Origin of the sequence: Amycolatopsis acidiphila (assembly GCF_021391495.1) — a bacterium.
Lineage (GTDB): Bacteria > Actinomycetota > Actinomycetes > Mycobacteriales > Pseudonocardiaceae > Amycolatopsis_E > Amycolatopsis_E acidiphila.
Map to the genome: position 1 here is coordinate 2,717,404 of NZ_CP090063.1, position 55,745 is coordinate 2,773,148.

Consider the following 55,745-nt stretch of genomic DNA (forward strand, 5'->3'; position numbering starts at 1 on the left):
GGACCGGCGGCTTCTGGGGCGGCCTCCTCGCGCTGGCGGCCGTCGATTCCGGTGCGCGGCGGCACGCGCGGCTGGCCGACGACGTGGCGGAGCGGCTCACGGTCCGGGCGCACTCGGACACGGCGTTCCGCGGTTTCCTGTTCTTCTACGGCGCGGGAGTCGCACACTTCACCGGGAAGAGTGAAACCACACGTGAGGCGGCGCTCGCCGGCGCGCAGGGGCTCGCCTCGAGCTTCAACCACGACGCGGGGCTGATCCCGCTCGGCAGCCAGGCCGAGGAATCCGACGCGGTCGGCGCCGGTGCCGCCAACATCGACGCCGTGCCCGGCACCGTTGCGCTGCTCGCCTGGGCCGCGCGGGAGACGGACCGGCCGGAGCTGGCGGACATGGCCCGCGCGCACGCGCAGCGCCATGTCGAGTACTGCCTGCGCGAGGACGGTTCCGTGTGCCAGTCCGCTGCCTTCGACGAGTGGGACGGGACCCTGTTGCGGCGCTACACCCACAAGGGACGCTCCGACGACAGCACGTGGGCCCGCGCCCAGGCCTGGGCGATGCTCGGCTTCGCCCAGGCCGCCCGCTGGGTGGGCCCCGAGTTCGTCGAACCGGCGACGACGGCCGCGGACTGGTGGCTCGAGCAGCTGCCCGCCGACCGCATCGCACCTTGGGATTTCAGTGCCGGGCCGGCCGAGCCGCGGGACACCTCCGCGACCGCCATCGCCGCGGCCGCACTGCTCAAGCTGGCCGCGCTGGTCCCGGATCGTCCGCGGTACCGGGAGCACGCCGCCGCGATGGTGGACACCCTGACCACGTTCGTCACGCCGACCGGTGCGGGGGACCACCGCCGGCCGGGCATGCTCACCGGAGGCTGCTTCGATCCCAAGCGCGGGGTGGCCACCGACGCGGAGCTGGTTTGGGGTGACTACTTCCTGCTGGAGAGCCTCCTGGCGCTGCGGGGCGTGCTCGAACCGGCGGAGTTGTAGATCATCCGGGTTACTATGGCCAAGACCTCGACCAGGAGAGAGCGCGATGACGCGTACGCCGGAAACCCCCGCGGAAGTGCTGCTGGAGCAGCTCGCCTCGCGGCATTCCGAGCTGCTCGTCCTGTCGGACGACTCGGTCGCGATGAAGTCGGTGGCGCGCCGGATCCGGGAGCTGGGCGAGTTCGACATGTCCCTGGTCGGCCGGCTCGAGTCGGGGCGCCGGCTGGTGCACCGGAGCTGGCAGGGCACGACGAGCACGGCACTGCACCGGCTTGTCGTGCCCGAGGGCGTCGGGCTGGGCGGCAAGAGCATCGCCCAGCGGCGGCCGGTGTGGGTGCGCGACTACCGCACATCGGACGCGATCACGCACGACTTCGACGAGCTGGTCGCGCGGGAGGGTCTCGGTGCGATGCTGGCCGTCCCCATGATCTACGACGGGGAAGTGCTCGGCGCCGTGTACGTCGGCATCCGCACCGAGGCCTCCTTCGGCGACCAGGTGATCGCGCGGCTCGAGGAGGCGGCGGCCGTCGCTTCGGTGACCCTGGTCAGCTCGGAGCGGGCGAAGCTGCAGACGGGAGTGGCGCTGGACGCCGAGCGGCGTCGGATGGCGGCCGACCTGCACGACTCGGTCAGCCCGGTGCTCTTCCGCATCGGTGCCGAGCTCCGCAGCCTGCGGTCGATGGACGACCTCGACCGGATCCGGGACCGGCTCGACGAGGTGCAGCGGCAGGTCGCGTCGGTGAGCGCGCTGCTGCGCAACTCGCTGGCCCACCTGAACGAACAGCCCCCGGAGCGCCGGCTCGCGGTGGTCATCCAGGAGGACTGCGAGGCCTTCGAGGAGCGGACCGGGCTGCCGGCCTCGTTCGTGGCGCTCGCGGAGATCCCGGAGCTGGCACCGGGCCGGACGGAGGCGCTGAACAGCGTCGTGCGCGAGGCGCTGGTCAACGTCGAGAAGCACGCCCAGGCGTCCACTGTGGTCGTGAGCGTCGTGGTGGCGGCCGGGCGGCTCACCGTCGCGGTCGCCGATGACGGGCACGGCTGGGCCACCGGTGACCTGGCCAAGGCGGGCCACCTCGGCCTGCCGCTGTCCGTGCGCCGGATGGAACGGGTGGGCGGCGGCATGTCGGTCGTCGGCAACGAGGACGGCGGCACGACCGTGCGGGCCTGGGTGCCCTGCGTGGCCGAGGGTGCCGACGATGTCTGACCACAGCAACGTCCGGGTGCTCGTGGTGGACGACCATCCGGTGATCCGCGGTGGTGTCGAGCTGCTCGCCGCCGAGGATCCGGCGATCACCGTGGTGGGCGGCGCGAGTACGGGGCACGAGGCGATCAAGGTCGCGCAGGAGGTCGCCGCCGACGTGATCCTGCTGGACCTGCGCCTGCCGGACGTGCCGGCGCCCGAGCTCGTCACCCAGCTGCGGCGGGTCGCGCCGCGCGTGAAGATCCTGCTGTTCACCGCGTTCGCCGATCACGGCGCGATCGATGTGCTGATCGAGGCGGGCGCGGACGGCTGTCTGGTCAAGGACATCACCGGCGGGGACTTCGCCACGGCGGTGCGCCGGGTGGCCCGCGGGGTCCGGGTCGTCGATCCCCGGCTGACCGGCCGGCACGCCTCCGCGACCCCGGAACTGCTGTTCCGGGTCGGCCTCACCAAGCGGGAGTACGAGGTGCTGCGGCTCGCCGCGATGGGGCACAGCAATCCGGAGATCGCCGATCGGCTCGCGCTCGCCCGCAACACCGTGAAGACGTATCTGCAGACCGCGATGCAGAAACTGAACGCGCGGAACAGGGTCGAGGCCATCGCCAAGGCACACGAGCTCAGGCTGCTTTAGCCAGTTCCCCTTCCCGGCGGTTTGCGCGAGTCGCCGTGCTGTCACGAATTCGGTGAGGTGTTTCGTCATGAGTGCATTCCTGGACTACTGGGGAGAATGCGCCGGCAGGCCGGCGATGGTGTGGGTGGACCGGGCCGGGAACCATCGCCTGCTCCCTTATTCTCATTTCGCCGGCTGCGCCGCGCGGTTCGCCGGCCTGCTGGACGACCTCGGCCTCGCGACGGGGGAGTCGGTCGCGGTACTGCTGCCGCCGGTGCCCGAATGGTGGGAGGTCGCCGCCGGGGCGATGCGAGCCGGGGTCCCGTTCGCGCCGATGCCATGCGGTGTGCTGGACGGTGACCGGCTGCGAGCCGCCGGAGCGGCTGTCCTGGTGGTCGACGAGGCACACCTCGAACCCGCGCTGGCGCTCCGGCGGGCTGGCGGGGTGCGGCACGTGATCTGCGTCGGCGACCTGCCGCACGCCGAGGCGATGAACTACCGGGCCATGATGTTCCTGGCGGAGACGGAACACGAACCGGCACCCCCGGGCGGCCCGGTCCTGCTGGCCGGTGACGAGAGCTACAGCCACGCCGATCTGCGGCGACTGGCGGTCGGACTCGGACTGGCGTGGCTGGATCGGCGTCGGGACGACCTGCACTGGAGTCTCACTCCACGGCACACGGCCGCCGGTGTCCTGCTCGGCTTGATCGAGCCGTGGTCGGCGGGGGCGGCGATCCTGGTCGACGAAACCGGTGGGGACCCCATGCGGGTCCGCGGCCTGCTGGAAAGGTTTCGGGTGAACACGATTTCCGCACCCGGATCGTCCTATGTGGAGCTCGCCGGGACCGATCTGCGTGGCCTGCGGAACTCGGCATTGCGTCGCGTGCTCGCCACCGGTGCCCAGCCGGACGCCGGCGCGGCCCGTGCGTGGTCCCGGCAGACCGGCCTCTGGATCCACCCCGGTCCCGCACCCGCCGCGGCCTTGACGAACTGCGCGACTTTTCCCGGCGCCTTTTGACCTCTCCAGGTGGAGGTACCACGGGGTGCCCGCCGCGAAGAGGCTTTCGGAAAACATCCCGACGAAAAGGAACACCGATGTCCCTGATCTCGCGCAGCGGAAAAGCAGGATTCGCCAGCGCCGTCGGCACGACCGTGGAATGGTATGACTTCTTCATCTACGGCACCGCGGCCGGACTCGTCTTCAACAAACTGTTCTTCCCCCAGTTCGACGCCGTGATCGGTACGCTGTTGTCGTTCGCGACGTTCTCCGCGGCCTTCGTCGCGCGGCCGATCGGCGGAGTCCTGTTCGGACACTTCGGGGACCGGATCGGCCGCAAGTCCGTGCTGGTGCTGACCCTGAGCATCATGGGGACGACCACCTTCGCCGTCGGTGTGCTGCCCAGCTACGGGACGATCGGGGTGGCCGCCCCGGTCATCCTCGTCACGCTGCGGTTCGTCCAGGGCCTCTCGCTCGGCGGTGAGTACGGTGGCGCGGTGCTGATGGCGGTCGAGCACGCGCCGTCCCACCGGCGCGGCTACTACGGGAGCTGGGTGCAGATGGGCGTGCCGGCGGGCCTCATGCTCGGCAACGCGGTGTTCCTCGCCTTCGGTGCGATGTCGCCCGAGAGCTTCCTCTCCTGGGGCTGGCGGGTGCCGTTCCTGATCGGCGGCGTGTTCGTCCTCGCCGGACTCGCCGTGCGGCTGAAGCTCGGCGAAAGCCCCAGCTTCGACCGGCTGAAGGACAAGGAGAACGTGGTCAAGCTGCCGATCGCCGTCGTGCTGCGGCAGTATCCGAAACAGGTACTGCTGACCGGCGGTGCCTACCTCTCGATCGGGGTCACGTTCTATCTGACCACAGTGTTCGGCCTGAGCTACGGCGCCCAGCAGGTCGGTTTCAGCCGTAACTCGATGCTGTGGATCGTGCTGGCGGCGATGGCCCTCACTTTCGTCACCCTGCCGGTCTTCGGCGCGCTGTCGGACCGCTTCGGCCGCAAGCCGGTCTTCGCCGCCGGGACCGTGGCGATGGGTGTGCTGGCGTTTCCCTGGTTCTGGCTGCTCGGCACCGGTTCGTTCCTGCTGGCCGCGCTCGGTTACCTGTTGATCTGCACCGGTTTCTCCGCCGCGTTCGGCCCACTCGCCGCGTTCTTCGCCGAGGCCTTCGAGACGAAGATCAGGTACTCCGGCATCTCGTTCGGCTACACCCTCGGCACGCTGGCCAGCAGCGCCCTGGCGCCGATCGTCGCCACCTGGCTGCTGGACCGCACCGGCGGCGTCACGGCGGTGGCCTGGTACATGGTCTGCACCGCGGTGCTCTCACTGCTGTGCACGTTCGCCCTGCGCGAGACCTACGGATCGAAGCTGCCCGACCAGACGCGAACGGCGTCGCGGAGCAAGCCACCACTGCTGCCCACCGAGTGATCCGCGCCGGCCGCCACCGTCCAGCTATGCTGAATGCCATTCAGCAGGACAGGGAAGGACCGGACATGGCGGAATCACCGGTGCGCAGCGTGGACAAGGCGCTCACCGTACTGCAGCTGCTCGGCGAGAGAGGACCGGACGGTCTGTCCCTTGTGGACATCGCGCAGGCACTCGGCAGTCCCAAGAGCGGGGCCCATCTCACCCTGTCCGCGCTGCGGCACCGCGGTTTCGTCACGCAGGACCGGGAAAGCGGCCGGTACCGGCTCGGCGGCGAGACGTTGCGGGTCGCCGCGTCCTACGAGGAGAAGCTGAGCTTCCGCACCAGCCTGCTGCCGTTGATCAGGCGGTTGTCCGAGGAGATCCGGCAGGTGTGCCACGTCGGCATCCTGGACGGCGCGGACATCATCTACCTGGAGAAGGTCGACGCCGACCGGTCGGTGACGGTGGGCTCGAAGATCGGCGGCCGCAACCCGGCGGCGAGCACCGCGCTCGGCCGCGCGGTGCTCGCCTGCCGCGAATGGGACAGTGCGGCGTTGCGAGCCCAGCTGGGGGGCACGAAGGCAGGTCCCCTGCCCGGACTCGGCTGGGCCCACCTGCGTGACGCGCTGGAGCAGGCGCGGGCCCGCGGCTACGCGCTCGACCTCGAGGAGAACGAGCCCGGGATCGCCTGTGTCGCGGTTCCGGTGCTGCTCAACGGAGTTCCGTGCTGCGCGATCTCGATCTCCACTCTCGCCGGGGAAACCGGTCCCGCCACTCTCGCGGGCTACGTGGAGCGGCTGCATGCTCTCGCGGCGCAGTACCTCGTGCCCCCGCTCCAGCTCCCGTCCCGCCCGGCGCGCGCCCGGCGCCACTGACCCGCCCCCATACGTTGACGAGGTGCGCAGGGCCCCGTAGTGTTTGACTGGTACTGAACGACGTTCAGTATCGCTGAACTCCGAAGATGCTGAAGCATGAGGGGAAAAGCGTGACCCATCTTGTTCGATTCGCCGAGCCCGGCCATCCGGCGGCCATCCGCGTCGGGGTGCTGGACGATGAAGGTGAGCACCTGCGCGCCCTTCCCGTGGCCAGCATGAGCGAACTGCTCAGCCGGCCGCTGACGGAAATCCGGGCGCTGGTCGCTGCGGCCGCCGGCGCACCGGCCGTGCCCGCGCCCGGTGCGCGGTTGCTGCCACCCCTCGACGGGCGAATGGAGGTGTGGGCGGCCGGCGTGACCTACCGCCGGTCGGAGGAGGCCCGCCGCGAGGAAAGCGCGGACGAGGACATCTATGCCCGCGTCTACCACGCCCAGCGGCCCGAGCTGTTCTTCAAGTCCGCGGCCTGGCGGGTGGTCACCGAAGGCGAGCCGATCGTCATCCGGGCCGACTCGCCCAACAACGTGCCGGAGCCCGAGCTCGGCCTGCTGCTGACGAGCCGCGGCGAAATCGCCGGCTACCTGGTGGTCGACGACGTCAGCTCGCGCAGCATCGAGGGCGAGAACCCGCTGTACCTGCCGCAGGCGAAGATCTACCAGGGCTCCTGCGCGGTCTCGGCCGGAGTGCGGCCGGCCTGGGAGATCGACGATCCGCTGAAGCTGGACCTGAGCATGCGGATCCTGCGCGACGGGCGAGAGGTGTTCAGCGGGCGCGCCAACACCGGTGAGATGAACCGCAAGCCGGCCGAGCTGGTCGAGTACCTCTTGCGGGACAACGCTTATCCCGACGGGGTGGTGCTCTCGACCGGCACCTCGATCGTGCCAGGGCTCGATCTCGGCCTGGCCGAAGCAGACGTGGTCGAAATCGAGATCGGCGAGGTGGGCGCCCTGCGCACCCCGGTGGTCCGGGGTGCGGGCAAGCTCGATCAGGGTTGATCGCTCACTCCGGGACGAGGTCGGCCACACCGCGCGCCAGCGCCAGCGCGGCGAGGTAGTAGTAGTCGCCGTACGGCAAGGGCCCGTCCGTCCCGAGCCGGTGGGGCGCCGAATAGCAGGCGTGGGCGAGCACACCGACCTCGTCCTGGAAAAGCGCGTCGCGCCGCAACGCCCGCAACATGCGGGCCAGCCGGTCTTCCGCCCCCACCAGACGAGCCAGGTCCGCGTCCCGCCGCAATGTGAGAGCGAGGCCGTAGCACACGATCGCGGCGGCCGACGAGTCCTGGATGCCGGTGTCCACCACCAGGTCGTACGGTGTCAGCGCGTCGATGTCGTGGCTTCCGCAGTAGTAGTCGAGCAGCCGCGCCGCGATCCGACCGTACTCCGCCGAACCGGTTTCACACGCCATGGTGAGGTAACCGGCGATTCCCCACGCCTGACCGCGGGCCCAGCAGGAGTCATCGGCCGCGCCCTGGAACGTGCCCTGCCAGAACGGTTCGCCGTCGTCGCCGATCCGCGCCAGGTGGTAGGTGGAGCCGTCCGGGCGCAGCAGGCTCCGGGCGGTCCGATCGGCGTGCGCGCGGGCGGTCTCGGCCCATACCGGTGCCCCGGTCTGGTGGTACGCCCACCACAGCAGCGGCAGGTTCATCATCGTGTCGATCGTGCTGGTGGGCCTGGACCGGTCCTCGCCGATCGCGCCGAACGCCTGCAGGTGGCCCGAACCGGGTACCCGTCGCTCCGCCAGGACCTCGGCGGCCCGCAACGCCGAGGACGCCGCGGCCGGATCGCCGAACAGCCGGGCGACCAGTGCCGCGCTCGGCCAGAAGATGAACCCGATGTCGTGCGTGCCATGATCGTCCACCCGGCAGTCCAGCTTGGCCGAGAGCGTCCGGGCTCGCTCGACGAGGCCGTCGTCGGCGCAGCCGAGCTGAGCGAGGTGCAGCATCGCCCCCGCCCAGAACCCGGTCGTCCAGTTGCCGTGGTCGTAGTCCGTGCCGACCCACCGGCTGGCCTCGTCGATGGGGCGGTAGACCCAGCGGCCGTGCTCGGCGTAGTGCGCGGCCCGGTCGGCGCCCCCACCGAGCACCGCGCCGGTCACCCGCCTGCCCATTTCTTCGATTTCTTCCGGGGTCGGCAGGAATTCGCCGGTGAATTGACTGTCCATGACTCTCCTGTGACTGAAGCGAGGTCGGCGAGGCGACGGATATCGCTTTCCGGGAAAGGACGACCGCAATCAGGACCGTTCAGCAATACTGAACGGCATTCGGTCGTGATGATCGAAGATTAGGCAACCGCTGCGGCGGAGTCAACCCGCTCAGCGGCCGCCGGGCAAGCGCCGAGCGAAGGTCGAACTGCCTCTTGACAACCTCGGTGTCCGCCACGGTATGGTCTCCGCAATCCATTGCGCAACCGATTGCGGAGAGAGTCAGTGGACCTCAACGGAGTAATTCCGGCCAATATCCTTCCCCTCGACGACGACCTCTCGATCGACGTCGAGGCCTACCGCAGGCACGTGCGGCACCTTGCCGGCATCACCGGCGTCGTGGCCATCACCTGCAACGGGCACGCCGCCGAAGTGAGTAGTCTGGACCGGGCGGAACGGCGGAAAGCCGTCGCGCTCGCCGCGGAGACAATCAACGGGAAAGTACCGCTGATTTCCGGCGTCTACGCGGACAATCATATTCAGGCGGTCGAGTACGCCCGGGACGCGAAAGACGAGGGCGCGGACGCGCTGCTCGTTTTTCCGCTGCCGGCACTGGCGCTGGGTGGCAGCCAGGAAATGGGCTACCGGCACGTGGCCGAGCTCGCCGGCGCGACCGGCCTGCCGCTCGTGCTGTTCTCCTATCCCGAGTTCACGGGGATGCACTACGGCCTGGACACCCTGGCGCGCATCTGCTCGCTCGAGCAGGTCGTCGCGGTCAAGGAGTGGAGCCTGGACCTGCGCAAGCACGAGGAGACCCGCCGCGTGCTGCGCGAGCTGGACCATCCGGTCTCGCTGCTCACCAGCTTCAGCACGAACCTGCTACCGGCGCTGGCCTCGGGCGCGGACGGTATCCTGTCCGGGCACGGCAGTGTGATCGCCGACCTGCAGGTACGCCTGCTGGCCGCGGTGCGGGCGCACGACCTCGCCGAGGCCGAGCGGCAGTACGCCCGCATCCAGGCGCTCACCAGGGTGATCTACCGTGCGCCGATGGCGAACATGTATGCCAGGATGAAGGAGCACCTGATCATGCTCGGGCACGAGCTCGGCCCGGCGGTACGTCCGCCGCTGGAACGGGTGAGCGAGGCCGAACGCGGGCAACTGCGGCAGGCGCTCGCCGAGGCCGGGCTGCTTCCGACGGGCGCACGATGACCGGAGCCGCGCGACCGGGTACCGCCAAGGCGGTCGCCGAACTGGCCGGGGTCTCGGTGACCACGGTCTCCCGGGTGCTCAGCGGGCAGGCCACGGCGATCCCGCAGGAGACGCAGGACCGGGTGCTCGCCGCCGCGCGCCAGCTTCGCTACCGGCCCAACTCCCTGGCGCGGGCCCTGCGCAAGGGCACGACGCAAAGCATCGGCCTGGTCGTGCCGGACATCTCCGACGCCTACTTCCACCAGGTGGCCCGCGGGGTCGAGGACGTCGCGCAGGCCGCGGGCTGCGTGGTCATCCTGACCAACACCGATCGCGTGCCCGCCCGTGAGGAAGCCTGCGTGAACCTGCTGCTGGACAAGCGGGTCGACGGCATCGTGTTCGCCGGCGGCGGGATCGACGACGACACCCACCTCGACGGCTTCGACTGGAGCTCGACCAGGGTGGTCACGATCGGGCCGCACCAGTTGCCCTTCCCGTCGATCACCGTGGACGACTCCGCCGCCATTTCCGACGCGGTGCACCACTTGGCGGAGATCTCGTGCCGCCGCATCCTTTGCCTCGCCGGGCGGCCCAACTGGCTGGTCACCCAGCGGCGGCTCGCGGGCTACCGGCAGGCGGTCGCGGAACTGGGCCTCGACGCCGACCCGGATCTCGTCGCCTACGGCGATTTCACCGAGCCGGCCGGCGAAGAGCTCACCGCCAAGGCGATCGCCGCTGGCTCGTTCGACGGCGTCATCGCGTTCAACGACTACACCGCCATCGGCGCGATGCACGCGCTGGGGTCGGCCGGCGTCCGGGTGCCGGACGACGTCGCCGTCATCGGCTGCGACGACATCCCGGTGGCCCGGATGGTGCACCCGGCGCTGACCAGCGTCGGCTTCTCCCAGTACGAATTCGGTCGCAAGGCCGCGGAGATGGTCCTGGGCTCGGTCCCGCTCCCGGCCGGCCAGCGCATCACGTTCCCGCACGAACTCCTGCGGCGGCACAGCACAGCCCGCCGCTGACCGGTCCTTTCCGGACCCGTTCTCGCACCCTCACCCACAGTCCACACGGACACCGCCCTTCAGTGTGGAAGGAGCACGACCTCATGTCTCTGCAGACAGCCATGTCCAACCGCCGGTACCGAGTGGCCATCGCGATCTCCTTCGCGTTCTTCGTCGCCTACTTCGACCGGACCAACGTGTCGGTCCTCATCGCGAACCACGAGTTCACCGACAGCCTCGGCATCACCGGCAACAAATTCGCCCAGGGCCTGCTGATCACCGGGTTCCTGTTCCCTTACGGCCTGTGCAACTTCTTCACCGGACCGCTCGGCGACAAGGTCGGCGGCCGGCGCGGAGTGATCTGGTCGATCATCGCCTGGACCGTCCTGATGTGCGCGATGGGCCTGGTCTCGAACTTCGTCGTGATGCTCGCCCTGCGGATCGTGCTCGGGCTCGGCGAGTCCATCATGACCCCGTCCTGCAACATGATCGTCGCCGAATGGTTCCCGGACCGGGAACGCGCCCGGGCGAACTCGGCTTGGCTCGGCGGTCTGTTCCTGGCGCCCGCCGTCTCCTTCCCGGTCATCGTGTGGATCGTCAACACGTTCGGCTGGCGGGAGAGCTTCTTCGTGCTGGCGGCGGTCGGCTTGCTTGTCGCCCTGCCGATGATGTGGCGCTGGACCGCCAACCGCCCGGAGGAGATGGCCGGTGTGTCCCCGGCGGAACTGCGCCACATCCGCGACGGCCAGGCGAAACCGGCCGACCCCGAGCCGATCAGGACCAGCCTGCGCAGGCTGTTCGCGAACTACCGGTACTGGCTGTGCGTGTTCTCCTACATGGGATACGGCCTCGGTTTCTGGGGCATCAGCACGTTCGTGCCGTCCTATCTGGAGCATGAACGCCACCTGGGCTTCACCTCGTCCGGCACCTTCGCCGTGATTCCCTGGCTGACCGCCGCCGTGCTGAACCTGGTCGGCGGGATGATCGGCGACCGGATGCCCCGCGGCCGGGTGCTGATGTGGTCCGGCGGCTACGTCATCGGCGCGCTGCTGTCCTACCTCGGTGTGGCCACCGGGACGGTCGGCATGTCGGTGGTGTTCATCTCCGCGGCGGTCGGCTTCCTCGGCTTCACGCTGGCACCGATGTGGTCGGTCATCCAGGAGCTCACCCCGCGCGGCACCACCGGGCTGGGCACCGGCATCGCCAACGGCTTCTCCTACATCGCCTCGGCCTTCGGCCCGGCACTGGTCGGCGCGCTGGTGGACAGCACCGGCTCCTACGACCTCGGTTTCTTCCTGCTGGCCGGCTTCCTTGTGGTCACCGCACTGGCACTGGCGCCGTTGTGGCGCGGGCACGTCAGACGCGGCGCTCAGGCAGAAGTCCCTTCCACCGCAACGAAAACGGAGTCTCACCATGACTGACGGCAACACCGCCACCAAACTGGTGCCCATCTCGCCCGAACTCGCCGAAGGTGCCTTCGCGATCGGCCGCACGACCACCTTCACGAAGACTGTCGGCGAGAGCGACATCTACCTTTTCGCCGGTGTGAGCGGCGATCTCGGCCCGAACCACGTGGACGAGGAGTACATGAGCAAGACCCGGTACGGGCACCGGATCGCGCACGGCGTGCTCATCGTCTCCTACATGTCGACGTGTTCCTCGAAGCTGATCGAGGAAGCGGGCAACGAACCCGCCGTGTCCTACGGCTACGACCGGGTCCGGTTCGTCAAACCCGTGTTCATCGGCGACACCGTGACGGTGACCTACACCGTCGCCGAACGCGACGACGAGCTCGGTGAGATCAGGTCCCAGGTGACCGCACAGAACCAGCACGGCGACGTGGTCGCGGTCGCCACCCACATCCTGCGGAGGGTCTGAACCATGGCTTCCACCACCTCGTCCATCCCCCTCGGCGAGCTGAGCGAGGAACACGAGCTGCTGCGGCAGACCGTGCGCAAGTTCGCCGAATCCGAGGTCGCGCCGCGGGCGTTCGAGATCGACCGCGAGGACGAGTTCCCGCACGATCTGTACCGGCGGATGGGCGAACTGGGCTTCCTCGGGCTCAACGTTCCCGAGGAGCACGGCGGCAGCGGAGCCGACGAGCTGAGCATGTCGATCACCCTGGAGGAGCTCGCCAGGGTCTCCGGCACGGTCGCCAACGCCTGCCTGCTCGCGAAGCTGCAGTCGGAGCTGATCGCCAAACGCGGCACACCCGAGCAGATCCGCACGTACGTGCCCCGGATCGCCGCCGGCGAGCTGATCTGCCTGATCGCGGTCACCGAGCCCGGCGCCGGTTCCGACGTCGCGAGCGTCAAGACCAGTGCGAAGCGCACCGGCTCGGGGTGGAAACTCAACGGCACCAAGGCGTTCATGACCGCCGGCGCGGTGGGCGAGCTGGCCGTCGTGCTGGCCCGCACCGATCCGGCGGCGGGCGGCAGGGGACTCACCACGTTCCTCGTGCCCAAGAGCCCCGACGGCGACCCGGCCAAGGGCTTCCTGGCCGACCACAAGGAACAGCTGATGGGCATGCGGGGCCTGGCCACCGCCGGGATCACGCTGCAGGACACACTCGTCTCCGACGAGCACGTGCTCGGGGAACCCGGCCGCGGGCTGGGCAACGCGCTGGGCTCGTTCAACAACGGCCGCATCGTGATCGCCTCGCTGGCCCTCGGCCTCGCCGCGGGAGCGCACGACGCCTGCCTGGAGTACGCGCGGGACCGGGAGGCGTTCTCCCAGCGCATCGGCGACTTCCAAGCGGTGCAGTTCATGCTCGCCGACGCCTGCGTCGAGATCGACGCGGCGCGGCTGCTCGTCCGCCGGGCGGCCCAGCTCAAGGACGCGGGCGCGCCGTTCGCACTGCAGGCGTCCCAGGCGAAACTGTTCGCCTCCGACGTCGCGGTCCGGGTCGCGACCAACGCCGTGCAGATCCACGGCGGTTACGGCTACACCAAGGACGCCGTGGTGGAACGGATCTACCGGGACGCGAAGCTCACCCAGATCTACGAGGGCACCAACCAGATCCAGCGGGTGATCATCGCCCGGCACCTGCTGCCGAAGGCCGGCGGGAAGTGACCGTCCACTGCGGACTGGACAACGGCGTGGCCGAGCTGGTCGTGGACAACCCGCCGCTCAACCTGCTCACGCTCGCCGTCCGCGCCGAGCTCGCGGCACATGCCCGCCGCCTGGCGGGGGACGAGTCCTGCCGGGTGGTCGTGGTGCGCGGGGCGGGGGACCGGGCCTTCTCGGCCGGTTCCGACATCCGGGAGTTCCCGTCGGACGAGGCGGGCGGCTTCGAACGCGCCGATCTCGAACACGGCTGGTTCGACGCGCTCGCCGAGCTTCCGCAGCCGACCATCGCCGCCGTGCACGGCCACACTCTCGGTGGCGGCCTGGAACTCGCGTTGACCTGCGATATCCGGGTGGCCGACGAACAAGCACACCTGGGCTTCCCGGAGGCGGGGCTCGGGCTGGTGCCCTGTGGCGGTGGCACCGCCCGGCTGCCGCATCTCGTCGGCGCGGCCAGGGCGCAGCTGCTGTTGCTGTCCACGGAACGGATCACCGCCGGGCAGGCGCTGGCGTACGGGCTCGTGGACAAGGTGGCTCCGGCAGGCCGGCTGCGCGAGATGGTGGCCGAGCTGGCGGCATCGATCGCGGCCGCACCGGGGGCCACCACCCGTGCCATCAAGGCCGCGGTCCGGACGAGCGTGACCGAAGGCGTCGACGCCAGGCTGGCCGCCGAGCGGCGTTTCGGCGGCCCGCTTTTCGCGACCGAGCGCGCGCAGCAGGCCGTGCGCGGCTTCCTGAAGGAGAGATCATGAAACCCCTGCAGATCCTGCGTGACGTCAAGATCGTCGCGTTCACCCAGTTCCTCCTCGGCCCGGCGAGCGTGCAGTACCTCAGCGACCTCGGCGCGGACGTGATCAAGGTGGAGCAGCCCGGGCGCGGCGCGTACGAGCGGTCCTGGTCGGGCGGCAACACGTACGTCGAGGGCGTGAGCGCTTTCTTCCTGCTGTCGCACCGGAACGTGCGAAGCGTGACGATCGACCTGAAGTCGCCGGAGGGGCAGCGCGCCGCGGTCCGGCTCGCGTCGAGCGCCGATGTCGTGGTGGACAACTTCCGGCCGGGAGTGCTCGACCGCCTCGGCGTCGGCTACGAAAAGCTGTCGGAGCTGCGCCCCGACCTGATCTACGCCTGCGGGTCCGGCTACGGCTCCGACAGCCCTTACCGCGACCTGCCGGGGCAGGACCTGCTCCTGCAGGCGATGACCGGGCTGGCCGCGGCGACCGGCCGTGCCGGGGACCCACCGACCCCGGCGGGCGCGGCGGTCGTCGACCAGCATGCCGCGGCTCTGCTGGCGATGGGCATCCTCGCCGCGCTACACCACCGGCAGCGCACCGGCGAGGGCCAGCGGGTGGAGGCGACGATGGTGCAGGCGGCGCTCGACCTGCAACTGGAGCCCGTGGTGTACCACCTCAACGGTGGCCTCGTGGAGCGCCCGACGGAGGCGCTCGGCTCCAGTTTCCACGAGGCGCCCTACGGGGTGTACGAGACGGCCGACGATTTCATCGCGTTGTCGCTCAGCCCGGTCGCCAAGATCAGCGCGGCGCTCGGCGATCCTGCCGAACTGCGGGAGTTCCTGGACCCGGCGGTGAAACTCAGCCGGCGCGAACAGATCCGGCGTGCGCTCGGCCCACTGTTGCTCAACCGCTCCGCGAAGGAACTGCTCGCGTTGTTCCGCGAGCACGGGATCTGGTGCGCACCCGTCAACGACTACGACGCCGTCTTCGCCGACCCGGTGGTGGCGCATCTGAATCCGGTGCTGGAGTTCGAGCATCCCAAGGCGGGCACGGTGAAGGTGCTCAAGCATCCCGTGCGGTTCAGCTCCGGCGAACCGGAAATGCGCACCCCACCGCCCGAACTGGGCGAGCACACCGAAGCGGTACTGAGCGAGCTCGGCTATTCGGCCGAGGAGATCACCAAGCTTCGGGAGGCCGACGTTGTCTGAAAGCCTGTTTTCCTTGCAGGGCACGGTCGCCGTCGTGACCGGTGGCGCGCGCGGAATCGGGAAGGCGGCGGCACGGGCGCTCGCCGAGCACGGGGCCGGACTGCTGCTAGTGGACCGGCTCGAGGCGGAACTGGCCTCGACGGCGGCCGAGCTCGCCGAGACGGGCGCCGCGGTGGACACCCTGCTCGCCGACATCACGGCAGACGACATCGGCGAACGAATCCGAGCCGCGGCGATCGAAGCCGGGCCGGTCGGGGTGGTGGTCAACGCCGCCGGGGTGATGGTGCGGTCCGCGATCACCGAGCTCACCGTGGCCGAGCTGGACACCCTGTGGCGGGTGAACGTGCGGGGCACCGTGGAGGTCACCCAGGCCCTGCTACCACAGCTGATCGAGCGGGGCTACGGCAAGATCATCAACGTCGGTTCGCTGGGTTCGGTCCGCGGCCTGGAACGGCGGACGGGGTACGCGACCAGCAAGGGCGCGGTCGCGCAGTACACGGTCAGCCTCGCCAGCGAGGCCGGTGCGTACGGGATCAGGGCGAACGTGGTGGCGCCCGGCTACGTCGCCACGGACATGGCCTCTCCGTGGATCTACGGCGACGCCGACCGCACCGAACGGCTCCGGGCCCGGATCCCGCTCGGGCAGTTCGCCACGCCCGCGGACCTGGCCGGCACGTTCGTGTTCCTCGCCGCCCCGGCGTCGGACTACGTCACCGGCCAGATCCTGCTCGTCGACGGTGGCTGGACCACCACCTGAGCCGGGCGCGTTTCAGCTCCTCCCGGGAAGGGGCACCGGCCACCGCGGCTGCTCTCCGCGAGAGACGGCGATGATCTCGTTCGCCGCGTCGACCGCCATGCGCGCCAGTGACTCGCCGGTGTGCGCCGCCATGTGCGGGGTGAGCAGTACGCGGGGGTCGGAGGCGAGCGGATGCGCCGCGGGCAGCGGCTCGGTCGCGAACACGTCCAGTGCCGCGCCCGCGAGCTGCCCGCGGTCGAGTGCCGTCCGCAGCGCCGTCTCGTCCACCACACCGCCCCGGGAACAGTTCACCAGGTACGCCCCCGGCTTCAGCGCGGCGAACTCCGCGGCGCCGAAGAAGCCCGCCGTGCCCGTGGTGAGCGGCACGTGCAGGCTGACCACGTCCGAGGCCGCGAGCAGTTCCGGCAACCCCACCACGTCGGGACCCGTGGCTGCCGGGTCGTGGCCGCGGACGCGCATCCCGAGCCCTGCTTCGGCCCGCTGCGCGACCAGCCTGCCGATCCGCCCCAGCCCGATCACCCCGAGCGTCCGGCCCGCCAGCTCGATCCCGCCGAGGTGGTGCCGTGCCGCGAACTCGCCCGCCCGTACGGCGCGATCGGCCGCCCGGAGGTTCTTCGCCACGGCCAGCAGCAGGGCCAGCGTGTGCTCGGCGACCGCGACGGTGTTCGACTCCGGCGCGTTGGTCACCACGATGCCTCGCGCGGCGCAGTAGGCGAGATCGATGTTGTCGACCCCGACGCCGTGGCGCGCGATCACCTTGAGGCGCGGGGCGCCGGCGAGTACGGCCGCGTCGAGCACGACCGTGCGCAGCAGGACCGCGTCGCAGTCCCGGACGACTCGCCGGACCGTCTCGATGTCCGCGTTCGGCGGCTGGACGACGTCCAGGCCGGCGTCGGTGAGTGCGGCGATCCCCGCCTCGTCGACCGCCTGCGGCACGAGCACGCGGAAGGCGGTCACGCCCGGGGCACTGCGACGTCGAACCGGGCGGCCAGCTCGCCAAGGTCGCGCCAGGTGGCGTCCGGCAGCGAGATCCCCGCCTCCGACCGGGCATGGCGCGTGGTGACCTCGGGCTCGCCCGGCAGCAACGCCCCCGGCTCGCCCGGCGCCCGCTTCAGCCCCGCCGCGACCTCGCCGACGAGTTCGGGATAACCGTCCGGCGCGAAGGCCGCGGGGTCGAGCACCAGTACGAACATCCCGGACACCCGGCCGCGCGGGTCGCCGTCCCCGGCCACCTGGGCACCGAGCACCGTCGGTTCGGTGTCGCCGACGGCGGACAGCCCGCCGAGCAGGGCGGACACGAGTGCGAGGCCGTACCCCTTGTGGCCGGCGGTGCGGCCGCCCAGCGGCAGCAACGCGCCGCCCGCGTAGAAGTCCTCGGGATCGGTGCTCGGCCGGCCTGCACCGTCGACGATGCACCCGTCGGGCAGTGTCTTCCCGGTCGCCCGGGCAAGCCGGACCTTTCCCTCGGCCACCGTGGACATCGAGCCGTCGAACACGACGGGGTCGGCGGTGCTGGGGAAGCCGAACGACCACGGGTTGGTGCCGAAGTAGCGCCCGCGTGCGCCCGGCAGGCCCACACCGCCCACGTTCTCCCCGGCCGAACCGGCGGTCACGAGCGCGACGAGACCGGCCTCGGCCGCGCGCTCGGAGTACTCGCCCAGCCGTCCGACGTGCATGGAACGGCGGATGGATACCGCTGCGAGCCCGTGCCGCTGCGCGTGTGACATGGCCCACTCCAGTGCGACGATCGAGGTGTACTGGCCGAACCCCCGCTTCGCGTCCATCACGGCGAGCACGTCGGTCTCGGTCAACAGCTCCGGCCGCGCGCCGGGCACGAGCGCGCCCTTGTCGATCTGCGCCAGGTACTGCGGTAGCCGGGCCACGCCGTGCGAGTCGTGCCCGGACAGGTTCGCGCGGACCAGGTGGGAGCCCACCTCCTCGGCGATCTCGCCCGGTGCGCCGAACCGCCCCACGAGCTCCACGGTGAACCGCCGAAGCTCGGCGAACGAAAGAACGTGATCGTCGGCCATTACTCTCCCTATTTCTTGATATCGTGATATACCAAGATATCGTACATTACCTACCAGTGCCGCTAGGAGACATGCGTGCAAGAGGAACAACTCGTGCGGGGCCCGCGGGTGGGCACCGCGGGCACCGGCAGGCGCAGCCGGGTCCGGTGGATCGTCATCGGGCTCGCCGCGCTGGGCACGACGATCGCCTACGTCGACCGCGGCAACCTCAGCGTGGCGATGCCGTTCATGCAGCACGACCTGCACCTCGACCCGGCGATGAAGGGCATCGTCCTCTCGTCGTTCTTCTGGACCTATGCGATCGCGCAGCTGCCCTCGGGCTGGCTCATCGACCGGCTGGGCGCCAGGATCATGTACGCGGCCGCGGCCGCGTGGTGGGGCGTCTTCACCGGTGCCGTCTCGCTCGCGCGGGGTCTCGGGTCGATCCTCGGGCTGCGGTTGCTCCTGGGCATCGGTGAGGCGCCGATCATGCCCTCCAACACGAAGGTCGTGTCGGAATGGTTCCCGCGGCACGAGCGCGCGTTCGCGTCGAGCATCTTCAACTCCGGCACCGAGGCCGGTTCGGCGCTCTCGCTGCCCATCTGCACCCTGCTCATCGGGCTGCTCGGCTGGCGGTGGTCGTTCGCCGCGACGGGGGTCCTCGGCCTGCTGTGGGCGGTCGGCTGGGCCACCTTCTACCGCAAGCCGCGACAGCACCGCCGCGCCTCACCCGAGGAGGTCGCCTACATCGAGGACGGCAACGCACTGGCCGACGAGTCCGAGCACGCGAAAGAGCGGGCGTTGCGCTGGCGAGACCTGCTGCGCTACCGCAGCGCCTGGGGTCTCGTGCTCGGCTACATCTGCCGGGCGACCGTCGTGTACTTCTTCGTCACGTGGTTTCCCAGCTACCTGGCCGACGCGCGCGGCATGAAACTGCTCGAAGTGGGGCTGTTCGGCGTCATCCCCGGCCTGACTTCCATCGCGATGGGCTGGAGCGGCGGCTGGCTGTCCGACCGGCTGCTGCGCCGGGGCACGCGTCTGGCGATGGCGCGGAAGATCCCCCTCGTCGTCGGCATGCTCGGCGGCTCGCTCATCGCGCTTGCGGCCGTCGTGCCGAGCGCGGGACTGGCCGTCGCGCTGCTGGCGATCTCCTACGGTTTCCTCGGTTTCGCCGGCGGCTCGGTGTGGGCGCTGCCCGCGGACATCGCGCCGAGCGCGCGGAACGTAGGAGCGCTGGCGAGCCTGCAGAACTTCGGCTCGCAGATCGGCGGCATCCTGTCCCCGATCGTGGTCGGTGCGCTGGTCGGGGCCTCCGGCGGGTACGTGCTGCCGCTGCTGGTCATCGGCGGCGTGACGGTGGTGGGGGCGGCGATCTACGGATTGATGATCAAGGTGGAGCCGCTGCCCACGCCGAACTGAGCACAGCCGAAGAGGCCGGCCGCGGTCGCGGCCGGCCTCTTCGTGACTTCAGCGACCCCAGGAGACGGAGCCGCCGGGTTCATCGACCGTTCGTGGCAGATCCCACGGGTTGTCCTCGCGAAGCTGCGGGGGCAGCAGGTCCTCCGGCGCGTTCTGGAACACCACCGGCCGCAGGAAGCGGTCGATCGCGCGGGCGCCGACGGAGGTGTGCAGCGGGGACGTCGTGGCCGGGAACGGGCCGCCGTGGTGCATCGCCGGCGTCACCGCGACCCCGGTCGGCCAGCCGTTGAACAGCAGCCGGCCGACGCGCGCCGCCAGCGCGTCCACCACCGGCAGCAGGTCCGGGTGCTCGCCGGGTCCGGTGTGGACGGTCGCGGTCAGGCTGCCGGGAAAGCCGGTCACGACCCCGGGCAGCTGTGCCGGCTCGTCGTACTCCACGATGACCGAAAGCGGGCCGAAGGCCTCGTCCAGCAACTGCTCCCGCTGCGCGAGCAGGGTGGGCACGTCGGTCGAGACCAGTGTCGGCGTGACGTCGAGCCCTTCGCCCACCTGCCCTTCCGCCAGCACCCGGATCCCGTCGGCCTTCAGGATGTCCGCCCGCCTGGCCGCGTAGCCCGCGTGTACCGCGCCGGTCAGCATGCGGGTGGGCGGCAGGGCGGAAACCGCTTTCACGAGCACGTCTTCGAGGCCGTGTCCGGAGGGCAGGAAGAGCAGACCGGGACTGGTGCAGAACTGTCCGGCGCCGAGGGTGAAGGAGTCCACGTACTCCCGGGCGATTCGCTCGCCCCGCTCGGCGAGCGCCGCCGGGGTCACGAAAACCGGGTTGACGCTGCCGAGTTCGCCGTAGAACGGGATGGGCACGGGCCGTTCCGCGGCGATCCGGGCGAGAGCCAGCCCGGCGGGGATCGATCCGGTGAACGAGGCGGCGGTGATCACGGGATCGCGCAGGGCCGCCACCCCGGTCTCCTTGCCGTACACGACGCCGAACACGCCTTCGGGCGCACCCGCGGAGCGGAGCGCCTCGGTGACGATCTCCCCGACCCGTGCCGAGAGCCGCGGGTGACCGGGATGCGCTTTCACGATGACCGGGCAGCCCGCTGCGAGCGCTGCCGCCGTGTCGCCGCCGGCCACGCTGAAGGCGAACGGGAAGTTGCTCGCGGCGAACACCAGGACCGGGCCGAGTGCGAACCGGGCCCGGCGCAGTTCGGGCCGCGCGCCCAGTGCGAACCCCTCGTCCGCCCGGTCGATCACCACGTCGGCGTAGCCGCCGTTACGCAGGACCTCGACGAACATGCGCAGCTGCACCGCCGTCCGGGTCAGTTCGCCGCGTAGCCTGCCCTCCGGCAGACCGGATTCCGCCTGTGCGAGCGGTACGAGGTCGGCTGTGGAGGCTTCGAGCGCGCCGGCCACCGCGGCGAGCATGCGGCCGCGCTCGGCCGGTGGCAGTGCGGCGAACGGTACCGCCGCGGTGGCCGCCTTCGTCAGCACGGCCCGCAGTTCTTCCGCAGTGGTATCGGGAACGTCTTCGGTGAAAGACAAGGAAGGACCTTTCCATTTGGTATACTGATATACCCAACAACGAATTGGAGACGCAGGATGGCGAACGAGGTCCCCGCGCTGGCCTCACTGCCGGGTCTGAGTTCTCGGGCGAGTCTCATCGCCGACGCGATCCGGGACTCGATCCTGAAGGGGATCTTCCCGCCCGGCACGGAACTCGTAGAACGCCAGCTCGCCGAGATGTTCGGCATTTCGAAGACCCCGGTGCGCGAGGCGCTGATCAGCCTCGCCCGCAGCGGTCTCATCACGATGTCGCCGAACCGCGGCTCGACGGTGCGGGTGCTCGACGAGGCCGCGGTCCGCTCGATCTACGAAATGCGGCTGCTGCTCGAGCCGCACGCCGTCCGGCGCGCCACGGAGGACTTCCCGTCTCGCGTGCTGAAGCAGGCTCGGCAAACGCTCGAGGACGCGCGGGACGCCATCGACCGCGCGGACTACGGCGAGCTGAGCCTGGTCAATCGCCGCTTTCACCGGCTGCTGTACTCGGCGTGCGGGAACCCGCTGATCGTCGTCGCGCTCGACGAGGTGCAGGACCAGCTCGCCCTGTTGGCCGTCTCGATGCTGTGGCGCGACGAGTCGCCGAGCTGGGAGCAGGAGTACCAGGAGCACCGACGGCTCTGCGACGCGGTCGGCGCGGGGGACGCCGAGCGCGCCGCCGAGCTGATGACGGCGCACATCGAGGCTTCGTTGGAGAAGACCCGGGTCAGCTGAGGGTTGCGCGGTAGCGGGCGAGCGTCTGCTCGTCCGGCGGGTAGGTGCCGCGCAGCGGTGCGCCGCCCTCGATCTCGCCGAGGACGAACTCCTCCAGCTTCTCCTGATCGACCGCGGCCTGCGCGATCACCGCCGCGAGTTCACGCGGTACGCACACGACGCCCTCGTCGTCGCCGACGATGATGTCGCCCGGGTACACCGGTACGCCGGCGCAGCCGATCGGCACCTGCATGTCGACCGCGTGATGACGGGCCAGGTTGGGCGAAGCGGAGGCTCCCGCCGCGAACGACGGGAAGTCGGTGCGGCTGATCGCGGGGGAGTCGCGCAGCGAGCCATCGGTGACCAGCCCGGCGAGGCCGCGGCGCATCATGCGGGTCACCAGGATGTGGCCGGCGGACGCGGCGTGCGAGTCGCTGCGGCAGTCCATCACGAGCACCTGGCCCGGCGGCACGGACTCGACTGCGAGTCGCTGCGGGTGGTCGTAGTCCTTGAAGACCGCGAGAGTGTCGAGATCCTCGCGCGCGGGGATGTTCCGCAGCGTGAACGCCTCGCCGACGAACTTCGTGCGGTTCGGGTTCACCGGTGACAGACCCACCATGAACGCGTTGCGCAGCCCGCGGGCGAACAGCTGGGTGGTCAGGGTGGCGGTGCTCGCCTGGCCGAGTAGTTCGAGCACATGCGGATCGAGCGGCTTCATTTCCGGCATTTCTCCTCCTTGGTATATCAAGATATCAAGATATCAGATCCAGGACGCTGGACAGCCGCTGCGGGATCAGCGGGAGCGACGTCCGCCCGTCGGGGTGGAGGCTCTTGCGTGCTTCGAGCGTTCCGCGGTCCTCGGCCGGTTCATCGGTACCAGTACGGCGCGGGTCATCAGGGGCCATGCGCGCGGACGCGAGGATTTCGGTCCTCGCCTGAGGCTCAGGCAGTCAGGGCGACGCCGGCTTTCGGCGCAAGCGGGTCTCCCGGTTCGTCGCGGCCAGGTCCGCGGACACCCCGGTGAACCGGGCGCCACGGTCGCCCGAGTGGCTGCATTGCACACGTCACGGACCAAATGTGACAGCTGTTAGTTTGGGCAGGTAAGCTGCTCAGGACACGGGCGACGTAACCGTGAAGGTGGTGGCAATGAGCAGTGGCGCGCTGTTCCTCGCAGTATTTCTGGCCTGTGCGGTCGAGGCGGTCGAGGCGCTGACGATCGTGCTGGCAGCCGGCACGGCGCGCGACTGGCGCTCGGCGGCCACCGGTGTCGTCGCGGCGCTGGCCGGGCTCGTGGTGATCGTCGCGGCGCTCGGCCCGGCCCTGACGGTCCTGCCGCTGGGCGGCCTGCGGCTGGTCGTCGGCGGCCTGCTGCTGGTGTTCGGTCTGCAATGGCTGCGCAAGGCGGTGCTGCGGGCGGGCGGCCTGAAGGCCCTGCACGACGAGGCAGCGACGTACGAAAAGGAACTGGCCGCGGCAAAAGCGGTGGCCGGCCAGCGCAAGCGGGGTGTCCGCGACTGGTACGCGTTCACCCTCTCGTTCAAGGGAGTCTTCCTGGAAGGGCTGGAGGTCGCGTTCATCGCCCTCACGTTCGGCAGCAACCAGAACAACGTGCCACTGGCCGCCCTCGCAGCCCTGTCGGCCGTCGCGGTCATCGTGGTGACCGGTGTCGCGGTCCGTGCGCCGCTGGCCAAGGTCCCGGAGAACTCGATGAAATTCGTGGTCGGCGTGATGCTGACGGCCTTCGGTGTCTACTGGGGGAGCGAAGGTGCCGGTGCGGTGTGGCCGGGCTCGGACGCGGCCCTGCTCGTCCTGGTGCCCGCCATCGCGCTGTTCGCGCTCGGCCTGGTCGCGGCGCTCAAGCGCACCACCGCCGCACGGACGATCACGGTCGGAACGGAGAACGGCTGATGCGCCGGTTTCGCCGATTCGTGGCGTTCTGGTACGACTTCATCGTCGGCGACGACTGGCGCGCGGCGCTCGCGGTGATCGCGGCACTGGCGGTCACGTACTTCGTGCATCGCGCCGGGGCACCGGCGTGGTGGATCGTTCCCGCGGCGGTGGCCCTCGTGCTCCCGGTGACCGTGTGGCGGGTCGCCCGCGCACGCAGGCAGTCCTGAGCAACGGGGCGAGTCAACGACTCTCGGCCTCCTCGGCGTAGACCCGGCCGGCGTACTTTTCGAGCTCTACTTCGCATGTCTTCAAGGCGTCCTCGGCCGCACTCCGGCCGGGGGCGCCGAAGACGTCACGGCGGGCGACCTTGGCGAACCAGTTGCGCAGCTTCGTCAGGTCTTCCTCGTTCTCCTCGAGCTCCGCGTAGGTGAAGTGGTTCGCGCGGTACTCCTTCTCCAACTGGCCATGGAAGTCCTGACACTTGTCGACGATCTCGTCGTACTCGTCGTCGCGGGCAGCCTGGAACGCGGCAATCACTTCCGGCTCACCGGCCAGGACGTCGCACGAGAGCAGCACCGCGGTGCCCGACATGTCGAGGATCTCGTGTCGCAACTTGCGCAGGGCGCGCTCGGTCTGCGCAGTCGCGGGAAGCGCCGCGGCCGAGTTCTGCAGGTAGATGGCGCCCAAGCCCTTCAAGCGGCGCCACACCGCTGCCCGTAGCCGCGTCGGCTCGGAGGGCACGCGGTAGATCAGCACGAGCCAGCCGGCCGCGGTCTCCTCGCCCGGGACCGATTTCTCCGCCACACCGTGAGCCTAACGGACCGCGCGCCGGCAACTTCTTGCCGCCGCTTGACCGAACCGGGGGTTTTCGCTTCCTGCGCTCGGGATCGAGACGAGACGAGGACGCCGCCGGCGAGGGGCAGCTGTCGCTGTCCGAGGTCGAGGAGCGGCTCGAGCAGGTCTACGCCGCGCGCTATCGCCACGAGCTCGACGCGCTCACCACGGACTTGCCATCCGCGCCCGAACCGCGCACCGGCTGGGCGGCCATTGTCGCGATGGCGTGGCGCCATCGCTGCCGTCGGCGCTACCTCGGGGTGGAGTCAGGACGCCTGGTGACGGGAAGGGCGATCGAGGCGACGGCCAGCCAGGCGGCGGCGAACGCCCAGCCACCCAGCACGTCTGTCGGCCAGTGCACGCCGAGGTAGACGCGGGTCGCTCCGATCACGGCGGCATATCCGGCCGCGCTCGCCCAGATCACCCGGCGGGCGGCGAGACGGCGGGCGAGCAGCCACGCGATGAGACCCGCGGCGAGCGCCGCGTCGGTCGAATGTCCTGAGGGGAATGACAGTCCGGATGCCGAAACCGCCCAATCGTGGCGGGGCGGCCTGGGGCGCGCGATGAACGCGGCCAGTGCCGAACGGCAGAGCACCCCGGCCGCCATCACCGCGACCACCGCGGCGGCCTGAACGACCCGCCCTCGCACGTCCGCCGTTGCCGTGGCGAACGCCACGAGCGCGACCGCCGGAATCGTCACCCAGGAGGTACCCAGGCTCGTCAGCACGGCCGCGACGGCGACGACGCCGCTCTGTCGATGTGCCACGACCCACGCGTGCACGCCGAGATCCACGCCACGGCCCCACGGGAGGAGGTTCGTCGCCGTCGCGAGCAGGGCGAGGAAGACCACCACTGCCACCAGTGCGCCCAGGGCGGGCCGGCGGGATCCAGGGCTGTTGGTTGGCAATCCGTTGACCCCTCGTGCTGAACACTGAACGGGCGGACCCGCGAAAGAGCAGTATCTACGCTGCTGTAGAAATACTACATGACTGTAGAAGATCGGGCTGTGATCGTGTCAGCGCGGATCGGCGCGGGGCACGACGGCGCGGCCGCGGAGCTGGCGCGCCGGCTGCGGGAGCGCGGTTTCGACATCGCCTGCCACGACTTCCTCGACCTACTGCCCGGCCGCCTCGGCCAGCGGCTCTGCGATGCCTACCACCGCGAGCTCGAGCTCGTCCCGCGCAGCTGGGACCTGCTGCTCGCGGCAGCCGGGTCCGCTCCGCTGGCCCGGCTCGCGGGACGGCTGGCCGGCCTCGCCGCGCCGCGCCTGCGTGCCGTGCTCGCCGCGCCGCCCGCCTTGGTCGTCTCGACCTACCCGTTGGCCAGCCAGGTGCTCGGTGCGCTCCGGCGCAGGGGCGAGCTGGCGGCGCCGGTCGGGGTGTACCTGACCGATCCGTCGGTGCACCGGCTGGCCGTCAGCGCGCACGCGCACCTGCACATCGCGCCCAACCGGCACGCGGCCGCCGCGGCCCTGCGGCTCGGCGCGCCGGTGGCCGTGGCGGCGAAACCTGTTGTGGCGCCCGGGTTCCGGCCGCCCGTGCCGGGCGAGCGGAACCGCGCGCGAGACCGGTTCGGCCTCGCCAGGGGCGAGCGGCTCGCTCTGGTCGTGTCCGGTTCCTGGGGAGTGGGCGAGGTCGAGGACATCACCGAGGACGTCGCGGCGACCGGCGCGGCGCATCCGGTCGTGGTGTGCGGGCGCAACGACGCCTTGCGCGAGCGGCTGCGCCGCGCCGGCGTGTCCCGGGTGTTCGGCTGGGTCGAGGACATGCCGGCGCTGATGCGGGCGTGTGACGTGGTGGTGCAGAACGCCGGCGGGCTGACCACGCTCGAGGCACTCGCGAGCGGGCTGCCGGTGCTGACCTACCGCAGCCTGCCCGGGCACGGTCGGACGAACGCCCGCGTGCTCGACGAGATCGGGCTGGTGCCGACCGTGTCGCGCGCCGACCTCGGACACGCCCTGCACACGGCGCGCACGGCGGGCCTGCCCAGGGGCGCCGACCCGGCCGACCTGCTCGCTGTCCTGGCACGCCCGGCCGCTGTCCCGGCGCGGGCCGCATGAAGACGGCCTCGCTGGTGCTCGCCGCCGGGGTGGCCCACGCCGGCCCGGCGGCCGCGTTCCTGCCACCGCTGCGCAACCGCTTCCTGCCCAGGCTCGCCGGCGTGGGCGATCCTGGTCATGTCGCGCTCACCTTCGACGACGGGCCGAACCCGTTGTCGACGCCGCATTTCCTGCGGCTGCTGGAGGCGCGGCGAACACGCGCGACGTTCTTCGTCCTCGGCAGCCAGGTCGCGCGCGCACCAGGAGTGGCGCGGGACATCGTCGACGCCGGGCACGAACTCGCGGTGCACGGCTGGGAACACCGCTGTCTCCTGCGCTACGGCCCCCGCCGGGTCCACGACGATCTCGCCCGGGCCTGCGAAGTGATCGAGCAGGCGTCAGGACGGCGTCCACACTGGTTTCGAGCGCCCTACGGCGTGTTCAGTGGCGGCGCGCTGCTGGCCGCCCGCCGGCTGCGGCTGAAGCCGGTTCTCTGGACCTGCTGGGGCTTCGACTGGACCGAGCGCGCCACCGGGTCCTCAGTGCTGCGCACGGTATTGAAGGACCTCGACGGCGGGGGCACCGTGCTGCTGCACGACTCCGACCACGCGGCGAGCGTCGGGGCGTGGCGCGCCACCCTCGCCGCCCTCGGCCCGTTGCTCGACGAGTGCGCGCATCGCGGCCTGCGCGTCGGCCCGCTCGCCGATCACGCCATCGACCGGTGAGGGTGGTGATGCCCGAGGCTCGCCACCTCGATCCCCTTGTGCAGATCAGCCGCGGCCTCCACGCTCGCCTGCGCCGACCACATCGTGATCGCGATGGTGAACGCCGTACCGGCCACGGCCGCGAGTCGCCACCCGGACCGCTGCGGTCGGCTGTCCAGCAGCGCCGCCACCCGGCGAGGCACCGAGCCTCCGGTGGCCGCGGGCGCCAGCGGCGAGACCGTCGTCCTGGCCGCCAGCGCGGCCTTCCCCACGGCGACCGCCACCACCCGCCGATCGCCCACCCGGGCGCAGCTGACCTCGTCGGCCCACCGTTCCACCAGGAACACCACCGCCGAGCGCAGCGGCCGCAGCAGCGGGTTCAGCGAGGTCGCCAGCGACACGAGCGTGAGGAACACGTGGTGGCGGTGACGCAGGTGCGCCCGTTCATGAGCGAGCAGCGCGCACCGCTCGGCCGGGGTCAGCGCGGCGAGCATGGACCGCGACACCACGATCCGGCCGCCGCGCAACGGCACCGCGAACGCCAGCGGCTCGGCGTCCGGAAGCACCACCAGCCCCGCGCTCTCCGGGACACCCTTGATCGTCCGGGCGACTTCGCGGAGCCAGCGCTGCTTCCGGAGAACATCGACCACGGTCGACACCAGGACGATCCCGAGCACCAGCCCGGACACCACCTCCCACGGCACACTCGCGAGCCCCATGCCCCGCAAGGTCTGCGGCGACCAGTCGCCGAACCGCGCGACCGGAGGCATCAGCGACAGCCCGGCGAAGGCGAGCACGGCCAGCGCCGCCGTGCTCCCGGCGGCCAGTGCCACCGCGGCGCAGGTCAGCAGCCACACCGCGAGCCGGGGCGGGGCACCGCTCGCCACGCGGGCCAACGGCCAGGCGGCCACCGGCAGGAGCAACGGGACGAACACGCCGTCCATGGCGTCACTCCTGGCCGGTGTCGCGCAGCAGTGCCCGCAGCATCTGCTCGTCCGAGTTCGACAGGTTCGACACGAACCGCGCGAGCACCCGCGCGCGGTCGGGCTGGGTGTCCAGCAGCTTGCGCATCCGACGCGCCGCCAGACCCGCCTCGTCCTCCACCGGGGCGTAGGCGAAGGAGCGGCCCCGTTTCTCGCGGGTCAGAGCACCCTTGTCGTGCAGCCGGCTGAGGATCGTGACCACGGTGGTGTATGCCAGTTCCGTGTCGACGCTCTCCTGTACCTCGGTCGCCGTCATCGGCCTGCCTTCGCTCCACAACGCCGCGAGCACCTCGGTCTCCAACTCGCCAGGCCCGCGCCGGCCGCCCCGGAATCGCCGCGTCATGTGCTGAATCTACAACACTGTAGATGGGCAGGGATGGCGGTGGCCTCCCTGAGGACGTTGCCGGACGGCCGGCTGCCCGGGCCCACCTCGGTGACCCTGAGAGATGTCGAGGGCCGAGGGCACGGCCCGGCCGTAGCCGATGCCGACGACGGTCGCAGCGGCTCCTCGCCGGCGCAGCCGCTGCAACAACACTGCCGCGTTACCGCAATCACCATGGGTACCCAGGACGTCAGGGAGCACAGGCGTGCCGCGCTAATCCGTCGGAAGCAACAAGGTGAAGGTCGGCGGCGCCGGTTGGGACAGCCACAACCTGCCACCTTCCGCTTCGGCCAGGCTGCGCGCCAGCGCGAGTCCGATGCCGCTGCCGGTCCTGCTCGTGCGGCGGCGGAACACGTCGCTGTCGTCGGGGATGCCGGGCCCTTCGTCGGACACGTCGATGGCCAGTGCGCCTCCGGCGTCGCGTGCGATGACCGTCACGGTTCCGCGGCCGTGGGCCAGGGCGTTGTCCAGCAGAACGGCCAGGATCTGGCGGACGGCGGCTTCGGAGGCCCGTGGTGGCGGCGCACCGTCGCCCGTCACGTGCAGCTCGCGGTGCTGAGCGGTGAGCAGGCCGCGCCAGACGTCGCCGATCTCGGCGAGCAGCCGGTCCAGATCGGCCGCGGTGTCCGGGTTCGCGCCGGTGCCGCGGGCGAGTGCGAGCAGGTCGTCGATCGTGCGCTCCAGCCGATCGGCGGTGGCGATCCCGTCGGCGACCGCGGCTGCCGGATCGGCGCCGGGGGAGTCCAGGGCTGCTTCGAGCTGGAGGCGCAGCCCGGCCAGGGGGGTGCGCAGCTGATGTGAGGCGTTCGCGGAAAACGCGCGTTCCCGGTCGAGCATGTCGCCGATCCGACCGGCGGTCGTGTTCAGCGCGGCTCCGACGGAGTCGATCTCGGGCACTCCCGCGGCCGGCGCCCGTACGGTGAAGTCGCCTTCACCGAGCTGGCGGGCCGCGACTGCGAGATGTTCCAGAGGCCCGGCCAGCCGCGCGGCCATCCGACGGGCGACCAGCCAGGTGAGTGCGAGCGCGGTCGCGGCCAGGCCGAGCATCACCAGCCAGGTCGCGCCGGTGCGCAGGTAGAGATCGGTCCGCGGAGACGCCGTCCGGACCACGCCCACGAGCACGCCGTCGTCCGTGACCGGGACGGCGAAGGAGAGTTCACCGTCCGGCTCGGCTTGCGCCGGTCCCTCGGCCAACGCACGCCGCACCACCGTGTCCGCCGTGGACGGTCCATCGCCGGCGAGCAGACTTCCGTCCGGGGCGTAGACGGCGAGCCCGGTTTCGCTGTCGATGGGAAGCGGCAGGAGACTCCCGTGGGCGAGCTGGTCGGCGATGGTCAGCGCGGTGGAGTCGGCGGTTCGCTCGAGCTCACGTCGTTCGTCGTCGAGATAGTATTTCGCGACACCCACGGCCAACGGCAGCCCGAACAGGCTGATGGCCAGCACCGCGGCAGCGAGCGTCAGGGCGATGATGCGCTTGCGCAACGGTCATTCCTCCAGGCGTTCCAGCCGGTAGCCATGGCCGCGCAAGGTCGAGATCCGGGGAGCGCGGCCGGCCGCGGCCAACTTGCGGCGCAACGACGCCATGTGCACGTCGAGGGTCTTGGTCGAGCCGTACCAGTGGGCGTCCCACACATCGGTCATCAGGCTGTCCCGGCTCACGGCCGCACCCGGGTTCTCGGCGAGTCGCGCGAGCAGATCGAACTCCTTGGTGCGCAACGGAATCTCGGTATCATGCAGGTACACGCGGCGGGCCTGGACATCGATTCTCAACGGGCCGACTTCGACAGCGATCGTCAGCGGTGACGCGCCGGCGGGCCCGCGCCGCAGATGGGCCCGCACCCGGGCGAGCAGTTCGCCCAGCCGCACGGGCTTGGTGAGGTAGTCATCCGCCCCGGCCTCCAACCCGACGATCACGTCCATCTCGTCCTTGCGAGCGGTCAGGATCACCAGCACCGCCTGCGGCTGGCCCGCCCGGAGCCGGCGGCAGACCTCGATCCCGTCGAGGTCGGGCAGGCCGAGGTCGAGCAGGACCAGATCGAAGTCTTCCGTGGTGGCGCTGGACAGGGCGCGATGGCCGGATCGCTCCCACTGGACATCGAAGCCATGACGCCGCAGGCTCGAGTCGAGTACCCGGCCGATCGTCTCGTCGTCCTCGACCAGCAACAGTCGCGTCATGACCGCAGGGTAAACGGCGCGACACCGCCGAGCCGCGACGCTCGGCTGATTTTGCCCGGGGATAACCTTTTCGGGCGCCGCCGCGCCACGAAGAGTTGAACGGGCGGGGAGCGACCGGGGCAGCCTGCCCCAGCGGTGCAGCGCCGCCGGGCACATTCACGAGCGACGTTTTGCCGTCGGCTAACCTCCGGTGACCCGGGCGTGAACCTAGGCGTTCTTATCGTCGATGCCATGGGCAAACGCGGTAAGTTCGTCGCCCTCGGAATCGCCGCATTGCTGGCGTATCCGGGTGTGACCTACGTCCAGGCGCTCACTTATCCAGGTGACGCGCCGCTGTCGGCGCGGACCGTCGACTGGATGCGGCAGATCGGGGCCGGGCCTGTGGTCAACGCCGTGGAGAACTGGTGGTACACCCGGCATCAGCCATCGACTGCGGCTCCCGCCGCGGGGGCGTTGCCCAACGTCGGACAGACCGGGCAAGGACGGCCCTCCGGCGCTCGCCCCACCGACCTGCCGGTGGCGCCGCCGACGCTGCCGGGTGAGGGCATCTGGGTCCCCGGAGCACGCGTGAGCGGCGGCGCGGCCGCCGACTACACCACGTTCATCCGGCCCGATCCGGGCCATGCCAGCGTGATCGCGGGAGTCGCCTGGCTCGATCAGCGTCTGGTCAGAACCACTTTGATCGCCGGCACGAAGGAGCCGCGGGGGTCAGCGGGTCCCGAAGGCGCTGCCGTCCCCACCGCGTTGCGGTCGACGCTCGTGGCGACGTTCAACTCCGGCTTCAAGATGCAGGACTGCGGATGCGGCGCCTACCTCGACGGTGTCCAGGGCCCGCGGCTGCGCGACGGCGTAGCCTCCGCGGTGATCCACCGGGACGGAACCGTGTCGATAGGACAATGGGGGCGCGACGAGACGCTGACCCCCGATGTCGTGGCAGTGCGGCAGAACCTCCACCTGGTGGTCGATGGGGGTGCTCCGGTCCCGGGCCTGCAGTCGAACCCGGCGGGGGACTGGGGCAGCGCGAGCAACCAGTTCCAGTTCACCTGGCGCTCCGGCGTCGGTACCGACCAGGCCGGCAACCTGATCTATGTGGCGGGCGACAAGCTCACCCTGAGCACGCTGGCCAATGCCATGGTGGAGGCCGGGATCGTGCGCGGGATGGAACTGGACATCCACTCGCAGATGGTGGCGTTCAACTCCTATCGGCCCGACGTTCCCGGAAGTTCCCCCGTCCATCTGCTCCCCAGCATGCCGGGCTCGACCACTCGCTATCTGAAACCTGATCAGCGGGACTTCTTCGCCGTGTCGCTGCGGTCCCCGGGAGCGACGAGCCCCGGCGTCGGATCTCAGGCGGTGGGCCGTGTTGCTGCTGATCGCTGACGACGACCCCGGCGTCCGCGATTCCCTGTCCCGCACGCTGCGCTTCGAAGGATACGACGTCGAGTTCGCCGGCGACGGCGCGCAAGCACTGGAGCGCGTCCGGACGCTGCGGCCGGACGGCGCGATCCTCGACGTGGCGATGCCGGGAATGGACGGGGTGGAGGCGTGCCGGCGGCTGCGCGCCGAGGGAAACGCGATACCGGTGTTGATGCTGACCGCGCGGGGCCGGGTCGGGGACCGGGTCACCGGTCTCGATGCCGGGGCTGACGACTACCTGGCGAAGCCGTTCGCGTTGCAGGAGTTGCTCGCCCGGCTGCGCGCGCTGCTGCGCAGGGCCACGCCCCAGGACACGGTCGCCGAACCTGAAGCCGCCGGGCTCGCGTTCGGCGATCTCACGCTCAATCCCGTGACCCGCGAGGTTCGGCGAGATGCCCGCCCGGTGCACCTCACCAGGACGGAATTCTCGATCCTGGAGGTGTTTCTCCGGCACCCGCGGCAGGTACTGACGAGACAGGTGCTCGGCGACCACGTGTGGGGCGTAGATCTGCCGACCGGATCCAACGGACTCGACGTCTTCGTCAAGAACCTGCGCAAGAAACTCGAAGCAGCCGGCGAGTCACGTGTGCTGCACACCGTTCGCGGCGTCGGCTACGTTCTCCGGGACGGCGTGTGACGCGCCCGGCCTGGCGCCGATGGGGGCGGATGAGCCTGCGCTCGCGGCTGACCGCGATCACTTCGGTGGCGGTGGCCGCCGTCGTGGTGGTCGTCTCCCTGTCCTGCTGGTGGCTCATGCGCGGGCGGTTGTACCAGCAACTGGACGCACGATTGCGCACTGACGCGGTTGCGGCGCAGCAGGCGGCCACGCCGGCCGCCGCAGCTGCCGCGATGGCCACCGCCACGCAGCCACGTGCGGACTGGCGCAGCGGCCCCGCCGCGCCCGATGTCGCCGTGCGTTTCCTCGACACAGCGGGCATCGTCGTGGCCCAGAGCGCGGGTGCACAGGTGCTGGGGCCGGTCGCGCCTGCCGCACAAGAGGTCAGCGGATCGGGGCAAGGGGCCGTCCTGACCGACGCCGGCTCCGACGAACACTCGTACCGGGTCGACACGGTGGCCAGGCCGGGTGGCGCCGTCGAGGTCGCCCGGCGGACCGGTGGCATCGCGGAAACCCTCACCGGGCTGGGCGCGCTGCTCATCGGGATCAGCCTGGCCGGCGTCGCTGTGGCAGGACTGATCGGCTGGACCATCGCGCGCGCGGGCCTGAGCCCGGTGGAACGGCTCACCACCGTGATCGAGGAGATCGCCCGCACCCAGGACGTCACCGCCGGAATCCCGGTACGCGGGCACGACGAGATCGCTCGCCTCGCGGTGGCGTTCAACGGGATGCTCACGGCGCTGGCCGGCGCGAAGGCGGCGCAGCGGCAACTGGTCGAAGACGCGGGGCATGAGCTGCGGACACCGCTGACCGGCCTGCGCAACAACATCGAGCTGCTGATCCACGCGTCGCAGCAGGCGCCGCACGGCAGAGCAATGCCGGCCGAGGACCAGACGCGGCTCTTGGCCGACCTCGGCGCCCAGGTCGCGGAACTGTCCACTTTGACCGGTGAGCTGATCGATCTTGCCGCGGACGACGCGAATCCGGAGCCGTTCGAGCAGCTCGCCCTCGCCGGGTGTGTCGATGCCGCGGTGGTACGCGCCCGTATCCACTGGCCTTCGGTGGTCTTCGACCTCGACGTGCTGCCGGCCACCTGTGCCGGTCAGCCTGCTGCCCTGGAGCGCGCTGTGCTCAATCTGCTCGACAACGCCGCGAAGTGGAGCCCGCCGGGCGGCGTGGTGCGGGTCGTGATGTCGGTGAACGAGGCCGGCGACCACGCCGACCTCGTGGTGGGTGATGACGGACCAGGTATCGCGGAAGAGGATCGGGAGAAGGTGTTCCAGCGGTTCTACCGCGCCGCGGACGCGCGTGCGATGCCCGGATCGGGGCTGGGACTGGCCATCGTCGCGAAGACCGTCGAGGCGCATCACGGGTCGGTACACGCGGCGCGTGCCGAGAGCGGGGGCGCCGAGCTGCGGATCCGGCTACCGCTGTCCGCTTCTCACAGGAAAACAGCCGCGGTTTCTTAGCGTTTCTTCATCTGGAGCAGAAAAAGTCGCACCGTGACCCTCGTTGACGTTCCCCATCCCACACCGCCACGGCCTGATGCCGGTGCCGTGCGCCGTGGCGCGTCCTTCAGCGGCATGGCCACTCTTGGTGCGTTGGCCACAGCTGTTGCCAGCGTGCTGTGGCTGCACATTTTCCTCGCCGCCCGGGTCGATCCGGTCAGCCAGGTGATCAGCGACTACGCGCTTTCCGGTGGTGCGGTGTGGTTCGCCTGCGGCGCCCTCGCGCTCGCGGGCGCGATGGTGGTGCTGGTGATCGGACTGATCCGGGCGGGGGTCCCGCTCACCACACCGTTCGTCGCCCTGGCAGCCGGCTGGTGCCTGGGGCTGACCGTGTGCGCGTTCGTGCCCACCGACCCCACCGGAGGTTCCCGGACGTTCGGTGGCGCGGTGCACCTCGTCGCCGGGACCGTGCTGTTCGTGTGCCTGCCGTCGGCGCTGCGCGTGCTGACCGTCCAGCTCGGCCCCGGGGACCTCGCCGCCCGGCTTCGCCGGTGGACGCAGTGGTGCTGGGCCGCCCTGGCCGTGTTCGCGGCCACGCAGGTCTGTGTCGTGTTCTCCGGTCCTGGTGCCAGTTTCGGCCCGCCGGTCCAGGGGCTGTGCGAGCGCCTGACGTTCGCCACCTATGTAGCGGCGATGTCCCAGCCGGCGTTCGCCCTGTCCCGACTCGAGAGGAAGTCATGCTGATCATCGCCATCGGGTGCGCGATCGCCGCGGCGTTCGGCTACGCGGTCGCCAACCACCTGCAACACACGTCGGTCCGGAAGGTCGCCGGCGGCCCTGAGCTGACCCTCCCGGGGGTGCGGGCGATCCTGCATGTCCCGTCGTGGCGCTGGAGCGTGCTGTTCCTCGTGGCAGGAGCGGTGCTGCACACTCTCTCGCTCACCATGGCCCCGCTGGTCGTCGTGCAGCCGATCGGAGTGCTGACCTTGGTGGTCACCGCCGTCCTCGCCAAGGTTCGCCCCACCGCCGGGGTACTCGCCGGAATGGTGCTCACCGTGGGTGGGGTGATCGCGTTCGTCGGGCTTTCCAGCTCGGCGACCGCGAGCGGTGCTCGGCCCGACCTCGTCGTCGCGCAGTGGGTTCCCGTCGTGGCCGTGGTGCTGGCGGTCGTGGGGCGGCGCGCGGGAGCGCGGGCGAGGTGCGTCCTGCTGGCAGGTGCCGGAGCCCTTTTCTTCGGCTTCACCTCGGCGCTGGTCCGTGCGCTCGCCCAAGGGCAGCTCGGCGGTCTGCTGCCGGTGGTGGCGGTGGAGATCGTGGCCGCGGCGCTCGCCGGGAGCTGGTTGGTGCACCAGGCACACGCAGGCGGATCGTCCGCGGTCGTGGTGGCGACCACGACCATCCTCGATCCCGTTGCCGCCATCCTGATCGGAGTCTTCGCCTACGGCGAGGCGAGCAGCTCGTTCCTCGTGACCGCAACCCTGCCCGCGGCAGCCGCGATCGCGGGTCTGGTCGTTCTCGCGCGCGCGGTGCCGGACCCGGGGCCGGCCACCGGAAGGGTGCAGCGCGAGGGTCCGTGGCGTGTGGTCGTCGCCGCGGACACCTACCCGCCCGATATCAACGGTGCTTCGCATTTCGCGCACCGCCTCGCGTCGGGACTCGCCGCGCGCGGCCACGACGTCCACGTGCTGTGCCCGTCGACCACCAGCCAGGACCGGACCGAGGTGGCCGACGGGGTGATCGTGCACCGCATCGGCGCGCTGCGGACACCGTTCCACCCGACGTTCAGGGTGTGCGCTCCCTGGCGCGCCGCGAGGAGTGTTTCCTCGCTGCTGAAAGAGATTCAGCCCGACCTCGTGCACAGCCAGGCGCATTTCGTCATCGGCCGGCGCGCGGTCCGCGCCGCCACCGCCGCGGCGGTCCCGGTGGTGTCCACCAATCACTTCATGCCCGAGAACCTCCTGGGCTACGGACCGCTTCCGCGCTGGTCCCACCGGCTGTTCGCGCGACTGGCCTGGTGGGACCTGACGCGGGTGCTCATGCACGCGGCCGCGGTCACCGCACCGACCCCACGCGCCGTCCAGTTGCTCGAGGAGAACGGCCTGAACCGGCCCGCGACCCCGATCTCGTGCGGCATCGACCGCGCTCACTTCGCCACCGCGCCGGCTTCCGCCGGCGGTGACCCGACCATCCTTTTCGTGGGCAGGCTGGACGCCGAGAAGAACGTCCACGAGCTGCTCCGAGCCGCGGCCGCGTTGCCCGCGGACATCCGGGTCGAGCTGGTGGGGGACGGCAGCGAACGCGACCGGCTGGAGGAGCTCGTCACCAGGCTGGGCATCACCGACCGCGTCACGTTCCGTGGCTTCGTCACCGACGACGAGCTGGTCCGCGCCTACCAGTCCTGTACCGTGTTCTGCATGCCGGGAACGGCCGAGCTGCAGAGCCTGGCGACCATGGAGGCCATGGCCGCGGGCAGGCCGGTTGTCGCGGCCGACGCGATGGCACTGCCGCACCTGGTCCACCCGGGCCACAACGGCTGGCTGTACCAGCCCGGTGACGTCGCCGGGCTGACCAGAGCCCTCGGCGACGTGATGTGCGACAGCGCGGTACGCGAGGCGATGGGACGAGCGAGTGCACAGCTGATCGCGGCTCACGACATCCAGCGAACCCTGGGGCGCTTCGAGGAGCTCTACCGCGACGTCCTCGCGGCGACGTCTCGTCCGGTGGCCCGGGACGATCTGGTGGCCTCGTAGCACGGAAGCCCGCCAGGCAGCCGGGACGGCTGTAGAACGCGTTCATCTTGTCGTGGTCGGCCTCGCGGGGGCGGAAGACTAGCTCAACCAGCGCAGCGAGTCGGTGATGGTGCGCCAGGCACCGGCGTTGGCGGTGCCGGCCGGGCTGGACAGGGTGAGGATCGCCTCGTGCGTGCCGCGCCAGAACTGGTAGCGCTCCACCGCCTCGACGACCGGCTGGCTCGATGTCGCCAGCGGGGACAGTGCCTCGTAGGTGACCAGGACGGCGGTTCCTGCCGGGCGAGCCGCTGTCGCGATCTGGCCCAGCACGAAACCGTTGCTGGTCGTTTGGAGCTCGGGAACGTCGAAGGTTCTGGCAGAGGCTGTGGTGGGCGCCTGAGGCGTGCTCAGGGTGTCGACGGCGACGCTGTCGAAACCCGAAGTGAACAACGCCGACGAGCCACCCTCGGTACGGGTCCAGCCCGCCGGTATCCGGACAGTCACGGACATGTCGGCTGCGGTGAAGGGCGCATAAGGCTGATTCCGGGGTATGTCGCCGATCATGCCGGCCGCCGGAGCAGAGGCCGGGGCCGTGGCTGACGGCGTTCCCGTCGCACACGCGGTGAGGGCGGCCACCATCGCCAGCGTTGCGAGACGCCCTCCCGTCGAGCCGTATGTCGCGCAGGCAAGCCGGCATCGTCCCATCCCTCGACGGTAGAAACCCGCAGGTACGCGGTTCGGCAACGCAGGATTAGCTGTCGGCAAAATCCTTGTGGCGCTCTGGGGCCGCCTCCTACGCCGCGGGGCGCCGGCTGAACGCGCGCGGCGGCGAGAGGACGCTCGTGCCGATTCCTTCACCGAGCAGCCCTCGTCAGCTCGGTCGACCCTGCTTCCAGCTTGGCGGACCGCCGTGGCGGGGAAGAGGGCCTGCCGGTGTCCGGACTTGATCACGACAGGCGGTAGCCGACGCCGCGCAGGGTCTGGATGTAACCGGGGCCGATCTTGCGGCGCAGGTAGCCGATGTAGACCTCGACGACGTTCTCGTCGCCGTCGTAGTGGGCATCCCACACGTGCGTCAGGATCTCGTGCTTGCTCAATGCTTCGCCGCGGCGGCGGAGCAGGAACTCGAGCAGGCCGAACTCCCGGGCGGTGAGCTCCACCTCCTGGTGTCCCTTGTGGACGGTGCGGGCGGCGGGGTCGAGCCGCAGGTCGCCGAGGGTGAGAACGGCGGGGCGCTCCGGGGCGCCGCGGCGCAGCAGGGCCCGTAGCCGTGCCAGCAGCACGATGTAGGAGAAGGGCTTGGTCAGGTAGTCGTCGGCGCCGAGGTCGAACGCGTCTGCCTCGTCGTATTCGCCGTCCTTGGCGGTCAGGATCAGCACAGGGGTCCAGTTGTGCCGTTCGCGCAGGCGTTTGAGCACCGTATAGCCGGACATGCCCGGCAGCATGATGTCCAGCACGATGACGTCGTAGACGTGCTCGGTCGCGAGCCACAGCCCGTCCGGCCCGGTGTGGGCGACCTCGACGGTGAAGCCGTCCGCGGTGAGTCCCTTGCGCAGGGTCTCGGCGAAGGCCTGCTCGTCCTCGATGACCAGGATGCGCATCTAGCTGTCCTTGAGGGGGAGCCGGATGCGGAAATGCGCACCCGGGTAGGCGGGGTCGGGAGTGTCGGCGTACTCGGCGTGCCCGCCGTGCCGTGCCGCGATCCCGGCGACGATGGCGAGCCCCAGTCCGGCGGAGCCGCCGGTCCCGTGGTGGCGGGCGTCGTCCCGGCGCACGAACCGCTCGAAGATCCGCACCCGGTCCTGCGGCGGCACGCCGGGCCCGTCGTCGGCGACCTCCACGACCGCGGTCGCCCCGTCGGTCCGAGTTCGCACGCGGACCCGGTGCCGGGCGTGCTCGGCCGCGTTGTCGACGAGGTTGCGGATCGCCCGCTGCAGCTGCGAGGGGTTGCCCGTCACCTTGGCCGGCCCGGTGCGGATCTCGACCTCCAGTGCCCGGGTGGACCGGGCGCGCCCGGCTTCGGCGCGGGCCAGGTCGTCCAGGTCGACCTCGGTGTGCGGCGGCTTGTCGGTGGTGTCGTCGGTGCGGGCGAGCAGCAGCAGGTCGTCGACCAGCTCCCGCAGCCGCCCGGTTTCCCGCGACACCACATCGAGCAGCTCGTCGGCGCTCATGGCGTCCGGATGGTGTGCGGAGACTTCGAGTGCGGTCGTGATCGTGTTCAGTGGTGAGCGCAGCTCGTGGCTCGCGTCGGCGACGAACCGCCGCTGGGCGCCCTGAGCGGAGGCCAGCCTGCCGAGCATGGAGTTCAGCGTGGTGGCCAGCCGGTGGATCTCGTCGTTGCCGGGCGGCAGGTCGACCCGGCGGCTCAGGTCCCGGGTGGAGATCTCGGCGACCGCGCGCCGCATCCGCTCGACCGGCCACAGCGCCGAGCCGACGGCGCGGTAGACCGCGAGCGCGCAGATGGCCAGCAACGGCACGGCCGCTATGCCCAGCAGCAGCGACAGCCGGGCCGACGCCTGGGTCACGGGATCGAGCGAGCGCGCCGAGATCACCGTGTAGGGGCCGCCCGGACCGGAGACGCCGGCCGAGACGAGCCGGTAGTCCTCGTCGGTGCCGTTGATCGGCAGGGTCACCGTCTCGACGCTTTCGTGGCCCGGCGTCGGCCGGTCCCCGGTGAGCGGCGGGCGTCCGGAGATGGCCGGGTCGCTGGCGATCGGCCGTCCGGTGCGGTCGAGCACCTGGATCACCGAGGCGCTGTCGCCGCTGCTGGCGACATCGCTGGAGGTGAGGTCGCGGGCGCCTTCCTTCGCGATCTCGTTGCCGACCTGGCGGCCCGCGCTGCGCGCGTCCTCGGTCGTCGCCTTGTCCAGCGACCAGCCCAGCAGCAGGACCACGACGATCCCGGCCAGCACGAGGGTCCCCGCCACCGCGGCGACGGCGACGAGGGTGGTCCGGGTGCGCAGCCCGGGCCGGGACAGCTGGAAACGCACCACCGTAGCGTAGGAAATCACCGCCGCGCCCCGCGCCGGGCGGCCTGCAACCGTTCCTCCCGCAGCCTCCCGACCTCCGGCAACGGCAGTGCGGCCGGCGGTGCGCCGAGCACCCAGCCCAGCAGCAGGTCGGCCAGCGCGGGGTTGCGCGCGAGCACCGGGCCGTGCAGGTAGGTCGCCAGCACCCGGCCGGTGACCGCGCCCTCGGTGCCGTCGCCGTTGCCGGTGCCCGCCCGCACCCGGCCGAGCGGGCGAGCACCGGGACCGACGCGGGTGCGGCCGAGGTGGTTTTCGAAGCCCGTGAGCGGCTCCGCCCCCAGCTCGGCACCGACCTCGACGACGACCTCTCCGACCGCCCGCTGCCGCCCCGGCGACGTCACCGCGTCGAGCAGGCCCAGCCCGCGATGCCGCACCCCGTCGGAGGTGGTGAAGTCCGCGCCGAGCAGCTGCAGCCCGGCGCAGACGCCGAACACCACGGCACCGCGGGCGGCGGCTCGCTGGATACCCGGGTGGGCACGCAGCTGAGCGGCCGCAAGCGCCTGCGCCTCGTCTTCGCCGCCGCCGAGCAGGTACAGATCGAGCGAGGACGGCACCGGTTCGTGATAGCCGATCTCCGTGATGGTCGCGGCGATGCCCCGCCAGCGCGCCCGAAGCCGCAGCACCTCGGCGTTGCCGCCGTCGCTGTAGGTGCCGAGGATGTCGGGCAGTACCAAGCCGAGGCGGATCGCCGACTCAGTCATCGCCGAGCTGATGCCATAGGGCGCGGAAGGCCGTGTAGTTGGCGATGAGCTCGACCGGTCCGGCCGGCAGGGCGTCGAGCGCGTCGAGCGGCCGGCGTACGACCGTGTGCGGCACCTCGGCGTAGGTCAGGCGCACGGCCAGATCCATCGCCCGCTCGCCGGCGGCCACCACCTGCCGTCCGCGCAGCTGCTCGAACGGCACGTCCCACAGCCACGACATGTCACGCCCATCGGCCTCACCGCTGTTCACCGTGATCACCACCGGCGACCGGCCCTCCAGCAGCGGCAGCGTCTCCCGCCAGCCGGCGGGGTTCTTCGCCAGCAGGACGCGCACCTCGCGGCCGTGCACCCACGCCCGCCGGTAGCGGCCGGCGACATCACCGATCGAGCGCAGCCGCGCGACAGCGACCTCCGACGGTACCCCGAGCCGGGCGGCGGTGGCCACCGCGATTGTCGCGTTCGCGGCGTTCGCCCGGCCCGGCAGCCGAAGATCGAGCCGAAAGCACTCGCCCAGTACGGTTTCCACTTTGTCTCCGATCAGTGTCCACTGTGGAACGGGCCGGACGAGACCGCAGACGCAGCGCCAGCCGGTGTCCTCCCGCCGCACGGCCTGGCCACAGCGGGCGCAGGCCACGGCGTCGGCGTGCCAGCTCTGTCCGGCGCCGACCCACACCGCCTTGGGCGAGTCGAGGGCGGCCGAGGTGACCAGCGGGTCGTCGCAGTTGGCGATCACCGTGGTGTCCGGCAGGCCCGCGACGACCGCCCGCAAGGCCCGTTCGGTCGCCCGCACCTCGCCGACGCGGTCCAGCTGATCGCGGCTGAGGTTGAGCAGCACCAGGCAAGCCGGGCGCAGCTGTGCGGCGACAGCGGGCACGTAAGTCTCGTCGACCTCGAGCACCGCCACCGGCGCGTCGGGTCTCGCCACGAGCGCGGCCAGCACCCCGTCCGGCATGTTCGCCCCATCGCCGTTCGTGGCGACCGGGCCGAGCGCTTCCAGGATCCGGGTGAGCATGAGCGCGGTCGTGGTCTTGCCGTTGGTGCCGGTCACCAGCACCACCGCACGCCCGCGGCCGAGCGTGCGCAGCGCGCCGGGATCCAGCTTGAGCGCGATCCGCCCGCCGATCACACCGCCGTCACCCAGGCCGAGCTTGCGCGAGACCGCCGCGCCCAGTCGCGCGGCGGCCACCGCCAGGCGAGTACGTGCGGGCAGGCGGTGCGGCGCCGGTGGCACAGCGGCTCGCTCACCGAGGTCGGCCGGTGAACTCGGGCTCACCCACAGTCTCCTTCACCTCCGGTCGGGCTGGTCGCCGTCACCCTCGTCCGGGGAGCCTGTGAGGACGCTGAGTACGCCGGGACAAAGAGGACTTTCAGTACGACTGTTCGCCACCGCGGGGCGCGGATCGCTCACCGTGGCCTGACGAGCCCGATCTGGTAGGCGAACACGACGGCCTGTACCCGGTCGCGCAGATCGAGCTTGCCGAGCAGGCGCCCGACGTGGGTCTTCACGGTGGCCTCCGAGACCGTCAGCGCGGCGGCGATCTCGGCGTTCGACAGGCCGCCCGCGAGCTGGGTCAGCACCTCGACCTCGCGTTCGGTCAACCGGGCCAGTCTGGGGTCCTGGCCCCGCTCCGGATGCCCGGGATCGGGCAGCTGGTCGGCCATGGCGTCCAGCAGCCGCCGGGTCACGCTGGGGGCGACGACGGCGTCCCCGGCCGCGACCGCACGGATCGCCGACAGCAGATCCTCGGGCGGCACGTTCTTGAGCAGGAAACCGCTCGCCCCGGCCTTCAGCCCGGCGAAGGCGTATTCATCGAGGTCGAACGTGGTCAGGATGAGCACCTTCGACCTCGGGTGCTCGCGCACGATCGCTCGCGTGGCGTCGATCCCGTCGACCCCGGGCATCCGCACGTCCATCAGCACCACATCGGGATCCAGCTCGGCGGTGCGCGTGAGCGCGGCGGCGCCGTCGGCGGCCTCGCCGACCACCGTCAGATCCGGCTGGGACTCCAGTACCAGCCGAAAACCCAGCCGCAGCAAGGGTTCGTCGTCGGCGATCAGCACGCTGGTGATCACCGGGCCACCCGCCCGGGGGCCAGTTCCGCGCGGACCCGCCAGCCGCCGCCAGGCCGTGGCCCGGCCTCGACGTACCCGTCGAACATGGCCGCGCGCTCGGCCATGCCGGCGAGCCCGTGCCCGTTCACGATCGAGACGACCGGCCGGCCGTGCCCGTTGTCGCCGACCTCGACCTCGACCGCGGGATCGCGATACCGCAGCAGCACCCACGCTTCGTCCGGTGCGTCCGCGTGCTTGAGCACGTTCGTCAGCGCCTCCTGCACCAGCCGGTACACCGCGAGCTGGGCGGTGGGGGAGAGCGGGAACGGGGCGCCGGTCACGGTCAGCGACGTGGGCAGGCCCGCCGCGCGCACCTGCGTGACCAGCTCGTCGATCTGCTCCATCCCGGGCTGCGGCGCGCGGAGTGGCTCCTGCCCGCCACCGCGCAGCACGCCCAGGAGCCGGTGCATCTCGCCCAGCGCCTGACGGCCGGTGGCCGAGACCTGTCGGGCGGCGGCCTCGGCCTGCTCAGGGTTGCCGCGGGCACCGAAGGCGGCCCCGTCGGCCAGCGCGATCATCACGGAGAGATTGTGGGCCACGATGTCGTGCATCTCGCGCGCGATACGCGCGCGCTCGGCCGCCGCGGCGAGCTGGGCCTGCTGGTCGCGTTCGTGCTCGGCGGTGCGGGCCCGGTCTTCGAGCGAGGCGAGGTAGGCACGCCGGGTGCGTACGTTGCGACCGAGCACGAACGCCGCCGTGGCCATTCCCGACAGGAGCACGAAGGCGTTGACCATGCCTTCCGGCGGTGCCCACCTCAGCACCGCGATCGCGATCCCGAACTCCAGCACCCCCAGCGCCAGCGCCGCCGTCTTCCGTTCGCAAAGGACAGCAACGCTGTAGAGCGCGATCAGCAGTGCGGCGTCGGCGACCACGACCTGCGCGAGGAACCACTGCACCGCCGCGACCGCCGCCATCCAGCCGAACACCAGCACCGGAGTGCGCCGGCGCCAGATCAGCGGGATGACGAGCAGCGCGGCGAACACGACCGACCACGGCCGCTCACCCGAGAAGTGCTCGAAGCGGTCACCCCGGCCCACCACGGCCAGTGCGGCCACCAGTGTCAGCAGCGCGTCCGCGGCGAGCGGGTGCCGGTGTGGCCACGCGCGCAGCCGGGCCAGCCCCGGCCGGCGCGTGACCATCGTGCTCTCCGTCATCTGCCCATCATCCCGCGAGCGTCAGGCGTCCCGGCGCTCGAGCAGCACCGCGGCGGCGATGACGGCCACCACCAGATAGCCGCAGAACACCGCGAACCCCGTCCACGGCGCCAGGCTCGTCGGGTCCGCGCGCACCGCCGTGAGCGCCTGCCCGGCCGCGCTGGGCAGGTAGGGATCGACGTGGCTGGACCAGCTGTCGGGCAGGGCCGACACCAGCGCGGGCAGGACCAGCAACACACCGAACAGCGTCGCGATCGCCCCGGCCGTGTGCCGGAGGATCCAGCCCAGCGCGACCCCGAGCAGGCCGACCACGGTGAGGTAGAGCGCCGTGCCGAGAACCGCACGCAGCACGCCCGGCGCGCCGAGCGTCGTCTGGATGTGCTGGGAAGACAGCATCGCCTGGCCGGCGAAGAACGCGACGAACGAGCCGATCACGGTCACCGCGAAAGTCACGACGGCGAACACCGCCAGCTTCGCCCACAGCACCGGCAGCCGGCGCGGGGCCGCGGACAGGCTCGCCCTGATCATCCCGGTGCTGTACTCGCCGCTGACCACGAGCACACCGAGCACGCCGATGATCAGCTGGGCCAGGTACAGCCCGCGCAGGCTGGTCACGGTCGGGTCGAAGCGGGCCTGCTCGATCGGGTTCATCCGCGTCCAGCGGCTGTCGACCACCGCGGAGAACATGATGCCGAACCCCACCAGCACCACGATGTTGGCGGCCAGCGCCACATAGGACGAGCGCAGCGACCGGAACTTCACCCATTCCGATGCCAGCACCCGGGCCTGGGTCACCCGCGCCCCCGGCATGGGTGCGACAGCCGTGGTCATGACGCCTTCCTTTCGGTGCCGTACTCCACGGCGTCGTCGGTGAGTTCCATGAACGCCTCCTCCAGCGAGGCCCGGATCGGGGTCAGCTCCTCCAGCGGTAGCTGTTCGCGCAGGGCCACCAGGCCGATGTCGGTGGCGCTCATCCCGGAGACCTCCAGCAGACAGTCCTCCTGGGTCGTGATCGAGACGTCCGGCCCGGCCAGCAACGACCGCAGCCGGGTCGCCTGCGGGCTGCGTACCCGCACCGTGTTGCGCGATGCCGACTCGATGAACTCGGCGACCGAGGTGTCCGCGATGAGCCGACCGCGTCCGACGACGATCAGGTGCTCGGCCGTCAGCGCCATCTCACTCATCAGATGCGAGGACACGAACACGGTGCGGCCCTCCTCGGCCAGCCCGCGCAGCAGGTTCCGGATCCACAGGATCCCCTGCGGGTCCAGCCCGTTCACCGGCTCGTCGAGCACCAGCGTGGCCGGGTCGCCCAGCAGCGCCGCCGCGATCCCCAGCCGCTGGCCCATGCCCAGCGAAAAGCCGCCCACCCGCTTGCGCGCCACCTGCTCCAGACCGACCAGGCCGATCACCTCGTCCACTCGCCGTCGCGGAATTCCGTTGCTGACCGCGAGCGCCAGCAGGTGGTTGTACGCCGACCGTCCCGTGTGGACTGCCCGCGCTTCGAGCAGTGCACCCACCTCGCGTAACGGGGCGGTGTGCTCGGCGTAGCGGCGGCCATTGACCAGCACGCTGCCGGACGTCGGCGCGTCCAGCCCCATGATCATCCGGATGGTCGTGGACTTACCGGCCCCGTTCGGTCCGAGGAACCCGGTCACCACCCCGGGCTTGACCGTGAACGTGAGCTCGTCGACGGCGAGCTTCTCGCCGTATCTCTTGGTCAGCGCCTGCGCTTCGATCATGCCGTACCCCTTCCTGCCTGTGTCGCGAGGAGTATTGGCCATCAGCGAGGCGTGCACGACTGCCCAGGGACTGAACCCGCGCCCCGAGCCGTCCACCTTCAGACCTACCCGCTACGCCGAAAGTCGCACCCCGCCCGCTCGCCGGCGATCACTTTCGTCGCCGGCCGAGCCGCGCACTCTTGGTCCTGGCCGGCAGGCGGCATGCCGCCGGGTGCGTCTTCACCAAGCCCGGCACAGGATCACCCGGACGGGGAGAGCGCCTTACCTCCTGCTGGCCCTCGGTTTGCCTCGCGCTAACTCCGGGGCAAATACCTTCAGTGACGAATTGGACGCTCACTGCTCGTATTGGAGGGCGTATGGCCGCGGGAAACCTCGGCGACCGCTACGTGCTGCGCAAGCTTCCCCAGGTGACAGCGTTGTTCTGGGTGCTGAAGATCGTCGCCGTCACGCTGGGAGAGACGGCCGGAGACCTGGTCGGTATCACCTTCCGGACGGGCTACGTCGTCACCGAGCTGCTGTTTTTGAGTTACTTCTTGATCGTGCTCGCGATCCAGGTCGCGAGCCGCCGCTTCCGCCCGGGCGTGTTCTGGGCGGTCGTGCTCGGAACCAGCATGGTCGGCACCGAGATGTCGGACCTGCTCGACCGGGGACCTGGTCACGGCAGCGCGGCGAACGGGGTCGGATACGGGTGGGGCGCGATCATCCTCACCAGCCTGCTCGCGCTCATCTTCCTCCTGTGGTGGCGCACAGGGCAGACCTTCGACGTGGAGAACATCGCCGGCCGCAAGGGCGAGATCCTGTACTGGACCGCCATCCTGGTGTCCAACACGCTCGGCACCGCCAGCGGCGACTGGCTGTCGGACGACACCGGACTGGGTTTCCGCAACGCGTTCCTGATCATCGCGGCCATCATGGTGCTCATCGTCGCCGCGCATTACCTGACCAGGATCAACACGATGCTGCTGTTCTGGCTCGCGTTCATCCTGACACGCCCATTGGGCGCCGCCGGCGGGGACGCGCTCACCAAGCCGGTTGCGGACGGCGGTCTCGGCTGGGGCACGCTGTGGGGCTCGGCGGCGCTGTTCGGACTGCTCGCTGTCCTGGTCGCCCACCAGGCTCGTCATGTCCGGCGGCGTCCACTGCCTCCGTTGCCCTACCCCGTCAACCGGATGACCGGGGCACCGCAAACGCCCAACGGCGCGGTGATCACCCGCGGCCGTGACGCCACACTGCCCCGGTGACGACGCGCCTATGACGACCGGGCTCGTCCGATTCGCCGGCGGCAGTCCCGGGGGACCGGTCGCGCTGGCGTGACTCCGCTGCGCGGCAGCGAGGGGTTCGCAGCATCGAGGGGGCCGCTTGCGCGGGTGTACCGCCCGTCCTGGCCGGTACACCCACCGCGCTCAGTCGGACGCCGGGTGGTCGGCGGTGCGGTGCTGGGCTTCGTGGAGTTGGTCTTCGAGGGTGATGATGCGGCAGGCCGCATCGATCGGGGTGCCCTGGTCGACCAGTTCCCGCACCCGGGCGGCGAGGCGCAACTGGTGGCGGGAGTAGCGGCGATGCCCACCGGTCGAGCGCTGCGGCTCGATCAAGCCGGCTTCGTCCAGGCTGCGCAGGAAGCCCTGGGAGGCGCCGAGCATCTCCGCGGCCCGGCCCATCGTGTAGGCGGGATAGTGCTCATCGTCGAACTTGTCGGCCGCGCCCGAGCGAGGGGCGGGGGTATCGCGTGGGTCAGGGATCATGCCACCTCCACATCACGAGAAGCCCCGGGTGCCGTCGACGGCACCCGGGGCTTCAGGGGTTTGGGTTTCACCATTGTCAACCGGCCGTGCGGCCGGCTTCGGGTACCCGCGTCGTCCGGCCGAGAGGCCGGCTGTGCGGGGATCGCTTATTCGTAACCGAGAACCACCTGCCAATCTGATGGGACTGCGGTACCCGCGCGGCACTACCGCACAGCCGCGGCGGGCGATCCAATGATGTGCCCGTTCCCTTCCTTTCAGTGTTTTTCTCTTACCGTGCACTACTGCGATCATCACCGGCTGGAACCCCTTACCGTGACCGGCCCCAGCACGCCTGAGATCGCTGATCAGGTGTGCCGAAGCCGGCACTGACTGGCTCCGGCACACCTGACGTCTTCACTGCATACTGCGAACTACGTACTTGCTCATCGTTCACGGGCGCTCGAACTCCACCCGCGTCGTGCACTACTCCGCCCGGGGTCATCACCACTTCTTCTTCCCGCATCGACCCCGGTACTGCTTCGATCACCAGCCGGAACCCGGTGTGGATCGGCCCCGTCTGTCTGACCGTCTTGTCTCACTTCGCGGGTAGTTACGTCATCTCCCGCGCCTGCTTGACCTTGTCTCTCTCGCTTCGAACAGAAGACTACACACACTCGGGCTCGAATGTCTACTCCCGTCGTCGTAGATTTACTGCCTTACCCGATGTAGTGATGCGCCCGGCACGCTGCGCCTCGAAGGAGATGGTTCCCATGAGCGACACGGCCGCACCGCAGGATCCGTTCGGTCTCGCGGGTGTGCGCGACCGACAGGACTACGTCCGCCGCCTCACCGAACTGCTCGAACGCGGCCGAGTGGAGCCGGTGGCCGCGGTGCTCTCGGCGGCTGAGGCCTATGCCGCCGCCGAGTTGCTCGGCCAGTACGCGCAGCTCGACCCGACCGGCGGCTTGAACCAGCTGGCCGCCACCCTGGCCAGCCGTCTCTACAGCCGGTTGGGAGCTTGAGCCCTCGCCGCTACGCCTCGCCAGCAGGGTTCACGGCGGAGCTCACCGGCGTGGCGGGTTCGCCGGAAGACGATCAACAGGCCGTTGGGCCGCTCTCGCCTTGCGCCACGGCGATCGTGTCGCTCTCGTGGATGTCCGGGAGACACGCCGCGCACGGGTGCCGACGCTGCGGTGGCCGACCACGCGGCTCCTACCCCTGGCGGGGCGGGATGCCGCTTACTTCAGCATGAATCCCGCGTCGATCTGCTGGGTGGTGCCGGTGATCCACTTGCCCGCGTCGGACACCAGGAACACGACGACCTCGGACACGTCGCGCACCGGCATCGCGTCGACCGGCATCAGGTTGTAGCGCATGGCGTCGCCAAGCTCCTTGTGCTCCTCGAGCCACTGTGGGAAGTAGTCGTTGTTGGACATGGGGGAGTCGACGCCGGTGGGGTGGATGGTGTTGACCCGAATGGACTCCGGCGCCAGCTCGCAGGCGAGTGTCCGCATGAGACCGACGATCCCGTGTTTCGCCGCCGTGTAGTGCGTGCAGCCCGCGACCCCCCTGAGCCCGGCGATGGACGACGTGATGACGACGGAACCGCCGCGGCCGCCCGCCCGGATGTGCGGGACCACCGCCCGGCAGGCCTTGAACACGCCGGTCAGGTTGATGCCGATCATGTCGTCCCACGCCTCGTCGGACAGCTCCCACGTGTTCTCCGACAGGCTGAGGATCCCCGCGTTGGCGAGCAGGATGTCGATGCGGCCGAATTCCCGCATCGCGGTGTCGGCGAGCCGGGTCATGTCGGCGGTGCTGCGCACGTCGGCTTCCAGGGCGACGCAGCGCCGGCCGGTCTTCTCGACGGCGACGACGGTCTCGTCGAGGTCCCCCGGGCGCCCGGTCGGGAACGGCACGGAGCCGACCTGCTCGGTGATGTCGCACACGACGATGTCCGCGCCTTCCTCGGCGAGCCGCACCGCGTGTGAGCGCCCCTGCCCGCGGCCGCCTCCAGTGATGACGGCGACCTTCCCGTCGAGCTGTCCCATGTTTTTGCTCCTCTCAGTGGTGGTGCAGCGATGCGCGGAGGAAGGCGAGGCCGTCGGCGGCCAGTGCGTCCATCGAGGGGGCGACCGGGCGCCACAGCGACACCGCCCGCGCGATTTCGGCGATCGTGGGCAGGAACGACTCGACCACGATCTGTCCCCGGTAGCCGATGTCCTCGAGCGCGGCGAACACCTCCGGCCACGGGATGTGCCCGCTGCCGGGGGTGCCGCGGTCGTTCTCCGAGACCTGGAAGTGGAAGACCCGTTCGCCGGCGGTGCGGATCGCGGCGCCGAGGTCCTTCTCCTCGATGTTCTGGTGGAACGTGTCGAGCAGGAGCCCGATGTTGTCGCGGCCGGTGGCGGCGCACAGCTCCAGGCCCTGTTCGACGGTGTTGACGAGGTCCGTTTCGAAGCGGTTCAACGGTTCGAGTGCCAGCCGGATGCCGTGTTCGCCCGCGTGGTCCGCGGCGGCTCGCAGGCTTTCCACCGCCTGCGTGCGCTGCAGCGCACGCTCGTCGGGCGGCAGCAGCCGGGCTTGCCCGGTAGGCGCGTACATCGGTCCCGCCACGTGTGGCGAGCCGACCGCCGCCGCCAGTTCCACGCAGCGGCGCAGGTAGTTCAGGCCCGCGGCGCGGTGACCGGGATCCTCTGCGGACAGGTCCCGGTCGGCGCCGAAGGCGCCGCAGATGCCGACGGCGAGCCCGTGCTCCTCGGCCGCGTCGCGCAGGGCCTGCGCCGACAGCAGCCGCGGGTCCTCGACGCAGACCTCGATCACGTCGTAACCCAGCTCGGCGACCTTGGCGAAGGCTGCCGGGCAGTCGGAGTCGGAGAACGGCGAGGCGAGCACGAACGTGCTCAGTCCCAGGGGATTGCCCGCCACGTCACACCAGCCCCAGCTCGGCCTCGAGCTTCTTGGTGTGGGCGATCGCCGCCTCGGTGTAGGTGTCGAGGAACTCCGGCGCGCCCGCACCGGACAGCACGCCCCACACGTCGCCGGCGGCGGGCAGCAGCTCGTAGGCGATCCAGCCGGTGTAGCCGACCTCGGCGATGGCCTGGACGATCGGCCGGAAGTCGGTGTGCCCGTAGCCCGGCGCGGCGCGGTTGCTGTCTGCCAGGTGCACGTGGACCAGCCGGTGCCCGCAGCGCCGGATCGCCGCGGCGATGTCCCGCTCCTCCAGTGCCATGTGGAAGGTGTCGGCCATGCAGCCCAGTGCGGCGTGCCCGGCCTCGTCGACAAAGGCGATCGCCTGGTCCATCCGGTTGATCAGGTAGGTCTCGTACCGGTTCCACGGCTCGACCGCGATCCGCACGCCGTGGTCGTCCGCGTAGGCGGCGATCGCGCGCGCGGCGTCGAGCGCCCACGCCCACTCGCGGTCCCGGTCGGCCTCCGGGACGATCTTCATGCAGGCCGTGGGGGTGAAGGTGACGACGTCCGCGCCGAGCGCGGCGGCGTAGTCGACGTTGCCGCGCAGGTAGTCCAGCGCGCGGCGGCGGACCGCGGAGTCGGCGCTGACAAGGTCGCGTTCCGGGGTGAAGATGCTGATGACCGACGACGCGCGCACACCGTGCTTGTCCAGCTCGCGACGGACCTCGCCGACGTCGTGCTGGGCGGGTTCGCCGACGAGCTCGACGCCGTCGTAGCCGAACTTCGCGATCCGCGCGATGCCGGCCGCGAGCGGCTCCCGGCCGTAGACGAGAGTGTTGTAGGTGTAGCGGAACATCGGTGCGCCTCAATCCGTGGTCTGGAAGTCGCGGGTGTAGTCGTCGACGTTGTCCTTGGTGAACGTGATCGGATCGCCCAGTACGATCTCGCCGTCGGCCCCGACCGTGCGGCGGCCGAGGTGACCGGCGGAGAACGACTCGCCTTGCCTGCCGGTGATCTCGCCGGAGATGTAGGCCGCCGCCGCGTAGTAGGCGAGGTAGCCCAGTTCACGCGGACTCCACAGGACGTACGCCGGCACCTGCCCGTTCCGGAGCAGCTGCGCGTCGGCGCTGGGGTTGCCCAGGCCGGTCACCACGATCCGGTCCGCCACCCCCAGATCGGTGGCGGCCTTGACACCCGCTTCGAGCGCGATCGGGGTGGGCGCCATGATCCCCCGCAGGTCCGGGTACGCCCGGATCAGCGCCACGGCCGCGTCGTAGCTCTTCTTCGCGTCGTCGTCGCCGTAGGACGTTTTGACCAGGGTCATGCCCTTGTTCTCCGGCCGGGCCAGCTCCGCGTGCATCGCCGCGATCCACTTGTTGGTGACCTCGGCGGTGGCCTGTGAGGAGACGATGCCGAACTGACCGGTGCGGTGCATGGCGTTGGCGAGGATGTCGAACTGCGCTCGCCCGATCGCGTCGGTGCGGGCCATGTTGACGAAGATCCCGCGGGAGCCGGTGGCGACGTCACCGTCCCATGCCATGATCTTCGCGCCGTGGTCGCGGGCCGCGTTCAGCGCGGGCGCGACGGCCGTCGAGTCCACCGCGGACAGCCCGATCACGCATGAGCCGCGCTGGCGCCCGCTTTGGATGCGCTGGATCTGGCCGGTCACGTCACCGGCGGCCGGGCCGACGAAGGACAGGTCCCCGCCCAGCTCGCGCTGCGCGTCCGCCATCCCGGTGTGCACGGCGGCGAAGTACGGGTTGTCGGTCGACTTCGGGATCATCGTCAGGTTGCAGTCGCGGATGGACTTCGGAGCGGACGCGCCCGTGCTCGCGGCCGGGGCGCAGGCGCCCAGCAGTGCCAGCGCCAGCGCGGCGGCGAGTGCGGTGCGGCGGGCCGTCATGACCGGCCTCCTGTCCTGCGGCCACGTGCCGCGCGGATGCGGGCGGCGAGGGCGGGGATGACCACCGCGCCGACCATGAGCAGGCCGGTGACCATGTACTGCACCGCGGTCTCGGCGTCGTCGAGGGTCATCCAGCTGGTCAGGATCGTGACGAGGACCAGCGCGAGCAGCACCCCCGCGAACGAGCCGCGCCCACCGTACATGCTGACCCCGCCGATCAGCACGATGCCGATCACCACCAGCTCCAGGCCGGTGCCGTTGGTCGCGCGCACCGTGCTGATGTAGCCGCTGTAGGCGATGCCCGCGACCCCGGCGACCGTCCCGGAAAACAGGAACAGGCCGCGCTTGATCCGGCGGACCGCCAGCCCGGAGAAGCGGGCGACCTCCGCGCTGCTGCCGATCGCGAGCACCTTGCGGCCGATCGCACCGCGGTGCAGCAGCACGGCGGCCACCACGGCCAGCACGAGGAACACGAGGAACCCGTAGGGCACGAGGGTGCCGGGCACGGTGTCCTGTGCGAACGAGGTGAGCGCGTGCGGCAGGTCGCTGATGCCCTCGTTGCCCAGCAGGATGTACGCGCAGCCCCGGTAGAGGCCGAGCGTGCCGATGGTGACGATGAGCGAGGGCAACCCGATGTCGACCACGAGCAGCCCGTTGACCAGGCCCGCGACCGCGCCGGCCAGTACGCCGAGGATGATCGCGAACCAGGCGGGCAGTCCGGCGCGCAGCGTCAGGCCGAAGATCGCGGCCGACAGCCCGAAGATCGAGGCGACGGACAAGTCGATCTCCCCGGCGACCATGAGCCACGCCATCGGGACCACCATCAGGCACAGGCCGAGCGCGCCGATCGCGGTGATGGCGAAGTTGTCCGCCGTGGCGAAGTACGGGTTGGTCACGGACGCCAGCACGAACGCCAGGACGACCAGCGCGGCGAGCATCAGCTCCCACGGGCCGAGCCAGGCCGGCAGGCGGAGGTTTCGGGACGGGGTGGTGGAATCGGTCATGCTGCCCTCCCTCGGGCGGCGAGGCGCCGGCGCAGGACCAGGTCGAGGGTGATCGCGACGATGATCACCAGGCCCTGGATCGCCTGCAGCCAGAACGGGGACACGTCGAGCAGCGCCAGCCCGATGCCGATCACGGTGAGCACCGCGGCGCCGAGGACGACGCCGGGGATCGAGCCGGCGCCGCCGGTGATGCTGACCCCGCCGATCACGACCGCGGCGAGGACGACGAGCTCGTAGCCGTTGGCGGCCGAGGAGTCCACGGTGCCGTACCGGGCGCCCCAGAGCACGCCCGCGATCCCGCACAGCAGGCCCGTCACGGCGTACGCGCCGAACACGAGCTTCCCGGCCTTGATGCCCATCCGCTCGGCGGAGTCCGGCCCGCTGCCGGTCGCGAGCAGCGCCCGGCCGGTCAGCGTGTGCCGGACCACCAGGTGCGCGGCCACCACGATGACCGCCGCGTAGACGAACATGCCCGGGATGCCGGCGACCGACCACGACGCGAGCGCGGTATAGGACGGCGGCATGTTCTGCGCGGTGATCTGCTGGCTGCCCGCCAGGGCCGAGTCGGCCCCGCGGAAGACGTAGAGCGTGCCGAGCGTGACCATGATCGACGGCACCTTGAGTGTGGCGACGAGCGCCCCGTTGATCGCGCCGAGCACGAGCCCGAGCAGCAGCGCGACCGCGATCGGCACGACGAGGGGGAGCCCGGGGTGTGCGGCGATGACGGCCGCCGCGGCATAGGCGGTCAGACCGACGGTGGAACCGACGGACACGTCGATGTTGCGGGTGAACAGCACCAGTGCCTGCCCGGCCGCGACGATCACGACGATCGCCATGTCCGCGAGTACCTGGCGCAGCGTGTCGAGGCCGGCGAAGCGCGGCACGAGTACGGAGAACACGACCAGCAGACCGAGCAGGACTCCGGCGAGGCTCAGTTCGCGCTGCGCGAACGGGGACCGGCGGCGACGTGCGGCGGGTGGCGCGGGCGGGGGGAGTACCTCAGGCGAGTGCATGGGCCACCTGCCCTGTCATCGCACCCAGCACCTGCTCCGCGTCGAACGGGCGCCGGGCGAACTCCGGGCCCTGCCGCCCGCGGTAGAAGGTGACGACCCGGTCGGCCACGGCGAGCAGCTCCTCGAGCTCGTTGCTGATCAGGATGATCGCGAGCCCTTTGGCCGCTTGTTCGGAGACGAGCTGGTGCACTTCGGCCTTCGCACCGACGTCGATGCCCTTCGTCGGGTCGTCGAGGATCAGGATCTCCGGGTCCGTGGCGAGCCACTTCCCGAGGACGACCTTCTGCTGGTTGCCGCCGGACAGCGCGGCCACCTGCTGGTCAGGCCCGCTGGTGCGGATCCGCAACCGGTCGATGGCGCCGGCCGCCAGCTCGGCTTCGCGGCGCGCGGACAGCAGCCCGAAGCGGCGCATCCCGTCGAGGGCGGCGAGCGGCAGGTTGAACCGGATCGAGTGGTCCAGCGCCACGCCTTCGGTGTGCCGGTCCTCCGGGACGTAGGCGATGCGCCGTGCCATCGCGTCCCGCGGCGAACGGATCGCCACCGGCCTGCCGTCGACGAGGATCTCGCCCGAGTCGGCCGGGTCGAGCCCGAACAGCCCGCGGGCGATCTCGGTACGCCCGGCGCCGACCAGCCCCGCGAGCCCCAGGATCTCGCCGCGCCGGACCTGCAACGAGACGTCGTGGTAGGCGTCGCGGCGGGTCAGGCCGCGCACTTCCAGCTTCACCTCGCCCAGCTCGACCTCGGCCTTGGGGAACACGTTCTCCACGGCCCGGCCGACCATGTGCCGAACCGCGCTCTCCGGAGTGAACTCGTTCGCGGGCCCGCTGATCACGGTGGTGCCGTCGCGCGAGACCGTTACCCGGTCGGCGAGCTCGAACACCTCGTTGAGCCGGTGGCCGACGAACAGCACGGCCACCCCGTCGGCCTTCAGCCGCCGCACGATGTCCATCAGCCGGTCGACCTCCCGGGCGGACAGCGCCGCGGTGGGCTCGTCGAGGATGAGCAGCCGGGTCTCACCGAGCAGTGCCTTCGCGATCTCCAGCAGCTGCTGGTCGGCACTGGACAGCTGGTTCACCGGGGTGCGCGGGTCGAGGTGCGCGCCGAGGCGGTCGAGCGCCGTACGGGCATTGCGCTCGACCGCGGGCCAGTCGAGCAGCCGGGTGCGCCGCCGCGGCGCGGGCTGCGTGAAGATGATGTTCTCGGCCACGGTCAGGTCCGGGAACAGCACGGGATGCTGGTGCACCACGGAGATGCCCAGCGCCCGGGCGGCGCGGGGGTGGGGAATGGTCACCTCGCTCCCGCCGAGCGCGATGGTCCCCGCGTCCGGGCGGTGCACGCCCGCGAGGATGTTGACGAGGGTGCTCTTGCCGGCGCCGTTCTCGCCGAGCAACGCGTGCACCTCGCCCGGAT

General features: G+C 70.8%; 56 protein-coding genes and 1 pseudogene (2 of these 57 only partly in view). 29 read left to right on the top strand and 28 right to left on the bottom strand.

Annotated features, from left to right (window positions below; genetic code table 11):
* The 7 genes from LWP59_RS13165 to LWP59_RS13195 all read left to right on the top strand — a co-directional run.
* A protein-coding gene (locus LWP59_RS13165) for a glycoside hydrolase family 88 protein (protein WP_229858004.1) crosses the window boundary here: on the top strand, window positions 1-980 show its 3' portion. It extends 136 nt beyond the left edge of the window; the window shows 980 of its 1,116 coding nt (coding positions 137-1,116); its start codon lies beyond the left edge, outside the window; its stop codon occupies window positions 978-980.
* Between the two features lie 46 nt (window positions 981-1,026).
* Window positions 1,027-2,184 carry a GAF domain-containing sensor histidine kinase gene (locus LWP59_RS13170; protein WP_144633500.1) on the top strand — a complete coding sequence of 386 codons (1,158 nt, stop codon included), beginning with the start codon at window positions 1,027-1,029 and terminating at the stop codon, window positions 2,182-2,184.
* Window positions 2,177-2,812 (top strand): response regulator transcription factor, encoded by a 636-nt coding sequence (locus tag LWP59_RS13175; RefSeq protein WP_144633503.1) that lies wholly within the window; start codon window positions 2,177-2,179, stop codon window positions 2,810-2,812. The genes LWP59_RS13170 and LWP59_RS13175 overlap by 8 nt, the downstream gene beginning before the upstream one ends.
* Window positions 2,813-2,879: 67 nt before the next feature.
* Entirely contained in the window at window positions 2,880-3,809 is a 930-nt protein-coding gene (locus LWP59_RS13180) for an AMP-binding protein (RefSeq protein ID WP_144633506.1), read from the top strand.
* A 77-nt stretch (window positions 3,810-3,886) separates the two neighbouring features.
* Complete coding sequence (locus LWP59_RS13185; protein WP_144633508.1) at window positions 3,887-5,209, top strand: MFS transporter; 1,323 nt, start codon at window positions 3,887-3,889, stop codon at window positions 5,207-5,209.
* Between the two features lie 65 nt (window positions 5,210-5,274).
* Window positions 5,275-6,063, top strand: coding sequence for an IclR family transcriptional regulator (locus LWP59_RS13190; RefSeq protein ID WP_191334851.1), 789 nt, complete (start codon window positions 5,275-5,277; stop codon window positions 6,061-6,063).
* A gap of 110 nt (window positions 6,064-6,173) precedes the next feature.
* Complete coding sequence (locus LWP59_RS13195; protein ID WP_144635563.1) at window positions 6,174-7,055, top strand: fumarylacetoacetate hydrolase family protein; 882 nt, start codon at window positions 6,174-6,176, stop codon at window positions 7,053-7,055.
* Between the two features lie 4 nt (window positions 7,056-7,059).
* On the opposite strand, the gene LWP59_RS13200 is transcribed toward LWP59_RS13195, so the two are convergent.
* On the bottom strand, window positions 7,060-8,220 hold the full coding sequence (locus LWP59_RS13200; protein WP_144635560.1) for a glycoside hydrolase family 88 protein: 1,161 nt from the start codon (window positions 8,218-8,220) through the stop codon (window positions 7,060-7,062).
* Window positions 8,221-8,484: 264 nt separating this feature from the next.
* On the opposite strand from LWP59_RS13200, the gene LWP59_RS13205 reads away from it, so the two are divergent.
* From LWP59_RS13205 to LWP59_RS13240, 8 genes are all read left to right on the top strand, one after another.
* Window positions 8,485-9,408 (top strand): dihydrodipicolinate synthase family protein, encoded by a 924-nt coding sequence (locus LWP59_RS13205; RefSeq protein ID WP_186383118.1) that lies wholly within the window; start codon window positions 8,485-8,487, stop codon window positions 9,406-9,408.
* A complete protein-coding gene (locus LWP59_RS13210; RefSeq protein WP_144635554.1) occupies window positions 9,405-10,412 on the top strand; it encodes a LacI family DNA-binding transcriptional regulator in 1,008 nt (335 codons plus the stop codon). The genes LWP59_RS13205 and LWP59_RS13210 overlap by 4 nt, the downstream gene beginning before the upstream one ends.
* Before the next feature lie 83 nt (window positions 10,413-10,495).
* Window positions 10,496-11,812 (top strand): MFS transporter, encoded by a 1,317-nt coding sequence (locus LWP59_RS13215; RefSeq protein ID WP_144635551.1) that lies wholly within the window; start codon window positions 10,496-10,498, stop codon window positions 11,810-11,812.
* A complete protein-coding gene (locus LWP59_RS13220) occupies window positions 11,805-12,269 on the top strand; it encodes a MaoC family dehydratase (protein ID WP_144635548.1) in 465 nt (154 codons plus the stop codon). Before LWP59_RS13215 ends, LWP59_RS13220 begins: the two co-directional genes overlap by 8 nt.
* 3 nt (window positions 12,270-12,272) lie before the next feature.
* Window positions 12,273-13,463 (top strand): acyl-CoA dehydrogenase family protein, encoded by a 1,191-nt coding sequence (locus LWP59_RS13225; protein ID WP_144635545.1) that lies wholly within the window; start codon window positions 12,273-12,275, stop codon window positions 13,461-13,463.
* Window positions 13,460-14,209: an enoyl-CoA hydratase/isomerase family protein gene (locus LWP59_RS13230; protein WP_144635542.1), complete on the top strand. Its 750-nt coding sequence runs from the start codon at window positions 13,460-13,462 to the stop codon at window positions 14,207-14,209. Before LWP59_RS13225 ends, LWP59_RS13230 begins: the two co-directional genes overlap by 4 nt.
* Window positions 14,206-15,396, top strand: coding sequence for a CaiB/BaiF CoA transferase family protein (locus LWP59_RS13235; RefSeq protein WP_229858036.1), 1,191 nt, complete (start codon window positions 14,206-14,208; stop codon window positions 15,394-15,396). Before LWP59_RS13230 ends, LWP59_RS13235 begins: the two co-directional genes overlap by 4 nt.
* Entirely contained in the window at window positions 15,389-16,153 is a 765-nt protein-coding gene (locus LWP59_RS13240) for an SDR family NAD(P)-dependent oxidoreductase (protein WP_186383117.1), read from the top strand. The genes LWP59_RS13235 and LWP59_RS13240 overlap by 8 nt, the downstream gene beginning before the upstream one ends.
* A 12-nt stretch (window positions 16,154-16,165) precedes the next feature.
* On the opposite strand, the gene LWP59_RS13245 is transcribed toward LWP59_RS13240, so the two are convergent.
* Together LWP59_RS13245 and LWP59_RS13250 are read right to left on the bottom strand one after the other, a co-directional pair.
* Window positions 16,166-17,110 (bottom strand): hydroxyacid dehydrogenase, encoded by a 945-nt coding sequence (locus LWP59_RS13245; RefSeq protein WP_186383116.1) that lies wholly within the window; start codon window positions 17,108-17,110, stop codon window positions 16,166-16,168.
* Window positions 17,107-18,183, bottom strand: coding sequence for an Ldh family oxidoreductase (locus tag LWP59_RS13250; RefSeq protein ID WP_144635533.1), 1,077 nt, complete (start codon window positions 18,181-18,183; stop codon window positions 17,107-17,109). Before LWP59_RS13250 ends, LWP59_RS13245 begins: the two co-directional genes overlap by 4 nt.
* A 75-nt stretch (window positions 18,184-18,258) precedes the next feature.
* Here LWP59_RS13250 and LWP59_RS13255 point away from each other — a divergent pair, with 75 nt between their 5' ends.
* A complete protein-coding gene (locus LWP59_RS13255) occupies window positions 18,259-19,581 on the top strand; it encodes an MFS transporter (protein WP_144635530.1) in 1,323 nt (440 codons plus the stop codon).
* A gap of 48 nt (window positions 19,582-19,629) precedes the next feature.
* On the opposite strand, the gene LWP59_RS13260 is transcribed toward LWP59_RS13255, so the two are convergent.
* Entirely contained in the window at window positions 19,630-21,120 is a 1,491-nt protein-coding gene (locus LWP59_RS13260) for an aldehyde dehydrogenase (NADP(+)) (protein ID WP_144635527.1), read from the bottom strand.
* 57 nt (window positions 21,121-21,177) lie between these two features.
* Between LWP59_RS13260 and LWP59_RS13265 the strand changes: the two genes are divergently transcribed.
* Window positions 21,178-21,849: a GntR family transcriptional regulator gene (locus tag LWP59_RS13265; protein ID WP_144635524.1), complete on the top strand. Its 672-nt coding sequence runs from the start codon at window positions 21,178-21,180 to the stop codon at window positions 21,847-21,849.
* On the opposite strand, the gene LWP59_RS13270 is transcribed toward LWP59_RS13265, so the two are convergent.
* Complete coding sequence (locus tag LWP59_RS13270; RefSeq protein ID WP_222425455.1) at window positions 21,842-22,555, bottom strand: ribonuclease activity regulator RraA; 714 nt, start codon at window positions 22,553-22,555, stop codon at window positions 21,842-21,844. The two genes, LWP59_RS13265 and LWP59_RS13270, sit on opposite strands and share 8 nt — an antisense overlap.
* A gap of 419 nt (window positions 22,556-22,974) precedes the next feature.
* Between LWP59_RS13270 and LWP59_RS13275 the strand changes: the two genes are divergently transcribed.
* Complete coding sequence (locus LWP59_RS13275; RefSeq protein WP_144635522.1) at window positions 22,975-23,736, top strand: COG4280 domain-containing protein; 762 nt, start codon at window positions 22,975-22,977, stop codon at window positions 23,734-23,736.
* The gene (locus LWP59_RS13280; RefSeq protein WP_222425454.1) at window positions 23,736-23,945 is read left to right on the top strand and encodes a hypothetical protein; all 210 of its coding nucleotides are present in this window, start codon (window positions 23,736-23,738) and stop codon (window positions 23,943-23,945) included. The genes LWP59_RS13275 and LWP59_RS13280 overlap by 1 nt, the downstream gene beginning before the upstream one ends.
* A 13-nt stretch (window positions 23,946-23,958) precedes the next feature.
* On the opposite strand, the gene LWP59_RS13285 is transcribed toward LWP59_RS13280, so the two are convergent.
* Window positions 23,959-24,522: a Chromate resistance protein ChrB gene (locus LWP59_RS13285; RefSeq protein WP_144635519.1), complete on the bottom strand. Its 564-nt coding sequence runs from the start codon at window positions 24,520-24,522 to the stop codon at window positions 23,959-23,961.
* Window positions 24,523-24,557: 35 nt separating this feature from the next.
* Between LWP59_RS13285 and LWP59_RS40685 the strand changes: the two are divergent.
* A pseudogene (locus LWP59_RS40685) lies at window positions 24,558-24,719 on the top strand (DUF1707 SHOCT-like domain-containing protein); the annotation flags it as partial.
* An 83-nt stretch (window positions 24,720-24,802) separates the two neighbouring features.
* Here LWP59_RS40685 and LWP59_RS13295 read toward each other — a convergent pair.
* Window positions 24,803-25,411, bottom strand: a complete 609-nt coding sequence (locus tag LWP59_RS13295; protein WP_144635513.1) for a phosphatase PAP2 family protein — start codon at window positions 25,409-25,411, stop codon at window positions 24,803-24,805.
* Between the two features lie 147 nt (window positions 25,412-25,558).
* Here LWP59_RS13295 and LWP59_RS13300 point away from each other — a divergent pair, with 147 nt between their 5' ends.
* Window positions 25,559-26,611 carry a glycosyltransferase gene (locus LWP59_RS13300; RefSeq protein ID WP_229858039.1) on the top strand — a complete coding sequence of 351 codons (1,053 nt, stop codon included), beginning with the start codon at window positions 25,559-25,561 and terminating at the stop codon, window positions 26,609-26,611.
* Entirely contained in the window at window positions 26,608-27,315 is a 708-nt protein-coding gene (locus LWP59_RS13305) for a polysaccharide deacetylase family protein (protein ID WP_144635507.1), read from the top strand. Before LWP59_RS13300 ends, LWP59_RS13305 begins: the two co-directional genes overlap by 4 nt.
* Here LWP59_RS13305 and LWP59_RS13310 read toward each other — a convergent pair.
* The 4 genes from LWP59_RS13310 to LWP59_RS13325 form a co-directional block, all read right to left on the bottom strand.
* Entirely contained in the window at window positions 27,297-28,238 is a 942-nt protein-coding gene (locus LWP59_RS13310; RefSeq protein ID WP_144635504.1) for a M56 family metallopeptidase, read from the bottom strand. The two genes, LWP59_RS13305 and LWP59_RS13310, sit on opposite strands and share 19 nt — an antisense overlap.
* A 4-nt stretch (window positions 28,239-28,242) precedes the next feature.
* Window positions 28,243-28,620: a BlaI/MecI/CopY family transcriptional regulator gene (locus LWP59_RS13315; RefSeq protein WP_144635501.1), complete on the bottom strand. Its 378-nt coding sequence runs from the start codon at window positions 28,618-28,620 to the stop codon at window positions 28,243-28,245.
* 252 nt (window positions 28,621-28,872) lie between these two features.
* Window positions 28,873-30,141 carry a sensor histidine kinase gene (locus tag LWP59_RS13320; protein ID WP_144635498.1) on the bottom strand — a complete coding sequence of 423 codons (1,269 nt, stop codon included), beginning with the start codon at window positions 30,139-30,141 and terminating at the stop codon, window positions 28,873-28,875.
* Between the two features lie 3 nt (window positions 30,142-30,144).
* On the bottom strand, window positions 30,145-30,834 hold the full coding sequence (locus tag LWP59_RS13325; protein ID WP_144635495.1) for a response regulator transcription factor: 690 nt from the start codon (window positions 30,832-30,834) through the stop codon (window positions 30,145-30,147).
* 201 nt (window positions 30,835-31,035) lie between these two features.
* Here LWP59_RS13325 and LWP59_RS13330 point away from each other — a divergent pair, with 201 nt between their 5' ends.
* The 5 genes from LWP59_RS13330 (at window position 31,036) to LWP59_RS13350 (ending at window position 37,064) form a co-directional block, all read left to right on the top strand.
* Window positions 31,036-32,214: a phosphodiester glycosidase family protein gene (locus tag LWP59_RS13330; RefSeq protein ID WP_186383115.1), complete on the top strand. Its 1,179-nt coding sequence runs from the start codon at window positions 31,036-31,038 to the stop codon at window positions 32,212-32,214.
* Complete coding sequence (locus tag LWP59_RS13335) at window positions 32,195-32,887, top strand: response regulator transcription factor (protein ID WP_144635492.1); 693 nt, start codon at window positions 32,195-32,197, stop codon at window positions 32,885-32,887. Before LWP59_RS13330 ends, LWP59_RS13335 begins: the two co-directional genes overlap by 20 nt.
* A gap of 29 nt (window positions 32,888-32,916) precedes the next feature.
* A complete protein-coding gene (locus tag LWP59_RS13340; protein ID WP_144635489.1) occupies window positions 32,917-34,335 on the top strand; it encodes a HAMP domain-containing sensor histidine kinase in 1,419 nt (472 codons plus the stop codon).
* 132 nt (window positions 34,336-34,467) lie between these two features.
* Window positions 34,468-35,058: a DUF998 domain-containing protein gene (locus LWP59_RS13345; protein WP_186383114.1), complete on the top strand. Its 591-nt coding sequence runs from the start codon at window positions 34,468-34,470 to the stop codon at window positions 35,056-35,058.
* Window positions 35,052-37,064, top strand: a complete 2,013-nt coding sequence (locus tag LWP59_RS13350; protein WP_144635483.1) for a glycosyltransferase — start codon at window positions 35,052-35,054, stop codon at window positions 37,062-37,064. Before LWP59_RS13345 ends, LWP59_RS13350 begins: the two co-directional genes overlap by 7 nt.
* A 78-nt stretch (window positions 37,065-37,142) precedes the next feature.
* Here LWP59_RS13350 and LWP59_RS13355 read toward each other — a convergent pair whose 3' ends face one another.
* From LWP59_RS13355 to LWP59_RS13395, 9 genes are all read right to left on the bottom strand, one after another.
* On the bottom strand, window positions 37,143-37,553 hold the full coding sequence (locus LWP59_RS13355) for a hypothetical protein (protein ID WP_144635481.1): 411 nt from the start codon (window positions 37,551-37,553) through the stop codon (window positions 37,143-37,145).
* A gap of 437 nt (window positions 37,554-37,990) precedes the next feature.
* Window positions 37,991-38,644 (bottom strand): response regulator transcription factor, encoded by a 654-nt coding sequence (locus LWP59_RS13360; protein WP_144635478.1) that lies wholly within the window; start codon window positions 38,642-38,644, stop codon window positions 37,991-37,993.
* The gene (locus tag LWP59_RS13365; RefSeq protein ID WP_144635475.1) at window positions 38,645-40,033 is read right to left on the bottom strand and encodes a sensor histidine kinase; all 1,389 of its coding nucleotides are present in this window, start codon (window positions 40,031-40,033) and stop codon (window positions 38,645-38,647) included.
* Between the two features lie 17 nt (window positions 40,034-40,050).
* Window positions 40,051-40,773, bottom strand: coding sequence for a type 1 glutamine amidotransferase (locus tag LWP59_RS13370; protein ID WP_144635472.1), 723 nt, complete (start codon window positions 40,771-40,773; stop codon window positions 40,051-40,053).
* Window positions 40,766-42,046, bottom strand: a complete 1,281-nt coding sequence (locus LWP59_RS13375; protein WP_308431763.1) for a Mur ligase family protein — start codon at window positions 42,044-42,046, stop codon at window positions 40,766-40,768. Before LWP59_RS13375 ends, LWP59_RS13370 begins: the two co-directional genes overlap by 8 nt.
* Window positions 42,047-42,177: 131 nt before the next feature.
* Entirely contained in the window at window positions 42,178-42,843 is a 666-nt protein-coding gene (locus tag LWP59_RS13380; protein ID WP_144635595.1) for a response regulator, read from the bottom strand.
* Window positions 42,843-44,039, bottom strand: a complete 1,197-nt coding sequence (locus LWP59_RS13385) for a sensor histidine kinase (RefSeq protein ID WP_144635469.1) — start codon at window positions 44,037-44,039, stop codon at window positions 42,843-42,845. The genes LWP59_RS13380 and LWP59_RS13385 overlap by 1 nt, the downstream gene beginning before the upstream one ends.
* 21 nt (window positions 44,040-44,060) lie before the next feature.
* A complete protein-coding gene (locus tag LWP59_RS13390; protein ID WP_144635466.1) occupies window positions 44,061-44,870 on the bottom strand; it encodes an ABC transporter permease in 810 nt (269 codons plus the stop codon).
* Window positions 44,867-45,781, bottom strand: coding sequence for an ATP-binding cassette domain-containing protein (locus LWP59_RS13395; protein ID WP_144635463.1), 915 nt, complete (start codon window positions 45,779-45,781; stop codon window positions 44,867-44,869). The genes LWP59_RS13390 and LWP59_RS13395 overlap by 4 nt, the downstream gene beginning before the upstream one ends.
* Window positions 45,782-46,137: 356 nt before the next feature.
* Here LWP59_RS13395 and LWP59_RS13400 point away from each other — a divergent pair, with 356 nt between their 5' ends.
* Complete coding sequence (locus LWP59_RS13400; protein ID WP_186383112.1) at window positions 46,138-47,022, top strand: COG4705 family protein; 885 nt, start codon at window positions 46,138-46,140, stop codon at window positions 47,020-47,022.
* Window positions 47,023-47,184: 162 nt separating this feature from the next.
* Here LWP59_RS13400 and LWP59_RS13405 read toward each other — a convergent pair whose 3' ends face one another.
* Window positions 47,185-47,523, bottom strand: coding sequence for a helix-turn-helix domain-containing protein (locus tag LWP59_RS13405; protein WP_144635459.1), 339 nt, complete (start codon window positions 47,521-47,523; stop codon window positions 47,185-47,187).
* 749 nt (window positions 47,524-48,272) lie between these two features.
* Here LWP59_RS13405 and LWP59_RS13410 point away from each other — a divergent pair.
* Window positions 48,273-48,524: a hypothetical protein gene (locus tag LWP59_RS13410; RefSeq protein WP_144635456.1), complete on the top strand. Its 252-nt coding sequence runs from the start codon at window positions 48,273-48,275 to the stop codon at window positions 48,522-48,524.
* Between the two features lie 216 nt (window positions 48,525-48,740).
* On the opposite strand, the gene LWP59_RS13415 is transcribed toward LWP59_RS13410, so the two are convergent.
* The 7 genes in view from LWP59_RS13415 to LWP59_RS13445 are tightly spaced (at most 13 nt apart) and all read right to left on the bottom strand, a layout consistent with a single transcriptional unit that may run on beyond the window.
* Window positions 48,741-49,553, bottom strand: a complete 813-nt coding sequence (locus tag LWP59_RS13415) for a mycofactocin-coupled SDR family oxidoreductase (protein ID WP_144635454.1) — start codon at window positions 49,551-49,553, stop codon at window positions 48,741-48,743.
* Window positions 49,554-49,566: 13 nt separating this feature from the next.
* Entirely contained in the window at window positions 49,567-50,430 is an 864-nt protein-coding gene (locus LWP59_RS13420; RefSeq protein WP_144635451.1) for a sugar phosphate isomerase/epimerase family protein, read from the bottom strand.
* A 1-nt stretch (window position 50,431) separates the two neighbouring features.
* Window positions 50,432-51,271 carry a sugar phosphate isomerase/epimerase family protein gene (locus tag LWP59_RS13425; protein ID WP_144635448.1) on the bottom strand — a complete coding sequence of 280 codons (840 nt, stop codon included), beginning with the start codon at window positions 51,269-51,271 and terminating at the stop codon, window positions 50,432-50,434.
* Window positions 51,272-51,280: 9 nt separating this feature from the next.
* Window positions 51,281-52,318, bottom strand: coding sequence for a substrate-binding domain-containing protein (locus LWP59_RS13430; RefSeq protein ID WP_144635446.1), 1,038 nt, complete (start codon window positions 52,316-52,318; stop codon window positions 51,281-51,283).
* A complete protein-coding gene (locus LWP59_RS13435; protein ID WP_144635443.1) occupies window positions 52,315-53,322 on the bottom strand; it encodes an ABC transporter permease in 1,008 nt (335 codons plus the stop codon). The genes LWP59_RS13430 and LWP59_RS13435 overlap by 4 nt, the downstream gene beginning before the upstream one ends.
* Window positions 53,319-54,335 (bottom strand): ABC transporter permease, encoded by a 1,017-nt coding sequence (locus tag LWP59_RS13440; RefSeq protein ID WP_144635440.1) that lies wholly within the window; start codon window positions 54,333-54,335, stop codon window positions 53,319-53,321. Before LWP59_RS13440 ends, LWP59_RS13435 begins: the two co-directional genes overlap by 4 nt.
* Window positions 54,322-55,745 carry the 3' portion of a sugar ABC transporter ATP-binding protein gene (locus LWP59_RS13445; protein WP_144635437.1) on the bottom strand. 85 nt of this gene lie beyond the right edge of the window, so the window shows 1,424 of its 1,509 coding nt (coding positions 86-1,509); the start codon falls outside the window, past its right edge; its stop codon occupies window positions 54,322-54,324. Before LWP59_RS13445 ends, LWP59_RS13440 begins: the two co-directional genes overlap by 14 nt.

Coding starts and splice junctions, on each gene's coding strand:
- LWP59_RS13170 (WP_144633500.1), top strand. CDS start 1,027: ATGACGCGTACGCCGGAAACCCCCGCGGAAGTGCTGCTGGAGCAGCTC.
- LWP59_RS13175 (WP_144633503.1), top strand. CDS start 2,177: ATGTCTGACCACAGCAACGTCCGGGTGCTCGTGGTGGACGACCATCCG.
- LWP59_RS13180 (WP_144633506.1), top strand. CDS start 2,880: ATGAGTGCATTCCTGGACTACTGGGGAGAATGCGCCGGCAGGCCGGCG.
- LWP59_RS13185 (WP_144633508.1), top strand. CDS start 3,887: ATGTCCCTGATCTCGCGCAGCGGAAAAGCAGGATTCGCCAGCGCCGTC.
- LWP59_RS13190 (WP_191334851.1), top strand. CDS start 5,275: ATGGCGGAATCACCGGTGCGCAGCGTGGACAAGGCGCTCACCGTACTG.
- LWP59_RS13200 (WP_144635560.1), bottom strand. CDS start 8,220: ATGGACAGTCAATTCACCGGCGAATTCCTGCCGACCCCGGAAGAAATC.
- LWP59_RS13210 (WP_144635554.1), top strand. CDS start 9,405: ATGACCGGAGCCGCGCGACCGGGTACCGCCAAGGCGGTCGCCGAACTG.
- LWP59_RS13215 (WP_144635551.1), top strand. CDS start 10,496: ATGTCTCTGCAGACAGCCATGTCCAACCGCCGGTACCGAGTGGCCATC.
- LWP59_RS13220 (WP_144635548.1), top strand. CDS start 11,805: ATGACTGACGGCAACACCGCCACCAAACTGGTGCCCATCTCGCCCGAA.
- LWP59_RS13225 (WP_144635545.1), top strand. CDS start 12,273: ATGGCTTCCACCACCTCGTCCATCCCCCTCGGCGAGCTGAGCGAGGAA.
- LWP59_RS13235 (WP_229858036.1), top strand. CDS start 14,206: ATGAAACCCCTGCAGATCCTGCGTGACGTCAAGATCGTCGCGTTCACC.
- LWP59_RS13250 (WP_144635533.1), bottom strand. CDS start 18,183: ATGGCCGACGATCACGTTCTTTCGTTCGCCGAGCTTCGGCGGTTCACC.
- LWP59_RS13265 (WP_144635524.1), top strand. CDS start 21,178: ATGGCGAACGAGGTCCCCGCGCTGGCCTCACTGCCGGGTCTGAGTTCT.
- LWP59_RS13270 (WP_222425455.1), bottom strand. CDS start 22,555: ATGCCGGAAATGAAGCCGCTCGATCCGCATGTGCTCGAACTACTCGGC.
- LWP59_RS13275 (WP_144635522.1), top strand. CDS start 22,975: ATGAGCAGTGGCGCGCTGTTCCTCGCAGTATTTCTGGCCTGTGCGGTC.
- LWP59_RS13280 (WP_222425454.1), top strand. CDS start 23,736: ATGCGCCGGTTTCGCCGATTCGTGGCGTTCTGGTACGACTTCATCGTC.
- LWP59_RS13305 (WP_144635507.1), top strand. CDS start 26,608: ATGAAGACGGCCTCGCTGGTGCTCGCCGCCGGGGTGGCCCACGCCGGC.
- LWP59_RS13310 (WP_144635504.1), bottom strand. CDS start 28,238: ATGGACGGCGTGTTCGTCCCGTTGCTCCTGCCGGTGGCCGCCTGGCCG.
- LWP59_RS13315 (WP_144635501.1), bottom strand. CDS start 28,620: ATGACGCGGCGATTCCGGGGCGGCCGGCGCGGGCCTGGCGAGTTGGAG.
- LWP59_RS13325 (WP_144635495.1), bottom strand. CDS start 30,834: ATGACGCGACTGTTGCTGGTCGAGGACGACGAGACGATCGGCCGGGTA.
- LWP59_RS13340 (WP_144635489.1), top strand. CDS start 32,917: ATGAGCCTGCGCTCGCGGCTGACCGCGATCACTTCGGTGGCGGTGGCC.
- LWP59_RS13350 (WP_144635483.1), top strand. CDS start 35,052: ATGCTGATCATCGCCATCGGGTGCGCGATCGCCGCGGCGTTCGGCTAC.
- LWP59_RS13355 (WP_144635481.1), bottom strand. CDS start 37,553: ATGTCCGTGACTGTCCGGATACCGGCGGGCTGGACCCGTACCGAGGGT.
- LWP59_RS13360 (WP_144635478.1), bottom strand. CDS start 38,644: ATGCGCATCCTGGTCATCGAGGACGAGCAGGCCTTCGCCGAGACCCTG.
- LWP59_RS13370 (WP_144635472.1), bottom strand. CDS start 40,773: ATGACTGAGTCGGCGATCCGCCTCGGCTTGGTACTGCCCGACATCCTC.
- LWP59_RS13385 (WP_144635469.1), bottom strand. CDS start 44,039: ATGACGGAGAGCACGATGGTCACGCGCCGGCCGGGGCTGGCCCGGCTG.
- LWP59_RS13390 (WP_144635466.1), bottom strand. CDS start 44,870: ATGACCACGGCTGTCGCACCCATGCCGGGGGCGCGGGTGACCCAGGCC.
- LWP59_RS13395 (WP_144635463.1), bottom strand. CDS start 45,781: ATGATCGAAGCGCAGGCGCTGACCAAGAGATACGGCGAGAAGCTCGCC.
- LWP59_RS13400 (WP_186383112.1), top strand. CDS start 46,138: ATGGCCGCGGGAAACCTCGGCGACCGCTACGTGCTGCGCAAGCTTCCC.
- LWP59_RS13405 (WP_144635459.1), bottom strand. CDS start 47,523: ATGATCCCTGACCCACGCGATACCCCCGCCCCTCGCTCGGGCGCGGCC.
- LWP59_RS13410 (WP_144635456.1), top strand. CDS start 48,273: ATGAGCGACACGGCCGCACCGCAGGATCCGTTCGGTCTCGCGGGTGTG.
- LWP59_RS13415 (WP_144635454.1), bottom strand. CDS start 49,553: ATGGGACAGCTCGACGGGAAGGTCGCCGTCATCACTGGAGGCGGCCGC.
- LWP59_RS13425 (WP_144635448.1), bottom strand. CDS start 51,271: ATGTTCCGCTACACCTACAACACTCTCGTCTACGGCCGGGAGCCGCTC.
- LWP59_RS13430 (WP_144635446.1), bottom strand. CDS start 52,318: ATGACGGCCCGCCGCACCGCACTCGCCGCCGCGCTGGCGCTGGCACTG.
- LWP59_RS13435 (WP_144635443.1), bottom strand. CDS start 53,322: ATGACCGATTCCACCACCCCGTCCCGAAACCTCCGCCTGCCGGCCTGG.
- LWP59_RS13440 (WP_144635440.1), bottom strand. CDS start 54,335: ATGCACTCGCCTGAGGTACTCCCCCCGCCCGCGCCACCCGCCGCACGT.